Here is a 56,678-nt window from a genome sequence, read left to right as displayed (position 1 = left end):
AGACCACGGGCGTCGAGGTGGTCGGCGAGGCCGCCGACGTCGACCAGGCGGTCACGGTGATCACGGCGACCCGCCCCGAGGTCGTGCTCCTCGACGTCCACCTCCCGGGCGGCGGCGGGGTGGAGGTACTGCGCCGCTGCGCGAGCCTGATGGCGGCGGCGGAGCGCCCGGTGCGGTTCCTGGCGCTGTCGGTGTCGGACGCCGCGGAGGACGTGATCGGCGTGATCCGCGGCGGCGCGCGCGGCTACGTCACCAAGACGATCACCGGCACCGATCTCGTCGACTCGATCTTCCGGGTCCAGGACGGGGACGCGGTGTTCTCGCCGCGGCTGGCGGGCTTCGTGCTGGACGCGTTCGCGTCGACGGACGCCCCTCCGGTCGACGAGGACCTGGACCGGCTCACCCAGCGGGAGCGGGAGGTGCTGCGGCTGATCGCGCGCGGATACGCGTACAAGGAGATCGCCAAGCAGCTCTTCATCTCCGTGAAGACGGTGGAGTCGCATGTCTCGGCGGTGCTGCGGAAGCTGCAGCTGTCGAACCGGCACGAGCTGACGAGGTGGGCGACGGCGCGCCGGCTCGTCTGACGGCGCGGGCCTGTCCGACGGCGCGGGCCTGTCCGAGGGCGCGGGGCGGCGGGCGCATCTGACGCCCATCCGACGGCCATGTGTGATCCAACCGGTACACAAGGGTGGCAACCCGGACGGTCCCCGTCTCCTCTAACCGGTCGTGATGAGCTTGACCGGGACCCCGTTCTTCGTGACCGCGATCGTGCTGGCCGTGGTCGCCGTACTGCTGCCGCTGGCCCTGTGGAGCCGGGTGCGCGGACCCGCCCTCGTGCGGGGCGGCGCCCGGCTGCTGATGGTCGGATTCGCACAGGTCACCGCACTGCTCGTGGTCTTCGTGGCCGTGAACAACAGCAACGGCCTGTACGGCAGTTGGGAGGATCTCCTCGGCACCGGGGACCATGTGGCGGCCGCGGCCGATCTCGGCCGGGACGGTATGGGCGGGGTGCGGTTCGCCGATCTGCCGGCGTCGAGGCAGACCTTCAGGCCCGCGGACGACCCGAACGTGGGGCCGGATGTGCGGGTCACGGAGTTCGACGGGCATGTCTCGGGAGTGCGCGGCGAGGTCCATGTGTGGCTGCCGCCGCAGTACGACGACCCCGCTTACCGGAACACGAAGTTCCCCGTGGTCGAGCTGCTGCCCGGCTACCCCGGCTCGTCCCGGGCCTGGTTCACCTCGCTCCGGGTGCACGAGCAGCTGAAGCCCCTGATGGAGCGGGGCGAGGTCGCGCCGTTCATCCTCGTGTCCCCGCGCACCACGCTGCTCGGCGGCGGCCTGGACACCGGTTGCGCGAACGCCCCGGGGAAGATCAACGCGGACAGCTGGCTCAGCGTCGACGTCCGCAAGATGGTCATGGACAGCCTCCGCGCCTCGCAGCGGCCCGGCGGCTGGGCCGTCGCCGGCTACTCGGCGGGTGGCCACTGCGCGGCGAAACTCGCCGTCGCCCACCCGGACCGCTACCGGGCCGGAGTGAGCTTGTCCGGCTACAACGACCCGGCCGCCGAGAAGGCCTCCATCGCCGCCTACGACCCCGAACTGCGCCGCGCCAACAACCCCCTGACCCTCCTGGAGTCCGCCCCGGTCCCCCCGCGGACCGCGCTCTACGTCTCCGGAGCGAGGGGCGACGGCTTCGAGGCGGGCCTCGCGCTCCGCGCCGCGGCCAAGCCGCCGACGAAGGTCGATGTCATCGAGGTCGGCGGCGCCCATGACACCGAAGGGTGGAGGCTCCAGATCCCGGACGTCTTCCGCTGGCTGACCCGTCAGATCGGCGTCGAAGGGGGTCCGACGGCGTCGGCCGCGGCGCGCTGACGGCACGTGGCCGGGCCGGGCGGAGCCGGCCGTCGGGGCACGGCGGGGCCTGGTCGGCTCCGTGGGGGCCTGCCGGTCCTAGGCCACCCGGGTCGCGCCCGCGAACGGCATCTGGTCGATCGGTGCGATCCGGACCGGCGTGCCCGGCCGCGGGGCGTGGATCATCTGCCCGCCCCCGATGTACAGCCCCACGTGCGAGATGCCGGAGTAGAAGAAGACCAGGTCCCCGGGCGCGAGCTGGGAGCGGGGGACGCTGAGGCCCGCGTTGATCTGCGTGTACGTCGTGCGGGGGAGCGAGACGCCCGCCGAGCGCCAGGCGGCCTGCGTGAGCCCCGAGCAGTCGTACGAGCTGGGCCCGGTCGCCCCCCAGACGTACGGCTTGCCGAGCGCCCCGTACGCGTACGCCACGGCCTGCGCCGCACGGGAGTTGGGGGCGGCGGCCGGGGAGCCGGGGACGACGGGTGCGGTGCGGGCGGCGTCGCGGTCGGCCCGGGACGCCGGGTTCCCGTCCTGGCCGGCATAGGCGGCCCGCTGATCGGGGGTGAGCTGCGCCAGGAGCTTCTGGGCCGCGGCGAGCTTCGTGCGTATCGTCGCCCGGTGGCGGGCCAGCTCGGCCTGCCGGGTCTTCAGCGCGGCCAGCCGCTCGCCCGCCTCCGCACGCAGCTGGTCCAACTCCCGCGCCTGCTTCTGGATCCCCGCGATCGTGGCGGCCTGCCGCGCCCCGGCCCGCTCGGCCAGCTCCGCCCCGGCCAGATACGTGTCGGGGTCGGCGGAGAGCGCGAGCTGTACGGACGGGTCGAGCCCGCCCGCGCGGTACTGCGCGGTGGCGATCGAACCGAGCGCGTTCCGGGAGGAGTTGAGCCGCTCCGTGCGCCGCGCCGCCTCGTCCCGCAGGTCGTCCAGCGACTCCCGGGCCCGGTGGGCGGCCTCCTTCGCGCCGTTGTACTTCTCGGTGGCCGCCTCGGCCTCCTGGAACAGCTTGTCGGCCTCGGCCTTCAGCTGCTCGGGCGTGGGCCGGGGGTCCGCAAGCCCGGAGCCTTCGAAAGCGGTGGCGGACGCGGCACCGGCCAGCGCGAGCGTGAGGGCGGTACGGGCGGCAGAGCCGCCGAGGGTGCGCTGCTTGGGCTTGCGGTGCGCTGCCACGAGGGCCAGTCCTTCCGGAGTCCGCCAGGTCATGCCGTACGGGTCCGGCGGCGGGCCGCACAGGGGAAGCGGTCCACCGCCGGATCCATCGGCGTGGTGGCCGGAGTGCCGCCCGGATGCGCGGCGGCGGTGGGGAGTCGGTCACCTGGGGGAGGACGCTAAACCTCCGGCGCGCCGAGCAGTGGTGCCATGACCGTTATTGGCGGGAGTCGGACCGCCGGGGTCGCTTTCGGACCGTACGGCTAGGCTCCGGTGATATGGACGTACTCATCAATGTCTTCGTCGCCCTGCACATCATCGGCATCGCGTCGCTGCTCGGTGGCTTCCTGACCCAGATGAAGGCGATGGGCGAGGGAACGGCACGCTTCACGCCCGCGATGCTGCACGGCGCCCTGTTGATGCTGGTCACGGGCGTGGCACTGGTGGGGCTGAACCAGGCGGACGACCAGCCGGTCAACAACCTCAAGATCGGCGTCAAGCTGGCGGTGCTGGTGGTGATCCTCGCGCTGGTCTACGTCAAGCGGGACGAGGAGAAGGTGGGGAAGGGCGTGTTCGCCACGGTGGGCGGCCTGACGGTGGCGAACATCTTCATCGCGACGCTGTGGACGTGATCGGGCCGGGGGTCCGGGGGGTGTCCCCCGGGTAGGCACAGCATCGCGACGCTGTGGACGTGACCGGGCCGGGGGTCCGGGGGGTGTCCCCCGGGTAGGCACAGCATCGCGACGCTGTGGACGTGACCGGGCCGGTCGCATGACCACTCACGCCGCAACGCACCCTGTGCGACGGGTGGTTACGGCGTGAGTCAGTCAGGCGTCCATGCGGTCTACGCGGGGCGGACGCTCCCGTAGATCGGCATGTAGTAGATCGACTCCTCGCGGACGTTCGCGCCCGGCTTGGGGGCGTGGATCATCATGCCGTCGCCGATGTAGATGCCGACGTGGCTGATGTCGTCGTAGAAGAAGACCAGGTCGCCGGGGAGAAGATCGCTCGTGGCGACGCGCTGGCCGACCTCGACCTGGTCCCACGTGGTGCGGGGCAGATCGACGCCGGCCGCCTTCCAGGCCGCCTGGGTGAGGCCGGAGCAGTCGTACGAGCTGGGGCCGGTCGCCCCCCACACATACGGCTTGCCGATCTGGTCCCGGGCGAAGGCGAGGACCTTCTCGGCCTTGGCCGCGTAGGTCCCGGCGGACGTGTCGGTGCCGGTGCTCGTCCCGGTGCCGGTGCTCGTCCCGGGGCTGGTCCCGGTGTCCTGGCTCTGCGCCTCCTGCTGCGCGCGCTCCCTCGCCAGGCGCTCCGCCTCGGCCTTGGCCTCCGCCTCCGCCTTGGCCTTCGCCTCGGCCTGCCGGCGAGCCTCTTCCTCCCGCTGACGCTCCAGCGCCTCGAGCCGCGCCTTCTCCTCGGCGGTCAGCTGCGACAGCAGCGTCCGCGCCTCGGCGAGCTTCTGCTGCACCTGCTCCTTGCTGGTGCGCAGCGACTGCTGGGAGGCGGTCAGCGTCTCCAGGCTCTTGGTCGCCTTCGCGCGCTGCTTCGCGGCCTCCGCCTGCTGCGTCTCGAAGTCGGCGATGGCGCCGCGCTGCTCGTCGGAGAGCCGGTCCATCAGATGGGTCTGGTCGAAGTACGCCTGCGGGCTGTCGGCGAAGAGCAGCGCGGCGGTCGGCGTGACCGCACCGGTCCGGTACTGCGCGGCCGCGTACGAACCGAGCGTGCGGCGGGCCTCGTTCAGCGACTCCGTGCGCTTGGCGACATCGTCGAGGATCGTGTCCACCTCGCGGCGCTGCTGCGCGGTCTCCTCTTTCGCCCGGTTGTACTGCTGGGTCGCGGTGCCCGCCTGCCGGTAGAGGTCGTCGACCTTCTTCTGAACCTCTTCGATGCTGGGTCTCGGGTCGGCCTGGGCGCTCTGGGTGGAGAGGAGGGTGACGCCCGCGAGGGCGGCCGTCGTGAACCCGACGGCGGGGGACTTCGTACGCGGATGCGTACGCGTCTTGCGATGCGACGCCAAGGCCGGCATCTCCTTCCGTGGACCGCCTACCGGGTTAGCTGTCGGGTTCGGACGGAACGGAAGGCTGTCCTACGGGCCGAGTTGAGCACGGCCCGATTCACCCCGGTTGTGCATGATGGGTCCCCGGTTCCGAACTTCCTTACGGGAAAGTCGGATTCGGCGTGGGCTGCCCGATTGGCGTAGGTCGCCGTTGGGGGAACGGGCCGCCTGGGCGAGCACGCTAGCCAAACTGTGGTGCCGCTGTGAAGGTCGATGTTCGATATGCCCGATACATTTTCGTGACCTCGGCGTGTCACCGTCGTGCCGCATCCGTCCCGTGCTCGTGATGTGACGGACCGTGTTCGGCCGGTTGTGGTGAAGGCGGCGGCGGGCTGTCGGTGGGGCGGCCTAGACTCGTAGAGCGATGAGCAGCCTCTTTGACGACAGCTTCCTGGCGGACCTCCAGCGCACCTCGGCCTCGGAGGAGCCCCCGCCGCCCGAGCACGACGAGCACGCGCCCCACGAGGAGGACCCGCACGACCTCTTCGAGGGGAAGTTCGACGTGCCCCCGGCCAGGGACGCGTACTACAGGGACGGTGCGCCGCGTCCCGCGGTGGACCCGGCCGCGCTGCTCGAGGGGCTGAACGAGCAGCAGCGTGCCGCCGTCGTGCACACGGGCTCGCCGCTGCTCATCGTGGCCGGTGCCGGCTCCGGCAAGACCCGGGTGCTGACCCACCGGATCGCCCATCTGCTGGCGACCCGCCATGTCCACCCCGGCCAGATACTGGCGATCACGTTCACGAACAAGGCCGCGGGCGAGATGAAGGAGCGCGTCGAGCATCTCGTCGGCCCGCGCGCCAACGCGATGTGGGTCTCCACCTTCCACAGCGCCTGCGTCCGCATCCTGCGCCGGGAGAGCAAGAAGCTCGGCTTCACGTCCTCGTTCTCCATCTACGACGCGGCGGACTCGAAGCGGCTGATGGCGCTGGTCTGCCGTGACCTGGACCTGGACCCGAAGAAGTTCCCGCCGAAGTCCTTCAGCGCCAAGATCTCGAATCTGAAGAACGAGCTGATCGACGAGGAGACCTTCGCCGACCAGGCCGCCGACGGCTTCGAGAAGACGCTGGCCGAGGCCTACCGGATGTACCAGGCCCGGCTGCGCGAGGCCAACGCGCTGGACTTCGACGACATCATCATGACCACCGTCCATCTGCTCCAGGCGTTCCCGGACGTCGCCGAGCACTACCGTCGCCGGTTCCGCCACGTCCTGGTCGACGAGTACCAGGACACCAATCACGCTCAGTACACGCTCGTGCGCGAGCTGGTCGGCACGGGGTACGAGGACCTGGAGCCGGCCGAGCTGTGCGTCGTGGGCGACGCCGACCAGTCGATCTACGCCTTCCGCGGCGCCACGATCCGCAACATCCTCCAGTTCGAGGAGGACTACCCGGACGCGACGACGATCCTGCTGGAGCAGAACTACCGCTCGACACAGACGATCCTCTCCGCCGCCAACGCCGTCATCGAGCGCAACGAGAGCCGCCGCCCCAAGAACCTGTGGACGAACGCGGGCGCGGGCGCGCAGATCACCGGCTATGTCGCGGACACCGAGCACGACGAGGCGCAGTTCGTCGCCGACGAGATCGACCGGCTCACGGACGCGGGCGACGCCAAGGCAGGCGATGTCGCGGTCTTCTACCGGACGAACGCCCAGTCCCGTGTCTTCGAAGAGATCTTCATCCGCGTCGGCCTGCCCTACAAGGTCGTCGGCGGAGTGCGGTTCTACGAGCGCAAGGAGGTCCGCGATGTGCTCGCGTACCTGCGCGTCCTCGCCAACCCCGAGGACAACGTCCCGCTGCGCCGCATCCTGAACGTTCCGAAGCGCGGCATCGGCGAGCGCGCGGAGGCCATGGTCGACGCGCTGGCCCTGCGCGAGAAGATCACTTTTCCGCAGGCGCTGCGGCGTGTGGACGAGGCGTACGGCATGGCCGCCCGGTCGGCCAATGCCGTGAAGCGGTTCAACGCGCTGATGGAGGAGCTGGGCACGATCGTCGAGTCGGGCGCGGGACCGGCGACGGTCCTGGAGGCCGTGCTCGAACGGACGGGGTACCTCGCCGAGTTGCAGGCCTCCACCGACCCGCAGGACGAGACGCGCATCGAGAACCTTCAGGAGCTGGCGGCGGTCGCGCTCGAGTTCGAGCAGGAGCGCGGTGCCGAGGAGGGCTCGGGCACGCTCGCCGAGTTCCTGGAGCAGGTCGCGCTCGTCGCCGACTCCGATCAGATCCCCGACGAGGACGAGGAAGGCGCGGGCGTCATCACGCTGATGACGCTGCACACGGCGAAGGGTCTGGAGTTCCCGGTCGTGTTCCTCACGGGCATGGAGGACGGCGTCTTCCCGCACATGCGGGCGCTGGGCCAGACCAAGGAGCTGGAGGAGGAGCGCCGCCTGGCCTACGTGGGCATCACGCGCGCCCGCGAGCGGCTCTATCTGACGCGGTCGTCGATGCGGAGTGCGTGGGGCCAGCCCGCCTACAACCCGCCGTCGCGGTTCCTGGAGGAGATCCCGGACGCGCACATGCAGTGGAAGCGGACGGGGCCGATGGCCGCTCCGGCCGGGCCGACGTCCGGGATCACGTCCTCGCTGTCGTCCTCAAGGTCGCGTTCCGGCCCGTCGGGCTTCGCCACGCGCCGCGCGTCGGACAAGCCGGTGATCGCGCTGGCCGTCGGGGACCGGGTCACGCACGACCAGTTCGGGCTGGGGACCGTCATGGCGGTGACCGGATCGGGCTCGGACGCGCAGGCGACGATCGACTTCGGGGACGCGAAGCCGAAGCGGCTGCTGCTGCGGTACGCGCCGGTCGAGAAGCTGTAGGAGTGGTCCGCCGGGCCCGGTCCGCCGGGCCCGGCGCGCCCGAGCCTACGCGCCGGATGCGTCGGCGGGGTCGGTGTTAGGACGGGTTGAGGCCGTGGTTGCGCAGCCACGACAGCGGGTCGATCGCCGATCCGCCGCCTGGCCGCACCTCGAAGTGCAGGTGCGGGCCGGTGGAGTTCCCCGAGTTCCCCGAGTACGCGATGACGTCGCCGGCCTTGACCGAGCCCGAGCGGATCTTGGTGCTGCTGAGATGGCAGTACCACGTCTCCGTGCCGTCGGCAGCGGTGACGATGGCCATGTTGCCGTACGCGCTGTTCCACTGGGTGCGGACGGTGCCGTCGGTCGCGGCCATCACCGGGGTCCCGTACGAGACGGGGAAGTCGATACCGGTGTGCATGGACATCCAGTTGACGCCGGCCTGGCCGTAGTAGGCGCTGAGCCCGTGCTGGCTGACCGGCAGGGCGAACTTGGGGCGCAGCGCCTCGCGGCGAGCGGCCTCCTCCTCGCGCTTCTTGCGCTCCGCCTCCTGGCGCGCCTTGAGGTCGATGCGCTCCTGGGTGCGGCTGGCGCGGTCGCCGAAGTCGCGGGCGTCGGCGCTCAGCGCGGCGAGCTGGGTGTCGAGCTTGCTGTTCACGGCGACGGGTTTGACCGACGACGGATCGGCGGCCGTGACCGCGGTCTTGTCGTCCTTCTCGTCGCCACCGGTGAGGCCGCCGACGGACGCGGCCGCGACGCCGGCGACACCCATGACGCAGGCGGAGGGCACGGCCACGGTGAGCATGGCCGAACGCTTCGCGGGGGTGCGGCGACGGCCGCGGCTGCCACCGGAGCGGCGCGCGGGGCGGGGGGCGGGGATGGTCACGGCCGGAGCGGTGACGGTGGCCGCAGCGGCGACGAGCTCTGCATCGTCGGCCGCTTCGGTCGCGTCGATCTCGTCGTGCCCGTTGTCGTAGTCGCCGTATTCGTCGTCCACGTCGACTGCGTCGGATCCGGGCTCGAACCCGGGCTCGGTCTCGGAGCCGGGTTCCGCGGTGTCCGGCTCTGCGTCGAACTCACCCTCGGGGGAGTACTGTTCCGGCACCGCGGCATGAGCGAGCGCGGTCTCGTCGTAGTAGCCGCCGCTGTACGGGGCGTACTCCGTGTACCCAGTGTGCTCCGGGCTGTATTCCCCGTACGCCGCGTAGTCCGCCTCCGGCTCGTAGGCCTCGGTGGCCTGCGCCTGGGCGGGAACGGAGTGGTCGGTCCCGGCGCCCGAGTTCCAGGCGGTGGCGTCGTACGCGCCGGAGTCGTACGAGCTCGTGCCGTACCCGGCCGCGGGCCACTGGCCCATCGTGCCTGTCGTGCTCGCGGTGCCGTACGCGTCGTAGGCATCGTACGCGAAGGTGGCCGCGGCGGTCTCGAACCGCCCCGTCTGGTTCCAGGCGTTGGCGTCCCACTGACCGGTGGTGTCGTACTGCTGCTGCTGTCCCTGCGCCGCGTAGGCGTCGTACCCCGTCGTCGCCGACTGCCACTGAGTCGCGTCGTACGGGCCACTCTGCCCGGCGTCGTAGTCGTAACTGCCCGGAAGGGCGCCGAAGAGCGGGTCGGTGTCGAAGCTGCCGGCGGCGTAGGTGTCGTACCCGGCGTCTGGGTGCTGGTCGTTCACCAACTTCTCTCTCGCCTCGGCAGCAGGACCAGGATCCGGGGCCACCCGCGACGGGGGTTCCCGAGGAACGCAGTGGGCGCGACTGTACCCGGCGGTATGCGACGCCGACAATCTTCCGCAGGTTTTGAGGGGACGGGAAACGGGCATTCGGCCGTGTTTCGGCGGAGGTGGGCAGAGCTTTGGCCTTACGTTCGAAAAATGTTCGAGATCCGTTCAGGTGCCGGGGACTTCAGGCGACCGACACGGCTCCCGACATTCCGGCGTCCGATTCCGAGGTCTCGAGTGCTTCGCGGATGCTCGCCGCGACGGTGGGGTGCACGGGCATGGCGAGATGGCCGATACCGCTGACCCGGACGTTCCGCACGATCAGATCCGGATGGTCGATGCACGCCGTTTCCAGCGGGATCATCAGCTGGTCGAGATCGCTCCAGAAGCTGATGAACCGCGTCCGGCACCCGGGCGCCGGCAGCCGCAGCTCCTCCAGGACCGCGGAGCCCGGGCGCATCTGGCGCACGATGGGGTGAGCGCTCGCGAGCGGGACCACGCTGGTGCCCGAATGGGGGGTGCCGAGCGTGACGAGCGTACGGACGCGCCGGTCGCCGCCGAGCCGCTGGACGTAATAGCGGGCGATGAGGCCGCCGAGGCTGTGCCCGACGATGTCGACCTCGCGACGGCCGGTGCGGGCGCAGATCTCCTCGATGTGGCGGCCGAGCAGCTCGGCCGCTGTCCGTATGTCACAGGTCAGCGGTGAGTAGTTGAGCGACTCGATATGACGCCACCCGTTGCGGGCGAGGGAGCGGCGCAGGAGAACGAAGACCGAGCGGTTGTCGATGAAGCCATGGAGCAGGACCACGGGAGGATGCGCACGCTCCTGGGTGGGCAGCATCGAGGTCCCGATCGGGGTCCCGGAGGCGTCGCCCTCCGGGCGGTCCGGGCGCTCCGAGGCCATCCCCGATGGGTAGAGGAGCAAATGGCCGACGAGGATCGCCAGCTCCAGGGCGGTGGCCCGAAGCAGCACGGTCGACAGTCGTATCCGCAAGAGCGGCAGGAATCCCATGGCCGACCTCCCGAACGGCACACAGGTCGACGGCTCCGTCCCCCGTATGCCCTCATGGGGCTGCCGATGGAGCCGTACCGCCGTGCCGCGCGGCTGGCGGCACGGTGGTACGGCGACCGAGTAGCGGCTCCCCTTGCGCTCGTCCCGTCCCTGCTGCGGTGGTGTCGCGTGCGACTCGTTGCGGCCCGATGCGGGTACGACGCGTAGCGAACATGTCCCACGTGTGATTTCCCCCTCGCTATCCACCGTGAAACGGCCGGTTGCGGGATGCTGTAGATAACGTTCGTTCACTCCCCGGCCCGTCCGGCGCGGGGGTCCGTGCCAGTGACGGCGCAGTCGGTATGTGGAGGCAGTGATGGGTGTGACCGGTCCGATCCGCGTGGTGGTGGCCAAGCCGGGTCTCGACGGCCACGATCGCGGTGCGAAGGTGATCGCGCGGGCGCTGCGCGACGCCGGTATGGAGGTCATCTACACCGGGCTGCACCAGACCCCCGAGCAGATCGTGGACACCGCCATCCAGGAGGACGCCGACGCGATCGGCCTCTCGATCCTGTCCGGCGCGCACAACACGCTGTTCGTCAAGGTGCTCGAGCTTCTGAAGGAGCGTGACGCGGAGGACATCAAGGTCTTCGGCGGCGGCATCATCCCGGACGCGGACATTCCTCCGCTCAAGGAGAAGGGTGTCGCCGAGATCTTCACTCCCGGCGCGACGACGGCGTCCATCGTCGACTGGGTCAACGCCAACGTCCGCCAGCCCGCAGAGGCCTAGCCCCTCCGGGGCCGCCCGGTGCGGGGCGGGGTGCCTGCCCTGGCACCCCGCGCCCAGGCATGCCCGGGGCTCGCCCGGCGCCGCAGCGCCGGACGGGCTGAGTGGTCGGGGGGTGCCCCGCGCCGGGGCAGTGCCGTTGGGTTTGTGGGCATTCGTTCCGCAGGTCGGAACGGGTGGGCACAAACCACCCACCGGGCCGCGGCCGGCGGCGTGCCCCACCCCCCCACCGACAGCAGCCGCACCAAGCCCGTCCGGCGCTTGAGGACGGACACACCGGCCACGCCCGCGGTACCGGGCACACCGCCGGAGGCACCCCGCACCGTCAACCGATCAGCGCCAGTTCCGCGTGCATCGCCGCGCGCAGGCGCAACGTGGAGACGAGGCGCTGGAACGCCTCGGACCAGTAGCCCCCCGCCCCCGGCGACGCCCCCTCCGCCTCGTCCGGCGTCGCCGTCAGCAGCTCGAGGCGCGACGCCTCCGCCGGGTCGAGGCAGCGCTCGGCGAGGCCCATGACGCCGCTGAAGCTCCAGGGGTAGCTGCCCGCGTCCCGGGCGATGTCGAGCGCGTCGACCACCGCGCGGCCGAGCGGCTCGGCCCAGGGCACCGCGCAGACGCCGAGGAGCTGGAACGCCTCCGACAAGCCGTGCGCGGATATGAACGCCGCGACCCATCCCGCCCGTTCCTCCTCCGGCAGCGTCGCCAGCAGCTTCGCCCGCTCGGCCAGTGACGACGTGCCGGGCCCGGTCGACGACGGCGCGGCGGGCGCGCCGAGGAGGGCGCGGGACCACTCCGGGTCCCGCTGCAGCACGGCCGCCCGGCACCACGCCGCGTGCAGCTCGTCGCCCCAGTCGTCGGCCACGGGCAGGGCGACGATCTCCGCCGCCGTACGCCCGCCGAGCCGTGCGGCCCAGATGGACAGTGGCGCGGCCTCCACCAACTGGCCGAGCCACCACGACCGTTCGCCCCGCCCCGACGGCGGCGTGGGCACGACCCCGTCGCGCTGCATCGCCGCGTCGCATTCGTGCGGCGCCTCCACGATGATCCCCGCCGCGCCGTCCGCCCGGTCGAGGCCGACGCAGGTGGCCGCCCGTCCGGCCATCCGCGCGGCGAGCGCGGAGTGCGGCAGCGCGGACAGCAGCTCGGCCGCGGTCGCCCGGACGTTGCGGCTGCGGTCGGACAGCGCCTGCTCCAGGAAGGGCTCGTCCGCGTCGGACAGTCCCGAGCGCAGGGAGTCCAGGAACATCAGCCGGTCCTCCGCCCGCTCGGTCGGCCAGGTCCCGGTCAGGAGCGCCAGCGCCGCAGCCGGATCGTGCGCCCGTACGGAGGCGAGCAGGGCGACCCGCTCGGCGAAGAGCCCCTCCTCCCACAGCCGCCGCACCGCGGGCACGTCCTCGGGGGCCGGCAGCACGGACCCGCCCGAACTGCCGCGCAGCGCGAACTTCCATTCCGGGTTGAAACGGGCGAGCCACAGCCCGCGCGGCCCGGCGAAGCGCAGAACCAGGGGCCGCAGGTCGGTGCGGGCGCGGGCGGCGTCGAGGAGGGCGGGCAGCGCGGACGCCGGGGCGCGGTACCCGTGCGCGTCGGCGGCGGCCAGCCACTGCGGCAGCAGCTCCGTGAGGTCGGGCGCCGCGCCGCGCCGACCGCCGGAGCCCGCGGGGGCGGCCCGGTCGGCGAGCAGTTGGGCGAGCCTGCGCCGGGCCGGCTCGGGCAGCACGCGCCGGGAGTCGTGCGGTGCCGGTTCCGGAAGCGGCCCCGCCGCGGCGGGCCGCAGCCCGGCGCGGCGCCGCACGGTGTGCGTCGCGGCCGCGTCGAGCAGAGCGAGCGGCGCCTCCTTGCCGGGCGGCACGAGATCGACGGGCGGAGTCCTGCGGTCGGTGCCGAGGAGAGCCGAGGTGACGAGCTCTTCCCAGGCGGTCGTGCGGGTGGTGCTGGTCATCGGGTCCTCCGTCGTACGTCCATGAGCGCGTCCATACGGTCAGGTCAGGGTGACCGTCTCGGGGGTCTCGTCGGACCAGGCGGCCAGCGGCGCGAAACCGCGGTGCCCGAACTCGCCGAAGACGGTGACCGGGCCGCCGCCGGACACGGCGACGAGCTTCCACAACCCGGGGCGGGACAGCGCGACCGGCGCGACCGGCAGCGCGGACCGCCCGTCCGCGTCGGCCAGTTGCCAGCCGTCGTGCCCCTGGACCGGTATGACCCCGGACAGCGTGACCGGCCAGGAGTCCAGCCACGGGTCCTCGCGCAGCGCCGCCCCGTACGCGGCGAGCGCGTCGGCCGTGGAACCGCCCGGCGGCGGCGCCTTGATCGGGACCGGGGCGCCGAACTGCTCGCCCAGGTCCGCCCGCAACTGCCCCGCGCCCCCGTACGCCATGAGCTCGGCGTCGATCATCAGTCCGGCGGGCAGGGCCATTTGCGGCGCGCGCCCGGCTGCCCCGAAGGAGAGCAGCAGCGCCGTCCGCCCGGTCTCCCGCCCGTGGAGCCATATGTGCCGCGTGGTGATCTTCCCGTCGGTCGTGTCGTACTGCGCGAGCACCAGCCAGTCGTCCCTGACCGCGGGCCCTTCCGCCGGCGCGGTCAGCCCGATCCGCGTGCGCACGGCAGCGGCCAGTGGCTCCGGCAGCCGCTGCACGTCCAGCCAGGCCCGGTCGAGGAGGTGCACCAGCGCACTCTCCTCCAGCAGCCGCACCGGCCAGCCCGGCCCGGAGCCGGGGATGGCGCCCAACTCGCGGACCCGCCCTGCCAGTCCGGGCGCCTGGGCGTCGACCATGCGCGCGGCCGTCTCCTCCCACAGTCCGTACCCGGCCTGCTCCGCCGAGGCGAGACCTCCGCGCATCAGATCCGCCAGCCGCTGCTCCAGCTCCGTCGCCCCCGCGGTGATACGGCCTGCCCGGCGCTCGGCCCTGCGCCTGGCCGCCTCCGGATCGGCGGTCCTCGCGGACTGCCCCTCGCCCGGCCCCCGTTCCCCCGTCTCCGCCGCGCGCTTGCGGCGCCCGGCCAGCCACTCGTCCGCCCAGTCCGGCACCTCGGAGTCCCGGACCGTCTCCTCGTCGCCCGCCCAGAGCAGCAGCAGCCCCAGCGCGTGCTTGCACGGGAACTTCCGGCTCGGGCAACTGCACTTGTACGCCGGGCCCGTCGTGTCCACGATCGTCTGATACGGCTTGCTGCCGCTGCCCCTGCACAGCCCCCAGACGGCGCCCGAGCCGCTGCTGCCCGCGCCCGACCACGGCCCGGCCGCGCCGAGCTTGCTTCCCGCCCTGCGTGACGAGTCGTCAGGAGCCAGGGCCAGCACCTGTTCCGCCGTCCAGCGCACCCCCTGCTGATTCATGGGAACGACCGTACGGGCCGCCACTGACAATGCGGCCCGACCTGGGCATCCGTGGGATCGGTGGCGATTTGACTTGACCATTTCTTACGATTCGCTGCAGGTGCCACACGGTCCAAGGGGGGATCCGCATGAACCGCACCACCCGCACCACCCGCGCCGTCCGCACCACCCGCGCCGCCGCTGCCGCGGCAGGGCTCGCGTTCGGCCTCGTCGGCTGTGACGCGGCCGTCGACCAGGTCGACAAGGCCATGAACGAGACGTACCAGGTGACGTACGAAGTCACGGGCAAGAACGTCGACTCGATCGAGTACAACGCCGGTGCCGGCACCGCGACCGAGCCGAAGCTCGAGTCGGTGCAGAAGCCCACGCTGCCGTGGAAGAGGACCGTGACGCTGAAGGGCATCGCGGCGCCCACGGTCGTACCGATCGCGGTGGACCCCGTCGGGGCCGAGGTCGTCTGCACGATCACGTACCAGGGCAAGGTCATCAAGGAGGAGTCCGGCGCTGGTATCGCGGCCGCCACCGGCTGTGTCGCGATCTCCCCGATCACCGGGTAAGCCGCCCTCGCCACACCCGACTTCCGTCCCTCGTCGCGGCTCCGGCCTGCGGAAACGGTCGATTGTCAGTGGCATGGTGCACGGTGGGACCCACATCCGGTCGACCGATCTGGAGGGGGATCCATGACCGTGCCCGAAACCGGTGCAGACACCGGCGCCGAGGCCCTGCGGCCGCATGCCGAGGACGCCTTCGCCGACGAACTCGAGGCGCTGGCCGCGGCCGACGACCGGCCGCGGCCGGCCCGCTGGCGGCTCTCGCCGTGGGCCGTGGCCACGTATCTGCTCGGCGGCACGCTGCCCGACAGCACGGTGATCACGCCGAAGTACGTGGGGCCGCGCAGGATCGTCGAGGTCGCCGTCACGACGCTCGCGACCGACCGCGCGCTGCTGCTGCTCGGCGTGCCCGGCACCGCGAAGACCTGGGTGTCCGAGCATCTCGCCGCAGCCGTCAGCGGAGACTCCACGCTGCTCGTCCAGGGCACGGCGGGTACCCCCGAGGAGGCCATCCGCTACGGGTGGGACTACGCGCAGCTGCTGGCCCACGGCCCCAGCCGCGACGCGCTCGTGCCCAGCCCCGTCATGCGCGCGATGTCCGAGGGGATGACCGCGCGCGTCGAGGAGCTCACCCGCATTCCGGCGGACGTGCAGGACACGCTCATCACGATCCTGTCGGAGAAGACCCTGCCGATCCCCGAGCTGGGGCAGGAAGTGCAGGCGGTCCGCGGCTTCAACCTCATCGCCACGGCCAACGACCGTGACCGCGGGGTCAACGACCTGTCGAGCGCGCTGCGCCGCCGGTTCAACACGGTGGTGCTGCCGCTGCCCGCGACCGCGGACGCGGAGGTCGACATCGTGTCACGACGCGTCGACCAGATGGGGCGCTCGCTCGACCTGCCCGCGGTGCCCGAGGGCGTCGACGAGATCCGCCGCGTGGTGACGGTCTTCCGTGAGCTGCGCGACGGGATCACGGCCGACGGCCGTACGAAGCTCAAGTCCCCTTCGGGGACGCTCTCCACGGCCGAGGCGATCTCGGTCGTCACGAACGGCCTCGCGCTCGCGGCCCACTTCGGCGACGGCGTGCTCCGCCCGGGCGACGTGGCGGCCGGCATCCTCGGCGCGGTCGTCCGCGACCCGGCGGCGGACCGCGTCATCTGGCAGGAGTACCTGGAGACGGTGGTGCGGGAGCGGGACGGCTGGAAGGACTTCTACCGCGCGTGCCGAGAGGTGAGCGCGTGACGGCGGCGGTCATGGCCGCGACGACCCGGGCCACGGTCGAGGCGCCGCTCGCCCTGCGCTCCGCCGTGGAGGGTGCGGCCCTCGTCGCGGGGGTCCCTCCCGGGCCGGCTTCGCGGGTGGACGCTTCGGCGGCCACCACCCCCGTCGCGGCCATGTCCGACGTCGAGCCCGGCGGGTCCGTACGGGCGGGCGTGCCGGGCGAGTTCGGCGTCCCGCAGGACGGGGGAGCGGCGGACACCGTCACCGCCCGGGCCGTGGAGAGGGCATGGCCCGGCGACGGGCCGCTCGTCCTCGGGGTGCGGCATCACGGGCCCGGCTCGGCGCGGGCGGTGCGGGCCGCGCTCGAGGCGACCGAGCCCAGGGCGGTGCTGATCGAGGGGCCGCCCGAGGGGGACGCCCTGCTGCCGCTCGCCGCGGACGAGGGGATGGTCCCGCCGGTCGCGCTGCTGGCACACGCCGTGGACGACCCCGGGCGGGCGGCGTTCTGGCCGATGGCGGAGTTCTCGCCCGAGTGGGTCGCGATCCGCTGGGCGCTGGCGCACGACGTGCCCGTACGGTTCATCGACCTGCCCGCCACGCACTCCCTGGCCGCGGCCGCCGACCCCTCGTGGGGCGACGAGGACGAGGAAGGGGAGGTGCACCCGGGCGGAGGCGAGGCGGCGCTGCGTGTCGACCCGATCGCGGTGCTGGCCGAGACCGCCGGTTACGACGACCCGGAGCGCTGGTGGGAGGACGTGATCGAGCACCGGGGCGCCACACCGTCGGCGCCCGGCGCCACATCCCCTGCCGGCCCGCTGACGCCGTTCGCCGTGCTCGGCGAGGCCATGGCCGCGCTGCGCGAGGTGTACGGACACGGCGGGCACGACCGCGACCTCGTGCGCGAGGCCCATATGCGCATCCAACTGCGGTCGGCACGCAAGGAGTTCGGGGACGAGATCGCCGTCGTCTGCGGTGCCTGGCACGTCCCCGCGCTGACCGGGCGGGCCGGGAAGCCGACCGTCACGGCCGACCGCGCCCTGCTCAAGGGGCTGTCCAAGGTCAAGACCGAGATGACCTGGGTGCCCTGGACGCACCGCAGGCTTTCCCGGCGCAGTGGATACGGCGCGGGAATCGAGTCGCCCGGCTGGTACGCGCATCTGTTCAGCGCCCCCGACCGCCCTGTCGAGCGCTGGATGACGAAGGTCGCCGGGCTGCTCAGGGACGAGGACCGGATCGTCTCGTCCGCCCATGTCATCGAGGCGGTCCGGCTCGCCGCGACACTGGCCTCGATGCGCGGCCGGCCGCTCGCCGGGCTGAGCGAGACGACCGACGCGATACGGGCCGTGATGTGCGAGGGCTCCGACGTGCCGCTCGGGCTGATCCAGGACAGGCTGATCACCGGCGACGTGCTCGGCGAGGTGCCGGAGGCCGCTCCTGCCGTTCCGCTGCAGCGCGACGTGACCCGCCTCCAGCGCACCCTGCGGCTCAAACCGGAGCTGCTGGAGCGCGAGGTGGAGCTCGATCTGCGCAAGGAGACCGACGCCTCGCGCAGTCGGCTGCTGCACCGGCTGCGGCTCCTCGGAGTCGGCTGGGGCTCGCCGGTGGCGGGGCGCGGTTCGACCGGCACGTTCCGGGAGACCTGGCGACTGCGCTGGGAGCCCGAGCTGTACGTCAAGGTGGCCGAGGCCGGGGTATGGGGCACCACGGTGCTCTCGGCCGCCACGGCCAGGGCCGAGTCCGAGAGCGCGTCGGCTACCGCCCTCGCCGAGGTGACGGCGCTGGCCGAGCGCTGCCTCCTGGCCGAACTGCCCGACGCGCTCCCCGTGGTGATGAAGGCCCTCGCCGACCGTGCCGCCCTCGATGCGGACGTCGGCCACCTCGCCCAGGCGCTGCCCGCGCTCGCCCGCTCCCTGCGGTACGGGGACGTGCGGGCCACGGACACCGCCGCGCTCGGCGAGGTCGCGGCCGGGCTCGCCGAGCGGATCTGCGTCGGCCTGCCGCCCGCCTGCACGGGGCTCGACGCGGACGGCGCCGCCGAGATGCGCGGCCATCTCGACGGCGTGCACACGGCCATAGGCCTCCTCCCCGGGGCCCAGGCCGAGGCCGGGGCCGGAGAACTGGCCGGGCGCTGGGCATCCGTCCTGCGCAAGCTCGCCGCGCGCGACGCGGTGCCCGGGGTGATACGGGGGCGCGCGGCCCGGCTGCTGCTGGACGACGGGCGGCTCGCCGAGGACGAGGCCGCGCGGCTCATGGGTCTCGCGCTCTCGCCGGGCACCCCGCCCGCCGACGCCGCGGCCTGGATCGAGGGCTTCGTCGGCGGCGCGTCAGGTGGCGGCATGCTCCTGGTGCACGACGAGCGACTGCTCGGGCTCGTCGACGCCTGGCTGTCGTCGGTGCCGGCCGACGCGTTCACGGACGTACTGCCGCTGCTGCGGCGCACGTTCTCGGCGTACGAGCCGGGTGTCCGGCGCACGTTGGGTGAGCTGGTGCGACGCGGCCCGGCGGCAGCGGGCGAGGGGCCGGTGCGGAGGGACGCCGGTGTGCCCGGATTCGGGGCCGGACTCGACGAGGAGCGGGCCGACGCGGTGCTGCCCGTGCTGCGGCTGATCCTGGAGGGGGACCACGTATGACCATGCTCGACACAGCCCGCACGGCCGCCGCCGGGGTGGGCGCGGCGGCGCGCACAGCGATCGACAGGGCGGTGGACACCGCATCCGACGAGCGGCTGCGGCGCTGGCGGCTCGTGCTCGGCGGGGGAGCGGCCGACGGGACGGGCTGCACCCTGACCGGGACGGACGCCGCGATGGACGGTGCGCTCGGCGCGCTCTACGGCACGGGGAGCGGCAAGGAGCGCGGGAGCGGGAGGCGTTCGGGCGGCCTCGAAGGCTCCGCGCCGAATGTGGCGCGCTGGCTCGGCGACATCCGGACGTACTTCCCGAGCTCCGTCGTCCAGGTCATGCAGCGCGACGCGATCGACCGTCTCGGCCTCAGCGCACTGCTGCTGGAGCCGGAGATGCTGGAGGCCGTCGAGGCGGACGTCCACCTCGTGGGGACACTGCTCTCGCTCAACAAGGCCATGCCCGAGACGACGAAGGAGACCGCCCGAGCGGTCGTCCGGAAGGTCGTCGAGGATCTGGAGAAGCGGCTGGCGACCCGCACCCGCGCCACCCTCACCGGCGCGCTCGACCGCAGCGCCCGCATCAGCCGGCCGCGCCACCGGGACATCGACTGGGACCGTACGATCCGGGCGAACCTCAAGAACTATCTCCCCGAGTTCAACACCGTCGTGCCCGAGCGGCTCATCGGCTACGGACGCGCCTCGCAGGCGGTGAAGAAGGACGTCGTGCTGTGCATCGACCAGTCCGGGTCGATGGCGGCGTCCGTCGTCTACGCCTCGGTGTTCGGGGCGGTGCTCGCGTCCATGCGGTCGATCGCGACCCGGCTCGTCGTGTTCGACACCTCGGTCGTCGATCTCACGGACCAGCTGGACGACCCGGTGGACGTGCTGTTCGGCACCCAGCTCGGCGGCGGTACGGACATCAACCGCGCCCTCGCGTACTGCCAGTCGCAGATAACCCGGCCCGCCGACACCGTCGTCGTGCTGATCAGCGACCTCTACGAGGGCGGCATACGGGACGAGATGCTCAAGCGGGTCGCGGCGATGAAGGCGTCGGGTGTGCAGTTCGTCGCACTGCTCGCGCTCTCCGACGAGGGGGCGCCGGCGTACGACCGCGAGCATGCGGCGGCGCTGGCGGCGCTCGGGGCACCGGCGTTCGCGTGCACGCCCGACCTGTTCCCGGAGGTGATGGCCGCGGCGATCGAGAAGCGGCCGCTGCCGGTGCCGTCCGACGCATGAGGCAGGGTGCGGCAGGGAGTGCCCGGGGTGTGCCGGCCCACAGCGGGGATCGTGCATGGCGATCCGCTGCTCATAACGGACATGGCGACTCATCAGTAACAAGGGGCTTGCGTGACCCCAGGAGTCTCGTGCAAGCATCGTCCTCGCTGCCCTCGGAGGGGCAGGTTCCGCGACTGGGAGGGCTCGTCCCGCTTTGACTGTCACCGCTGCTCAGCCGGCAGCCGCCGTGCGCCTCGAGCGCGGGGCGGCCAGGCGGCATGCGGTGCGCGCGGTGCAGGCGCTGCTGTTCGTCGGCGGGCTGGTGGTGCTGGGGTTCGTCCTCGGCGGCCAGGCGCACGCGGCGGAGCAACCGGCTGCGGGTACGCCGCTCGAAGGCGTGGCCCGTACCGAACCGGTCGGGCAACTCCGTGACGCGGCGGAGCCGGTGGCCGAGCGCCTGCCGACGGCTGACCCGGCGCCCGTTGCCGCGCCGATGACGAAGCCGGTGACCGGGCCGGGTGTTGACACGGTCGTCGTCACGTCCGTCGCCGACACGGCCGTCAAGCCGGTCGTGGAGTCGGTCGTCACGCCCGTCGGTTCGACATCCGGTGCGGTCGTCGAGCGCGTGGTCGAGCCGGTCGCCGAGCCCGTCGAGCAGGTCGTGGAAGGGGCCGTTCAGGGCGTGGCGCAGACCGTGCCCGTGCCGCCGGTGCCCGCACGGTCGTCGCCCGCGGAGGACTGGCCCTCCCGGATCTGGCCCGGTGACGGGCCCGGTGTGTCCCTCCCCGTGCCCGCCCAGGAATGGCCGCAGGGCTCCGCCCCGGCCGTCGTCCATCGCGACGAGCCGCGCTCCGACGAGCCCGCGGCCGATGCGTCCGAGCGCACCCGGGCGGCCATGCACGACAACGCACAGGCTTACCTCGACGCGTACGTGCACCGTGCGTCCGGGGCATACGTGACGGCCGCGCAGGGAAGTCCGTTCGGCGGGCGGCTGCCGTTCCTGCCCGGTCACGCGCCGGCAGGTCCGGGCGGCAGCGCCGTCGTCCAGTCCGTCGGTGACGGCCACACACAGCGCGGCGGTGACCAGCACGGCGCCTGGTTCTCGCAGGGCATGGCGTTCGGGCTCGTTCCCGGTTCCCTGCAGCCGGTCTCCGGCACCGCGGTGCGCGAGCGGCACCGCGACGTTCTCGAATTCCCCGGATAGGGCAGGCCGTTCCTCTCGCCTGAGACCTGCCGCGCGGGGGCGGAGCAGGTCTGCCCGAACCCCCCGAATTCGAAGGAACTTCCCAACGATGAACAAGAACATCCGCCGCTCCATAGCCGTCGCGGCCGGCGCCGCCGGTATGTGGGCCGTCGGCACCGCAGCCGCAAGCGCGGACGAGCTGCCCTCGCTGTCCCTCTCGGCCCCGGACCAGGCGATCGACGCGGTCGACACGGTCGAGGACACGGTCACCGGCGTCACCGGCGTCATCGAGGACGCCCCCGCCGTCGCCGCCGCCACCGGCACGGCGCAGAACGCTGCCGGCGCCGGGGTCGCCGGGGCCGAGGAGGCCAGGGGCGCCGTGCAGAACGCCACCCAGACCCCGGCCGTGTCCACCGCGGACCAGGCCCGTCAGTACGCCGATGGCGAGCTCGCCGACGCCCAGAGCGAGATCGACTACCTCTTCGGCCCGCTGTCCGCCTTCGCTCCCGAGCTCGTGGACCGGGTCCCCACCGCCGCTCAGGGCTTCGCCCAGAGTGCTGCCACCGCCGCGACCCCGATCGCCGACGAGACGGCGCAGGACGTCCTGCCCCCGATCGCCGGCCGGGCGGTCGACGGTGTCGTCCCGGTCGCCGGTCAGGCGGTCGGTGACGTCGGCGGCCTCGCCACGGGCGTCGTCGGCGACGTGACCCCGTTCGCGGGCGGTGTCGTGGGCGAGGTCCAGCCCTTCGCCGGCAGCGTGGTCGACGAGGTCCAGCCCTTCGCGGGCGGCGTCGTCGGCGCGGTCCAGCCGCTCGTCGAGACCGTCGTCGACCACGTCGAGCCGGTCGTGTACGGGGTCGGCGGCTCCGCCGGCACCCTCGCGGGCGGTGTCGTCGGCGACGTCCAGCCGTTCGCCGGCGGCGTGGTCTCCGAGGTGCAGCCGTTCGCGCAGGACCTGACCGGCACGGTCGCCACGACCCCGGTCGCCGGCAACGCCCTCTCCGGCGTGGAGGGCGTGGCCTACGCGGTCACCCCGAGCTACGTCGACAGCCTGGGCCACAACCTGGCCCAGGGCATCTGACGACGCCACGCACCAGGTGACCGGCGGGTCACGGACATCGACGGGCGGTCCCTGTTGGGGTGGGGGCCGCCCGTCCCCGTTCCCCCGGGCGCGCAGCCCGCACCCGGCTCCGGCCCGCAGCCGGGCCACACCTCACCCCCACCCGTGTCGGCCCCGGCCCCCGGCTCCGGCTCCCGTGCCCGGCCCGTGCCCCCGTCGTGGCCGTCCCGTAACCGCAGAGTTCCGCCACGCGCGCTATCTGTGACAGGTATCACCGCTCCGGTGTGATCTGTGATTTAGGGACCCACGTCCCTCGGGGATAACCTGCGAGACGGACATGCCGCGTGCCCGGACACCGTGTACGCCTCCCTAGTGACTGCGCAGTCACGTTGCCCTTCGCGGCACGCCCACGCAGACAACGAACCGCGAATCACTGAAAAGGGACGGACGCGCGTGGACCTGTTCGAGTACCAGGCGAGGGACCTCTTCGCCAAGCACGGTGTACCGGTGCTGGCCGGTGAAGTCATCGACACGCCTGAGGCGGCGCGCGAGGCGACCGAGCGACTGGGCGGCCGTTCGGTCGTCAAGGCGCAGGTGAAGGTCGGCGGCCGCGGCAAGGCCGGTGGCGTGAAGCTGGCCGCCACGCCGGACGAGGCTGTCGCCCGCGCGACGGACATCCTCGGCATGGACATCAAGGGCCACACGGTCCACAAGGTGATGATCGCCGAGACCGCGCCCGAGATCGCCGAGGAGTACTACGTCTCGTACCTCCTCGACCGCACCAACCGCACCTTCCTGGCCATGGCCTCGGTCGCGGGCGGCATGGACATCGAGGAGGTCGCCGCGACGACCCCCGAGAAGCTCGCCAAGATCCCGGTCGACGCCAACGAGGGCGTCACCGCCGAGAAGGCCCGCGAGATCGTCGAGGCCGCGAAGTTCCCGGCCGCGGTCGCGGAGCAGATCGCCGAGATCCTGCAGACCCTGTGGAAGACCTTCGTCGCCGAGGACGCGCTCCTCGTCGAGGTCAACCCGCTCGCCACGGTCGCCGACGGCCGCGTGCTGGCCCTGGACGGCAAGGTGTCGCTGGACGCCAACGCCGAGTTCCGTCAGCCCTCGCACGCCGAGCTCGAGGACAAGGCATCGGCCAACCCGCTCGAGGCCGCTGCCAAGGCCAAGGGCCTCAACTACGTCAAGCTCGACGGCGAGGTCGGCATCATCGGCAACGGCGCGGGTCTGGTCATGTCGACCCTCGACGTCGTCGCGTACGCCGGTGAGCACCACAACGGTGTGAAGCCCGCCAACTTCCTCGACATCGGTGGCGGCGCCTCCGCCGAGGTCATGGCGAACGGCCTCGAGATCATCCTCGGCGACCCGGACGTCAAGTCCGTCTTCGTCAACGTCTTCGGCGGCATCACCGCGTGCGACGCGGTCGCCAACGGCATCGTGCAGGCCCTGGAGCTCCTCGAGTCCAAGGGCGAAGAGGTCACCAAGCCGCTGGTCGTGCGCCTCGACGGCAACAACGCGGAGCTGGGTCGCCAGATCCTGGACGACCGCAACCACCCGCTCGTGCAGCGTGTGGACACCATGGACGGAGCGGCCGACAAGGCCGCCGAGCTGGCTGCGAAGTAAGGGACGAGGACACCAACACCATGGCTATCTTCCTCACCAAGGAATCCAAGGTCATCGTCCAGGGCATGACCGGCTCCGAGGGCCAGAAGCACACCAAGCGCATGCTTGCTTCCGGCACGAACATCGTCGGTGGCGTGAACCCGCGCAAGGCGGGCACGACGGTCGACTTCGACGGCGCCGAGATCCCCGTCTTCGGGTCGGTCGCCGAGGCCATCGAGAAGACCGGCGCCGACGTGACGGTCATCTTCGTCCCGGAGAAGTTCACCAAGGACGCGGTCATCGAGGCGATCGACGCCGAGATCGGCCTCGCGGTCGTCATCACCGAGGGCGTCGCCGTCCACGACACCGCGCAGTTCTGGGCGCACGCGGGCGCCAAGGGCAACAAGACCCGGATCATCGGTCCGAACTGCCCGGGTCTGATCACCCCCGGCCAGTCGAACGCCGGCATCATCCCGGCCGACATCACCAAGCCCGGCCGCATCGGTCTCGTGTCCAAGTCCGGCACGCTGACCTACCAGATGATGTACGAGCTCCGTGACATCGGCTTCAGCTCCTGCGTCGGCATCGGCGGTGACCCGATCATCGGCACCACCCACATCGACGCCCTGGCCGCCTTCGAGGCCGACCCGGACACCGACCTGATCGTGATGATCGGCGAGATCGGCGGCGACGCCGAGGAGCGTGCGGCCGACTTCATCAAGGCGAACGTCACCAAGCCGGTCGTCGGTTACGTCGCGGGCTTCACCGCCCCCGAGGGCAAGACCATGGGCCACGCGGGCGCCATCGTCTCCGGCTCCTCCGGCACCGCACAGGCCAAGCAGGAGGCCCTCGAGGCCGCGGGCGTGAAGGTCGGCAAGACGCCGACCGAGACGGCCAAGCTGGCGCGCGCCATCCTCGCGGGCTGACCTGACCGGTCTTCCCGGACCTTCGAGGTCTCCTGGACCTCCACGGTCCGGCCTGATGGCACGCGGAAGGGCCCGCGCCCCGGACATCCGGGGTGCGGGCCCTTCCGCGTGCCTGCGCCTCTCGTGCTGCCTCTCGTGCTGTGCCTCAGTGGGCGAACGGCAGGAGCCGTTCAGGACCCTTCAGCGGGTGGTGCCGCAGCATCGTGTGCAGCTCGATGTAGCGCTTGGTGATGGCCGGAGGACCGTAGTGGGGCCGTACGCCACCGACCGACTCGCCGGGTGCCTGCGGCTGTTCGTAGTGGCTGTCCGTCGTGGCCATCGTGAGCGCCGCCGCCCCCAGGATCAGGGCGGTGAGCCCGAACGAGGCCCGCGTCCAGAACCGGGTGCGGCGTTCGCTGCCGGCCCGTACGGCACGGGCGGACACGATCTCCGGTCCCGGCGCATGGGCGACCAGCTGGGCCAGCTCCTCCTGCAGGACCTCGGGCTCGGCCAGCTCGGGGAGCCGCTCGGCGACAGCGGCGCGGGCGTGCAGCAGCCGGTTCGCGGCGGCGGGGGTGCTCGCCTCGGTCTCGGCGGCCGTGTCGGGAAGGTCGAGACCGAGCCCGTCGTAGAGGAGCAGCGTGCGGCGGTACGGCGGCGGCAGCTCGAGCAGCGTCTCGCGGAGCGCCTGGCGACTCGACGCCAAGGGCTCGGAAGGCTCGGAGGGGGAGGGCTCGGCAGGCCCGGACGCCTCTGAGGTCCCGACCGTCGGGGTCGGGGCCGTGGGGTCGGGGTGGCGGAGGGAGCGGCGCAGCTGGTGCCAGGGGGACATCGCGTACTCGTACGCCGCCGCGCGCACCCAGCTCGCCGGGTCGCGGTCGACGGCGACCTCGGGCCAGCGCTGCCAGGCGACGTGGAAGGCGTGCTCGACGGCTTCGAGGGACAGCTCGCGGTGGCCGGTGAGCAGATAGGTCTGGCGGGCGAGGTCGGGAGCGGTCTCCGTGTAGAGGGCGTCGAACGCCTCTTCGGCGGTGAGCGCGGGGTCCTCGGCAGGCATGGGGGGAGGCGCCGGGAGGGGGGATGTCCGGCGCCTGGTGCTCTCGGCCGAGGAGGCGGGGAGGGGCGGGGACGGGCGGGCGCGCGCGGGCCCGGTCGAGGGGGCGGCGGTGGGCGGTCCGGTGCGCCGGTTGCCGGTGGGCGGACCGGTGGGCCGGTCGGCGGTGGGAGCGCCCTCCCGCCGTGTCGGCTGTACCTTCCGCGCCCTGTCCGCCTTCGGTGCCACTGCGGCTGCCCTGGCCTCCGCCGGCTCCGTGGCCTTGACGGTCTCCCTGGTCTCCCCGGTCTCCCTGGTCTCCCCGGTCTCCCTGGTCTCCCTGGGCTCCCCCGTCTCCTCGGCCGCCTCGGCATCCCTGGCGGCGATCTCCTCCCCGTACGTGGCGAGCAGCTTCGCGTACACCTCGCGCTTGCGTCCGCGCGGGTTGGTGCGGCCCGCCTCCCAGGACTTGACCGTCGCCCGCGTCACCCCGACGGCCTCCGCGACCTGCTCCTCGCTGAGTGACTTCGCCTCGCGCAGCCTGCGCCTCTCCTTGAGGGAGGGCAGCGGGGAGGCGTCGGTCTCGCTGGGATCCGCGGCACTCTGCGTCATGAAGGGCTCCCCGGGGCCAGAAGGCTGTACTGGGGCGAAAAGTACATAAGCGTATTTTGTGCGACACCACGGCCATCTGCCTGTTACGCGGATAAAGCGCGTGTCGTTGGCAGCATGGCCGCGTGACCCAGTTGACCGACCGCAGCCCGGCCGGCCCGGCCGGCCCGACCTTCGTGGCCGTGCATGGCTCCCGGCCCCCCGCTGCCGTCCTGACGGCGTCCGCCCTGCGCGGGGCGATCGCGGCCGGACTGGGGCTCGGCACGCTCGCCGCCCTGGTGACGGTGATGTGGATCAGCTCGCCGTATCCGGACAGCGGCCCCAAGGGGGCGCTGCACGTGGCGGCCGGGCTGTGGCTGCTCGCGCACGGCACGGAACTGGTCAGACCGGACACGCTCTCGGGCGCGCCGGCACCCGTCGGGCTCGTACCGCTGCTGCTGGTGGCACTCCCCGTCTGGCTGGCGCACCGGGCCGCGCGCGACACGCTGGAGTTCGACGCCGGACCCGGGGCGTCGGCGGCGCTCGTCGTGGCCGGGGTGACCTGCGGCTATCTGCTGGTCGCGGCAGGCGCGGCGCTCTACTCGTCGGGCGGGTCGCTCGCCGCCGAGCCGGTCAGCGCGGCGCTGCACCTGCCCGTGGTGGCCGCCCTGTCCGCGGCGGCGGGGGCCTGGACGGCGCTCGGGAGGCCACTCGGGCCGCTCCCGGGGTGGGTGCCGGAGGGCGTACGGGTCGTGGCGGCGCGCTCGCGGGTCGTCGTCGCGCTCCGGGCGGCGGGCGCCGCGGGGACGGTACTGCTCGCAGGCGGGGCGGTGCTGGTCGCGGTGTCGCTCGTGTGGCACGCGGGCGCGGCGCAGGAGTCGTTGCTGCGGCTCGCGGTGGACTGGCCGGGGCGCTTCGCGGTGCTGCTGCTGGCGCTGGCGCTGATGCCGAATGCGGCGGTGTGGGGGGCGGGGTACGGGCTCGGCCCGGGGTTCGCGCTCGGTACGGGCGCGACGGCGACGCCCCTCGCGGTCGTGGGCGACCCCGTGCTGCCCCACTTCCCGCTGCTGGCGGCGGTCCCGGCGGCGGGGCCCGGCACGCCGCTGATCTGGGCGTGCGGCGCGGTACCGGTCGTGGCGGGCGGAGCGGCGGCATGGTGCACGACGCGTGCGGCGGCCGCTGCGGCGGCCGCGGGGGCCGGCGCAAAGGGCGCCTGGACCCGGCGCGAGGTGGCGCTGACCGCGCTGCTCGCGGCGGGGCTGTGCGGGGCGCTCATGGCACTGCTGGCGGCGGCCGCGGGTGGCCCGCTGGGAACGGACGCCCTGGCCGCGTTCGGCCCCGTGTGGTGGCACATGGGGGTGGCGGCATTCGTCTGGACGACGGCCATCGGTGTGCCGTCCGCGGTCGCCGTCCACGCCTGGCGCCTCCGCCGCGCCCGTCGGCCGCTGTCCGAGGCCCTGGCGGACTGGTCCGCAGCGCGCGAGGCCCGGTGGGCCGCGCTGAAGCGGGTGTCGAGCGGGCTGGTGGCCGCGCTTCCGGGACTGCCGGGGACGTCGGCGGCACAGCCTGCGCCGCCGGGCGAGGGCCCCATGGCGCCGGGTCCCGCGGAGCCGCCGCCCATGCCCCTCGCGCCACCGGTGCCGTCCGCACCGCCCACGGCGGCCGAGGAGCCGGGAGTGCCGTCGGAGTTTCCGGACGCGGAGCCGGAGCCCTCACAGGCCACGACGATGCCGGACGAGCACGGGGCCTCACCCGAAGCGGGGCAGTCCCCCCAGCCAGGGCCCTGCCCCGACCCCCCGTTCGTCTGCGGACCGTGGGCCGGTTGTGCCCATTCCCCGGAGTTTCACCCGGGAGGCACCCCCGGCCCTGCGGAACGACTGCCCACAACCGGGGTGGCGCCTGCGCCCGTACCGCCGGTGGACCCGCCCACAACCCCCGCAGGGCCTGGCGCGGCGGGTGGCCGCAGTACGACAACGCCCCCGCCCCCCGATTCCCGGGACGCGGAGGCGTGATCGGCCGGGTGTGACCGGCCGGGGTTACTCCGGGACGCCGATCAGGTTGCGGAGGGGCTCCGGGAGGAGTTCGTTGCAGGAGAGCTGGCCCGTCTTGGTGAGGGCGTCGTCCCGGCAGGTGTAGAAGTCGCTGTACACGAGCTGCATCGTGAAGGTCATGGCCACGATCGCGAGCGCGAGCGCCGCCATCACCATGCCGCTGACCGCCGCCGTGACCTGGGGCCTGCCGCCACCGGGCTGGGCAGGAGAGGTTGCCGGTGCGGCATCGGAACCCTCCGCCGGGCGGCGGTTCTTCGCGCGCAGGGAGCTGCCGCCCCAGTACAGCGCGAGCGCGCCCAGCAGCAGCGCGATCTCCGAGAGGTCGAAGAGGGCGAAGAAGAACGCCCACATGCCTGCGAGCAGCGCGTAACGGGCGCGGCGCTGGGCCGGGTCCGTCGGGTCCCAGCGCAGGCCCGTGCCGGGACCGCCGCCCTCGGGGCCGCCCTGGCCGCCGCCACCGGGACCGCCCTGGCCGCCACCGCTCTGCCGGCCGCCGAAGCCGCCCGAGGACCGCCCCGGCTGGCGGCTGCTCCACTGGCTGCCCCAGCCCGAGGACGGACGCTCGTCCTCCCCCTGCTGACCGCCCTCCTGCCGGCCCCCGTCGTCACCGGACCCCGACCCCGAGCCGTGGCGAGGCTGCCACGGCCGGTCCGGAGCGCCGTCCGGCGGCGGTGCGAACGGATTCGTGTCGTTCGTGGGCGCGGGCGTGGGCTCCGTGGACCCCGCCGAGTCCGTGGACTGGCGATCCCGCAGCAGCAGGGAGCCCCGCTCGCGGACGAGCGGGAGGCGGAGAGCCGTGCGGCGGCGTCGGTCCGGCATGTGGTGAACGTCTTCCCCTCTTTACCTCTGTACGCGGGTACTCCGTCTGGGGACGGGCCCTGTCCCCAGACGCTACCTCCCGGCCCCGCCCCCGTCCCGTGGGGGCCGCTCGGTGTGCCGGTATCGTTGCTGACGGTCGACGGCTTCGTAGAGTTCCCCTATCGGCGGTCTCGTTTCCTTCGTACGACCACACAAAGACCCCCCATAGATGTACCGCAACGCGAAAAGAGTCCTCCAGTGGCTGCCGCCCGCCTCGTCGTCCTGGTCTCCGGATCCGGCACCAATCTCCAGGCGTTGCTCGACGCCATCCACGAGGATCCCGAGGGCTTCGGCGCCGAGATCGTCGCCGTCGGCGCGGACCGCGACGGCATCGCCGGCCTCGAGCGCGCCACCCGCGCCGGGATCCCCACGTTCGTCCGCAAGGTCAAGGACTACGCGACCCGCGAGGAGTGGGACCGGGCCCTGACCGAGGCGACCGCCGCGTACGAGCCGGACCTGGTCGTGTCCGCCGGCTTCATGAAGATCGTCGGCAAGGACTTCCTCGCCCGCTTCGGCGGCCGGTTCGTGAACACCCACCCCGCCCTGCTCCCCAGTTTTGCCGGTGCCCACGGAGTGCGTGACGCGCTCGCGTACGGCGTGAAGGTCACCGGATGCACCGTCCACTTCGTCGACGACGGCGTCGACACCGGCCCGATCATCGCGCAGGGCGTGGTGCACGTACGGGACGAGGACGATGAAGCCGCTCTGCACGAGCGGATCAAGGAAGTCGAGCGTCAACTGCTCGTTGATGTCGTGGGGCGTCTGGCCCGTAACGGCTACCGCATTGAGGGACGAAAGGTAGTTATCCCGTGACCGCCGAAACCATGAAGCGGCCCATCCGGCGTGCGCTGGTCAGCGTCTACGACAAGACCGGTCTGGAAGAGCTGGCCCGTGGCCTGCACGAGGCGGGCGTGGAGCTGGTCTCCACCGGCTCGACCGCCGGGCGCATCGCCGCGGCCGGTGTCCCGGTCACCAAGGTCGAGGAGCTCACCGGCTTCCCCGAGTGCCTGGACGGCCGCGTCAAGACGCTGCACCCGCGCGTGCACGCCGGCATCCTCGCCGACCTGCGCCTCGAGGCGCACCGTGAGCAGCTCGCGGAGCTCGGCGTCGAGCCGTTCGACCTCGTGGTCGTGAACCTCTACCCGTTCCGCGAGACCGTCGCCTCCGGCGCGACGCCCGACGAGTGCGTCGAGCAGATCGACATCGGCGGCCCCTCGATGGTCCGCGCCGCCGCCAAGAACCACCCCTCCGTGGCCGTCGTCACCAGCCCCGAGCGGTACGGGGACGTCCTCACGGCCGTCGCGTCGGGCGGCTTCGACCTGGCCACGCGCAAGCGGCTCGCCGCCGAGGCGTTCCGGCACACGGCCGCGTACGACGTCGCCGTCGCCTCCTGGTTCGCGTCCTCGTACGCCCCGGCCGACGAGTCGGGGTTCCCCGACTTCCTCGGCGCCACGTACGAGCGCTCCAACGTCCTGCGCTACGGCGAGAACCCGCACCAGGACGCCGCGCTGTACGTCACCGAGGCGGGCGGCGGGCTGGCGCAGGCCGAGCAGCTGCACGGCAAGGAGATGTCGTACAACAACTACACGGACACGGACGCCGCGCGCCGTGCCGCGTATGACCACGCCGAGCCGTGCGTCGCGATCATCAAGCACGCCAACCCGTGCGGCATCGCGACCGGCGCCGATGTCGCCGAGGCCCACCGCAAGGCGCACGCCTGCGACCCGCTGTCGGCCTTCGGCGGCGTGATCGCGGTCAACCGCCCGGTGTCGGTGGCGATGGCCGAGCAGGTCGCCGAGATCTTCACCGAGGTCATCGTCGCCCCGGCGTACGAGGACGGCGCGGTCGAGGTCCTCGCCCGCAAGAAGAACATCCGCGTGCTGCGCTGCCCCGATGCCCCGTCGGCCGCCGTCGAGCTGAAGCCGATCGACGGCGGTGCGCTGCTCCAGGTCACCGACCGTCTCCAGGCCGACGGCGACGACCCGGCGAACTGGACGCTCGCCACCGGCGAGGCGCTGAACGCCGAGGAACTGGCCGAGCTCTCCTTCGCCTGGAAGGCCTGCCGCGCCGTCAAGTCCAACGCGATCCTCCTCGCCAAGGACGGGGCATCGGTCGGTGTCGGCATGGGCCAGGTCAACCGTGTCGACTCCGCGAAGCTCGCGGTGGAGCGGGCGGGCGAGGAGCGGGCGCGGGGCGCGTACGTGGCCTCCGACGCGTTCTTCCCCTTCCCGGACGGCCTGGAGATCCTGACCGCGGCGGGCGTCAAGGCCGTGGTCCAGCCGGGCGGTTCGGTGCGCGACGAGCAGGTGGTCGAGGCCGCGAAGAAGGCAGGCGTGACGATGTACTTCACGGGCACGCGCCACTTCTTCCACTGAGCCGCACCACGCGCACGAACAAGGCCGGCACGAACGGACCGGAACGAGCAAGGCCGGCACGAACGGACCGGAACGAGCAAGGCCGGAACGAGCAAGGCCGGCACGAACGGACCGGAACGAGCAAGGCCGGCACGAGCAAGGCCGGCACGAGCAAGGCCGGCACGAACAAGGCCGGCACGAACAAGGCCGGCACGTACAAGGCCGAAGGCCGCGCCCCGTACGAAGGGGGCGCGGCCTTCGGCCTTGTACCGCTTGCTGCTCGAGTTGCTTCTTGAGCTACTTCTTGATGACCAGGGTGCCGGCGGCACGGTCGTGCCAGCCCTGCAGCTTCCCGGAGTTGTCGAAGAACGGCGACAGGTAGACCAGGAGCTGGCCGATACCGCAGAGGAGGGAACCGGCCATCGGGATGATCCAGCGGATGAAGCCGCCGCCGATGCCCGGGACCTGACCCGTGTTCTCCTTCACGACCTTCAGGCCGAGCGCCATCTTGCCGACCGTGGCGCCGAGGAAGGAGACCATCAGCCACTCGTAGAGCAGCCCGATGACGAAGAAGAGCAGGGCGAAGCCGAGGAACCCGGCCATGATGCCGCCGGCCGCCTCCGCCGCGTCGTTCACACAGGTCTCGTAGGCCGGGGACAGCGGGTCCAGCTTCGAGCAGTCGTCGATGCTCTCCGCCGCACCGGCCGCACCCGCGAGGCCGATGGCCCACAGGATGCCGTACACGACGAAGTAGATGACGGCGTCGATGAGGCGGGCGCCGAACCGGCGGCCCATCGTGGCGACCTGGACGGTGCCCAGCGCGGGTACGTTGATGTAGCCGTTGTTGGCCTGGAGCGTGCCGGGGACCTGCGGAGCCTGCGGGTACTGACCCGGCTGCTGCGGGTACTGTCCGGGCTGCTGCGGGTAGCCGTAGCCCTGCTGGGGTACGCCCTGCGGGGCCTGCTGCGGGTAGCCGTAGCCGGGCTGACCCTGCGGCGGCTGCTGGGGCTGCTGCCCGTAAGGGTTGTTCGGGTCGCCAAAGCTCATGGCGGGATTCCTCCGTCGGGTTTGCGGGGACGACGCGGTCCTGGAGCGGAGGAACGTCACAACTACAAGCGGTCTGCCCCCCGACACTGCCCGCGGCACTGCGCGGATCATCGTGGTCTTAGCATCGCTTTTTTGTCCAGTCGATAACCGTATGTGTTGTGCAAGTGCAACCTCGTGTTCCCGCCGGAGTCCCCGAATTGGAACAGGAGAGGGGTCATCCGCGAGGATGGGGGCATGACCGCCCAGATTCTCGATGGCAAGGCCACCGCAGCCGCGATCAAGTCCGACCTGACTGCCCGCGTGGCGGCGCTCAAGGCCGCGGGGGTGACACCCGGCCTCGGAACGCTGCTGGTCGGGGACGATGTCGGCAGCCAGAAGTACGTGGCAGGAAAGCACCGCGACTGTGCGCAGGTGGGCCTGGCGTCCATTCAGCGCGAACTCCCCGCCACCGCCACGCAGGAGGAGATCGAGGCGGTCGTCAGGGAGCTCAACGAAGACCCGGAGTGCACGGGCTACATCGTCCAGCTCCCGCTCCCCAAGGGCATTGACACCAACCGGGTTCTGGAGCTGATGGACCCGGACAAGGACGCCGACGGTCTGCACCCGATGAACCTGGGGCGGCTCGTGCTCAACGAGAAGGCGCCGCTGCCCTGTACCCCGGCGGGGATCATCACGCTGCTGCGCCGGCACGGCGTCGAGATCAACGGCGCGCATGTCGTGGTCGTCGGCCGCGGCGTCACGATCGGCCGGCCGATGCCGCTGCTGCTGACGCGCAAGTCCGAGAACGCGACGGTGACGCAGTGCCACACGGGCACGCGCGACCTCTCCGCGCAGCTGCGGCAGGCCGACATCATCGTCGCGGCGGCGGGCGTGCCGCACCTGATCAAGCCCGAGGACGTCAAGCCGGGCGCCGCGGTGCTCGACGTCGGCGTCAGCCGGGACGAGAACGGCAAGATCGTCGGCGATGTGCACCCCGGCGTCGCCGAGGTGGCCGGCTGGGTTGCCCCGAACCCGGGCGGCGTCGGCCCGATGACCCGGGCGCAGCTGCTGGTCAATGTCGTCGAGGCGGCGGAGCGCACCGCGGCCGGCGCTGCGGGCTGACCGGACATGGGCGAGCCCACACCGGGGCCGGACACCCCGGACCACGACTCCGACACCGCCGACGGCGCGCGTCCGGCCGACGGCCTGGCAGCGTCGAACGGCGCCGAGCCGGAGCGGGTGAACGGCCGGGAGAGGGCGCGCGCCAACGGACAGGCCGGCGGGCGCGCCAACGGACAGGCCGGGCGGACCACCGGCCGGCCGGGCGCGGCCGGTGCCGCCTCCCGCAACGGGGCCGAGCCCGACGCGGGTACCGAAGCCCCCACCGGCGCGCACGCGGCCGGGCACGCACCTGAGCCCGACGCCGACGGGCCCGGCGAAGCGCCCCGTACCCCAGGCGCAGGGGTAGGCACAGGCGCAGGTACAGGCGCAGGCGCAGGCAAGTCGCGGCGCCCGCCCACCGTCACCCGCGACACCGCCCGCCCCGAAGGCGGCGGCCGCGCCGCGCCCGGCGACGCCCCCGCCCCGGCCCGTCAGTGGCCGCTGCTCACCGTGATCGGGCTCGCGGCGCTCGGGCTGCTGATCGTCGGCACGGATCCGTTCCCCCAGGCGTTCCGGATCGGCACGATCCTCGTCGGTGTCGCTCTGCTCACCGGCGCGGCGCTGCGCCGGTGGCTGCCTTCCGTGGGCATGCTGGCGGTGCGCTCGCGGTTCACCGACATGGTGACGTACGGCCTGCTCGGCACCGTGATCGTGCTGCTCGCCCTCATGGTCCAGCCACGGCCCTGGCTGAAGATTCCGTTCCTGGAGGAAGTGGTCCGTTTCACTGTCCGTTAGGTCACGTTTCACGCGTTACGCATGCGCGGAGAGGTCTCCCGATTCATCGCGACGTCAAGTATCTTGATGTCGAGATAAATCGACGAGTCCGGCTGCCCGGCTGCACTGCGCGATGCGCGGACCGACCGACACGCCGAATCGCCCGAGCGTGAGAGGGATGTTCGACCTCATGGCCAAGATCAAGGTAGCCAACCCCGTCGTCGAGCTCGACGGCGACGAGATGACCCGCATCATCTGGCAGTTCATCAAGGACAAGCTGATCCTGCCGTACCTCGATATCGAGCTGAGGTACTTCGACCTGGGCATCGAGCACCGTGACGCCACCGGCGACCAGGTGACGGTCGACGCCGCCAACGCCATCAAGGAGTACGGCGTCGGCGTGAAGTGCGCGACGATCACGCCGGACGAGGCGCGGGTCGAGGAGTTCAAGCTCAAGGCGATGTACCGCTCGCCCAACGGCACCATCCGCAACATCCTCGGCGGAGTGATCTTCCGCGAGCCGATCATCATGGAGAACGTGCCGCGTCTGGTCCCGGGTTGGACCAAGCCGATCGTCGTCGGCCGTCACGCCTTCGGCGACCAGTACCGCGCCACCGACCTGAAGGTCCCGGGCGCGGGCACCCTCACCATGACCTTCACCCCGAAGGACGGCTCCGAGCCGCTCGAGCTCGAGGTGTACGAGTTCCCCGGTGCCGGCGTCGCGCTGTCGATGTACAACCTGGACGCGTCGATCCGCGACTTCGCGCGCGCCTCGTTCCGCTACGGCCTGGCCCGTGACTTCCCGGTCTACATGTCCACGAAGAACACGATCCTGAAGAAGTACGACGGTCGCTTCAAGGACATCTTCCAGGAGGTCTTCGACAGCGAGTTCAAGGCCGAGTTCGACGCCAAGGGGCTCACGTACGAGCACCGCCTCATCGACGACATGGTCGCCTCGGCCCTCAAGTGGGAGGGCGGCTACGTCTGGGCATGCAAGAACTACGACGGTGACGTCCAGTCCGACATCGTGGCCCAGGGCTTCGGCTCGCTCGGCCTGATGACCTCGGTCCTCATGTCCCCCGACGGCCGTACGGTCGAGGCCGAGGCCGCGCACGGCACGGTCACCCGCCACTACCGACAGCACCAGCAGGGCAAGCCGACCTCGACCAACCCCATCGCCTCGATCTTCGCCTGGACGCGCGGCCTCGCCCATCGCGGCAAGCTGGACGGCACCCCCGAGGTCACCCGGTTCGCGGAGACCCTGGAGCAGGTGTGCGTCGAGACCGTCGAGGGCGGCCACATGACCAAGGACCTGGCAGTGCTGATCTCCAAGGACCAGCCGTGGCTGACCACGGAGCAGTTCCTCGACGTCCTGGACACCAACCTGCAGAAGAAGATGGCGTCCGCCTGATCCCGGCGAGCGCGTGACGGTGCCCCGTCCTCCCGGGTGGGGTGGAGAACGGGGCACTGCGGTGCGGCAGCGGGTCGGTGCGGGCCGGCCCCTCGGCGGGTCGCACCAGTCTGAGCCGCACGTGCAGGCCGTGGTGCCGCCGGGTGCTGTCGCCCGGCGTCGTGGCAACGACTCTTCTGCGCCAACCCCCGTACCTGCCAGGGGAGTCGGGAAGCGCGTCCTGGCGGCGCCCGTACGACGCCTCGCCACGCCTTGCCGACCCCCTGACCTGGATTGACGGCGCCCGTCCTCTCCCCCGAGGGAGGACGGGCGCCGCCCTGGGCAACAGCGTCATGCACGCGCCAAACGGGTTCAAGGGGCATCCGGGGCCTGTGTCACGGAAGTGACGGTTCCGCCATGGTGTGATCGTCGGGCAACGGATGCGAAACTGGGGCGGGCTTCGGGGCAGGGTGTGCGCGGGGGCGCGCCGTCGGCCACCGAATGCCCCCGTGCGCCCCGCGCTCAGGAACTGTCATCCTGGCTCCGCGCATCCCCTTGGGTAGTCCACCCCGGTCGTCTGCCGCACGGACGAGTCGGGCAGGGCGTCCGAGGGTGTGGCGGGGGCACCACGGGGGATCCCCCACGCCCTCAGGGCGCAGGGGGAGCGGGGGCACATCAGGCACGTTCGGGGGGACAAGGGGGAGGCAATGCCTCGTTGGAAGGCGCTACCGGAAGAGCTCGACCCACAGGTCAGGGAGTTCGCCGGCCAGCTGCGCCGGCTCGTCGACCGCAGCGGGCTGAGCATCGCTGCCGTCGCGGACCGCACCGGCTACAGCAAGACGTCGTGGGAGCGCTATCTGAACGTGCGGCTGCTCGCACCCAAGGGCGCGATCGTCGCACTCGCCGAGGTGACGGGGACCAACCCGGTCCACCTCACCACCATGTGGGAGCTCGCGGAGCGCGCCTGGAGCCGCTCCGAGATGCGCCACGACATGACCATGGAGGCCATCCGGATCTCCCAGGCGCGGGCGGCACTCGGGGAGTTCGGTGGGCCGACCGCCCCGGCTTCCGGGGCGTCGCGGACCGCCGCGCCGCCGACGGGCCAGGGCCGCTCGGCGTACGTTCCCGCGCAGGGCGGTGGCGGCTCCGTACCGCCGCCGCACACCCACACCGGCGGCCCCGCAGCCCCGGCGTCCCCGGACCAGGGGCGCGGGCGGCGCAAGGTGACGATGTTCCTCGCGGGCGTCGTCGGCGCGCTGCTGGTCATCGCGGCGGCCGTGCTGTTCACCGATCTCGGCGGAGGAGGCGGTGACGAGGACGGCGGCAAGAACGTGGCCCAGTCGCCGACCGCGGCGCCCACCACCAGTGAGCCGCAGCTGCCCGCCGGGGTGAAGTGTTCCGGCGCCGACTGCGCCGGTCAGGACCCGGAGAACATGGGCTGCGGCGGCCAGTTCGCCACGACGACGTCCCGGGTGAAGGTCGGCACGGCCCTCGTCGAGGTGCGCTACAGCAAGACGTGCGCGGCCGCATGGGCCCGTATCACCCAGGCCGCACCGGGCGACAAGGTGTCGATCACGGCGGGCGACGCGAGCCAGAACGGCCTGGTGAACGCGGACAAGGACGCGTACACGCCCATGGTCGCGGTGAAGGCGGCGTCCGACGCCACGGCGTGCGCCACGCTCACGACGGGAACGAAGAGCTGCACGAAGGAGCAGTGAGACGCTCCAGTGAGCCGGGCCACAAGGGGGTGGCGGGCCACAAGGGTCCCCGTCCGATAGCCTGACCGCTGGATATCTCTTCACGTCGAGAGATCGATCAGTCAGTACGGTGGAGATATCCAGCACCAGGGGCAGGGACCCCCACCGCCAGCTGTCTTACGGAGATCGCCATGACCCGCACTCCCGTGAATGTCACCGTCACCGGCGCGGCCGGCCAGATCGGCTACGCGCTGCTCTTCCGCATCGCTTCCGGCCACCTGCTCGGCGCGGATGTGCCGGTCAAGCTCCGCCTTCTGGAGATCCCGCAGGGCCTGAAGGCCGCCGAGGGCACCGCCATGGAGCTCGACGACTGCGCCTTCCCGCTGCTCCAGGGCATCGAGATCACCGACGACCCGAACGTCGCCTTCGACGGCGCCAACGTCGCGCTGCTCGTCGGCGCCCGCCCGCGCACGAAGGGCATGGAGCGCGGCGACCTGCTCTCCGCCAACGGCGGCATCTTCAAGCCGCAGGGCAAGGCGATCAACGACCACGCCGCGGACGACATCAAGGTCCTCGTCGTCGGCAACCCGGCCAACACCAACGCGCTCATCGCGCAGGCCGCGGCCCCGGACGTACCGGCCGAGCGCTTCACCGCGATGACCCGCCTCGACCACAACCGCGCGATCTCGCAGCTGGCGAAGAAGACCGGTGCCCCCGTCACCGACATCAAGCGCCTCACCATCTGGGGCAACCACTCCGCGACCCAGTACCCGGACATCTTCCACGCGGAGATCGCCGGTAAGAACGCCGCCGAGGTCGTCAACGACCAGAAGTGGCTGGCCGAGGAGTTCATCCCGACCGTCGCCAAGCGCGGCGCCGCGATCATCGAGGCCCGTGGCGCGTCCTCGGCGGCCTCCGCCGCGAACGCCGCGATCGACCACATCCACACCTGGGTCAACGGCACCGCCGAGGGCGACTGGACCTCCATGGGCATCCCGTCGGACGGCTCCTACGGCGTCGCGGAAGGCCTGATCTCCTCCTTCCCCGTCATCTGCAAGGACGGCAAGTACGAGATCGTCCAGGGCCTGGACATCAACGAGTTCTCCCGCACCCGCATCGACACGTCGGTCGCGGAGCTCGAGGAGGAGCGCGAGGCGGTCCGCAGCCTCGGCCTCATCTAGTACGTACGTCACTGTGGGGCGCTGCGCAGCTGCGTAGCGCCCCACAGTGCTCTCTGCGAACCTGGGCCCATGAACGACGAGCGAGGAGCCGCCGCCGCGGCCCGTCTGGTGCTGCTGCGGCACGCAAAGTCCGCGTGGCCGGACGACGTCGCTGACCATGAGCGCCATCTCGCGCCGCGCGGCCGCCGGGACGCTCCCGTCGCCGGCCGGCTGCTGCGCGAGATGACGTTCGTCCCCGACCTGGTGATCTGCTCGACCGCCCGGCGGGCCCGCGAGACCTGGGAGCTCGCGGCCGGCGCACTGGGCGCGGAGGTGCCGGTCCGTTACGACGAGCGGGTGTACGGGGCGGATCCGGCCGAGCTCATCGACGTGCTGCGGGAGGTCCCGGCGGAGGTGGGAACGGCCCTGCTGGTCGGCCACAACCCGGGCATGGAGGACCTCGCGGGCGCACTCACCGCCGAGGCCGAGGGCGACGCGCTCGCCCGGATGACCGAGAAGTTCCCGACGTCCGCCTTCGCGGTGCTCGACCTCCACGGCGGCTGGCCGGCGCTCGCTCCCGGCACGGGCCGGCTGGCGGCCTTCGTCGTCGCCAGGGGCCCGAAGCGGGACCCGGACACGTAGGGCGGGGGCGGGGCACGGAGGGCCGGACACAAAGCAGTCCCCGGTAGTCCGCCTCGATTCCCGTATGTCCCGGTCGTCGCTGGAACACCGGTCCTCGTGCCTTCTGCCGGGGGCCTAGCCAGAGCCGAGGGATGGTCACGCGTATCTTCGGACGTCTCCTCCGACGCGTGTGGCTCGTCTCTGGTCCTCTGGTGTAAATATCAGTATCTACCCGATTTGTCCGAAGTTCAAGAGGCGGTCGGGCGGCGGTCCGGGACGCGCTGATCCGCTTCCGCCGGGTGGTGCGGGTGATGCCGACGCCGGCGCGGGCCCTTGCGACGTTCGGTGGGCGGCGCAGAGCCGGCATGTGGTTCCCCGCCCGTGTTCGCCGTCGCGTGCGCGCGGAGTCCCTCCGATGCGGCGACGGCCCGCATCCCCTGGAAGCCGGGGTTCGCCCGGCCCCGCAGCCACGACTGCTCGGACGTCGTGCACTGGCTGATGCCCCTGTGGGCGGCCGGCCTGCGCGTGCAGGACGAACCCGGCGACGAGTTCGCCGGCGAACCCGGCCAGGAGTGAGTCAGGCCACTTCCGACGACGCGTCGCGCATGCTTTCCACCCTCCGGGGCAGGCCTCACGATCACCGGTTGTCACTGGTGGGGAACGTAACGGGAACGGAAGGCCAAACGCGACGTGTCGGCACAACTGACCATCCACGTGGGCGGAGAGTGGCGAGCATCCGCCTCCGGGGCCACGCGAGAGATCCTCGACCCCGTCGACGCCACCGCATTCGCGGTCGTGGCGGAGGGCGGGGCCGAGGACGCCGACGCCGCGATCGACGCCGCACGCCGGGCGTTCGACGGGGGCCGGGGGGAGTGGCCCCGCACGCCCGTGGCCGAGCGGGCCGCGCTGCTCCGACGCGTCGCCGGGCTGCTCCGGCGGGACCGCGAGGAGCTCGGGCTGCTGGAGAGCCGGGACGCGGGCAAGACGCTGGAGGAGGGGCGCGTCGACGTCGACTGTGTCGCCGACGCGTTCACGTACTTCGCCGATCTGGTCGTGAACGAGAACGGGCGCGTCGTCGACGCCGGATCGAGTGACATCCACAGCGTCGTCGTGCACGAACCCGTCGGCGTCTGCGCGCTCATCACCCCGTGGAACTACCCCCTGCTGCAGGCGAGCTGGAAGATCGCCCCGGCCCTCGCCGCGGGCAACACCTTCGTGATCAAGCCCAGCGAGATCACCCCGCTCACCACCGTCGCCCTGGTCCGGCTGCTGACCGAAGCCGGTCTCCCGGACGGCGTCGCCAACGTCGTCACCGGCCCCGGCCACTCCGTCGGGGCACGCCTCGCCGAGCACCCGGACGTCGGCCTCGTGTCGTTCACCGGCGGACTGGCCAGCGGTACGAAGGTGATGCGCGCCGCGGCCGACACCGTGAAGAAGGTGGCCCTGGAGCTCGGCGGCAAGAACCCCAACGTCGTCTTCGCCGACGCGTGCGCCACGGACGAAGGGTTCGACACCGCCGTCGACCAGGCGCTGAACGCCGCCTTCATCCACAGCGGCCAGGTCTGCTCCGCCGGCTCCCGCCTCATCGTCGAGGAGCCCCTGCGCGAGCGCTTCGTCGCCGAACTCGCCCGCCGCGCCGAGAAGATCCGCCTCGGCCGCGGCACCGGCAAGGGCGTCGAATGCGGCCCGCTCGTCTCCGCGGAGCAGCTGGCGAAGACCGAGGAGTACGTCGCCTCCGCGCTGGCGGAGGGCGCCGTGCTGCGGGCGGGCGGCACCCGTCCCGACGGGCCCGACCACGCGGGGTACTTCTACCGGCCCACCGTCCTCGACCGGTGCCGACGCCACATGCGCGTCGTCCGCGAGGAGGTCTTCGGACCGGTCCTGACCGTCGAGACGTTCCGTACGGAGGACGAGGCCGTCGCCCTCGCCAACGACACCGAGTACGGGCTCGCGGGCGCCGTCTGGAGCGGCGACCCGGGACGGGCCCGGCGCGTCGCCGGGCGGCTGCGGCACGGAACCGTGTGGATCAACGACTACCACCCCTATCTCCCGCAGGCGGAGTGGGGCGGTTTCGGCAGGTCGGGCGTCGGGCGCGAGCTGGGGCCCGCCGGCCTCGCCGAGTACCGCGAGACCAAGCACATCTATCAGAACCTCGCCCCGCGCCCCGTGCGCTGGTTCGCGGGCTGAACACGGGGAGCAGGAGCACCACGAGCATGACCAAGCACGCGTACGAGACCGAGTACGACTATGTCGTCGTCGGGGGCGGCACCGCAGGATCGGTGATCGCCTCCCGCCTCACCGAGAACCCGGAGGTCACCGTCGCCGTCATCGAGGGCGGCCCGAGCGACATCGACCGGGAGGACGTCCTCACGCTGCGCCGCTGGATGGGACTCCTCGGCGGCGAGCTCGACTACGACTACCCCACCACCGAACAGCCCCGCGGCAACTCCCACATCCGGCACAGCCGCGCCCGCGTCCTCGGCGGCTGCTCCTCCCACAACACCCTCATCGCCTTCAAGCCGCTGCCGTCCGACTGGGACGAGTGGGCGCAGGCCGGGGCCGACGGCTGGGACGCCGCCGCCATGGACCCGTACTTCGGGCGCCTGCTCAACCACATCGTGCCGGTCGACGAGGCGGACCGTAACGCCATCGCCCGCGACTTCGTCGGCGCCGCCCAGGCGGCGCTCGGCGTCCCGCGGGTCGAGGGCTTCAACAGGAAGCCCTTCCACGAGGGCGTCGGCTTCTTCGATCTCGCGTACCACCCGGAGAACAACAAGCGGTCGTCGGCGTCCGTCGCCTACCTCCACCCGGTGATGGACGACCGGCCGAACCTCACGCTGATGCTGGAGACCTGGGCGTACCGGCTGGAGCTGGACGCCGGCCGGCGTGCGACCGGTGTCCAGGTGAGGACGAAGGACGGGACGGAACTGGTCGTACGGGCACGGCGCGAAGTCGTCGTCTGTGCAGGCGCCGTCGACACGCCGCGGCTGCTCCTGCACTCCGGCATCGGGCCCAAGGCCGATCTGGAGGCCCTCGGCATCCCCGTCGTCCACGACCTGCCGGGCGTCGGCGAGAACCTCCTCGACCACCCCGAGTCGGTGATCGTCTGGGAGACCCACGGGCCGATACCCGAGAACTCGGCGATGGACTCCGACGCCGGGCTCTTCGTACGCCGGGATCCCGAGCACCGGGGCCCCGACCTGATGTTCCACTTCTACCAGATACCGTTCACCGACAATCCGGAGCGGCTCGGCTACGAACGCCCGCCGCACGGCGTGTCGATGACCCCGAACATCCCGAAGCCGCGCAGCCGCGGCCGGCTCTACCTCACCAGCGCCGACCCCGAGGTCAAGCCCGCCCTCGACTTCCGCTACTTCACGGACGAGGACGACTACGACGGCCGCACCCTCGTCGACGGCATCCGCCTCGCGCGCGAGATCGCGAAGACCACGCCGCTCGCCGAGTGGCTCAAGCGGGAGGTGTGCCCGGGGCCCGAGGTGACGGGCGACGAGGAACTGAGCGCGTACGCACGCAAGGTCGCGCACACCGTCTACCACCCCGCCGGCACCTGCCGAATGGGTGCTTCCACCGATGAACTTGCCGTGGTGTCCCCGGACCTGAGGGTTCGGGGACTCGACGGAGTCCGTATCGCCGACGCGTCCGTCTTCCCGACCATGCCCGCCGTGAACCCGATGATCGGTGTGCTGATGGTCGGCGAGAAATGCGCGGAACTGCTGCAGTCGCAGTCGCAGTCGCAGGCGCCGAAGCAGGAGCAGACGGGGAGTGAGACCCGATGACGACCAAGCCGCCGGTCTTTGCCGTACGTGAATTGTGGAAGGTCTTCGGGCCGCGCGCCGGGCGGGTGCCCGGATCCGCCGAGCTCGGTGCGCTGAGCCCCACCGAGCTGCGCGAGCGCACCGGCTGCACCGCGGCCGTAAGGGACGTCAGCTTCGACGTCCATCGCGGGGAGGTCTTCGTCGTCATGGGCCTGTCCGGCTCCGGCAAGTCGACGCTCGTACGATGCCTGACCCGGTTGATCGAACCGACGTCCGGGTCGATCGCGATCGACGGCGAGGACGTGCTGTCGATGGACACGTCGCGCCTGCGCGCACTGCGCCGGCACCGCGCGTCCATGGTCTTCCAGCACTTCGGGCTGCTGCCCCACCGGTCGGTGCTCGACAACGTCGCGTACGGGCTGGAGATCCAGGGCATGGGCCGTTCCCAGCGGCGCGCCAGGGCGGCGGAGGTCGTCGCGAAGGTCGGCCTGGAAGGTCTCGAACACCGCCGCCCCGGTCAGCTCTCCGGCGGTCAGCAGCAGCGCGTCGGGCTGGCGCGGGCGCTCGCCGTCGATCCCGAAGTGCTGCTCTTCGACGAGCCGTTCAGCGCGCTCGACCCGCTGATCCGCCGCGACATGCAGGACGAGGTCGTGCGGCTGCACCGCGAGGAGGGCCGCACGATGGTCTTCATCACCCACGACCTGGGCGAGGCGCTGCGCCTCGGCGACCGGATCGCGCTGATGCGCGACGGGCGGATCGTGCAGCTCGGCACACCCGAGGAGATCGTCGGCTCGCCGGCCGACGACTACGTACGGGACTTCGTCCGCGACGTCCCGCGCGAACAGGTCATGACCGTCCGCACGGCGATGCGCCACCCGGTGGACGCGGACGAGGGCGTATCGGGCCCGGCCGTCGCGCCCGGCGCCACGGTCGCCGAGGCGATCGAGGCCGTCGCCCGGGCCGGACTCCCGGCCCGGGTCATGGACAACGGCCGCTGCGTGGGCGTCGTCGACCAGGCGGCGCTGCTCGCGGTGGTGGCGGGGCTGTCGGTGGGGGAGGTGGCCGCGTGAGGCACGACGCTCGGGCTCCACGGGAGCCCGCCCGGCGTTCGAGAGCGGACATGCGGGCCCACCTGGCGGTACCGGGTACACCCCGGGGTGCCGGGGGCCTGCCCCCGGCGAAAACCTTGCCGCAGCCGTGGCGGTGGTGCCGATGACCGCCACCATGGACGCACTGGCCAAGACCCGCGGGGCCGTGGGCGGGCCCCAGGGGCCGGGCCGCGGGCTGTGGGACGTCGTACGACGGCGCCGCGGCCTGATCGCGGGTGCCGCAGCCGTCGCCGTGCTCGTCGCACTCGGCATCGCCCTGCTCGGCGGCGGAGGCTGGCCCTCCGGGCTGACCGTTGACGTCTCGCAGCCGCTCGACGACGCCAACGCCTGGGTCGTCGACAACCGCGACACCCACCCCCTCTTCCTCTACTTCCTGCTGCATCTGTCCAACACGGCGACCGAGGCGGTCGACGCCGTCTACCAGCTGCTCGACGCGCTCGGCTGGCTCGGGGTCCTCGCCGCGGGGGTTCTGACCGCCTGGCGGGCCGCCGGGCTCGGGCTGCGCGGGGCGCGCGTCGCGCTCACCGCGCTCGGGGCTTTCGCCGTGTGCGGCCTGCTCGGGATGTGGGACGCCACCCTGATCACCATTGCGCTGATGGTGGTCTCCGTGGCCGTCGCCGCGGTGCTGGGCGCCCTGATCGGGCTCCTGGCCGGAGTCTCCGACCGTGTGGACCGGGCGCTGCGGCCGGTGCTCGACACGATGCAGGTGCTGCCGGCGTTCGCGTATCTCCTGCCGTTCGTGCTGGTCTTCGGCACCGGCACGCCGGCCGCGCTCTTCTGCACGGTGATCTACGCGGCCCCGCCGATGGCCCGCCTCACCGCGCTCGGCCTGCGCGGCGCCGACCCGGCCGCGCTGGAGGCCTCCGCGTCGCTCGGCGCGAGCGGCTGGCAGCGGCTGTGGACGGCCAGGCTGCCGCTGGCCCGTCGGCAGATGCTCCTCGGCCTCAACCAGACGATCATGATGGCGCTGTCGATGGTCGTCATCGCGGCCCTCGTCGGGGCCGGCGGTCTGGGCGAGGAGGTGTACTCGGCGCTGTCGACGACGGACGTCGGCAAGGCGTTCGCCGCAGGCGTCCCGATCGTGCTGATCGCGATCTGGCTGGACCGTACGACCGCGGCCGCCGGCGACCGTATCGGCGGCGTGCCGCCGCGGGCCGGGAGCTGGCTGCACGGTGGCCGGGCCTGGGCGCTGGTGCTGGTGGCGGTCGGTGCCGCGACCGCCGTACGCACCACGGGATGGCCCGACGCGTGGACGTACGACATCTCGACGCCGGTCAACAAGGCGCAGGAGTGGATCACCGAGAACCTGTCGTTCATGGAGGCCTGGGCGCGGGAGTTCACGCTGTGGATCCTCAACCCGCTGCGGGACACCCTGATCTGGCTGCCGTGGTGGTCGGTGCTGCTGCTCGTCGCCGCCGTGGCCTGGCTCGTCGGGAACTGGACCGCCGCGCTCACGGCGACCGCCGCGATGGGCGCGATCGGGGTGCTCGGTGTCTGGGCGAAGTCCCTGGACACGCTCTCGCAGGTGCTCGCGGCGCTGGTGATCACGCTGGTGCTGGGCTTCCTCGCGGGCGTGCTGTGCGCGCGGGCAGGCCGATTGGAGCGGTGGCTGCGGCCGCTGCTGGACGCGATGCAGACGATGCCGCAGTTCGTGTATCTGATCCCGGTCGTCGCGCTCTTCGGCGCCACGCGTACGGCGGCGATCGTCGCGGCCGTCGTCTACGCACTGCCCGCCGTCGTCCGCATCACCACCCAGGGCCTGCGCGAGGTCGACCCGGCCGCGCTGGAGGCCTCCCGCTCGCTCGGCGCGTCCACCCGGCAGCAACTCCTGCAGGTACAGCTGCCCCTGGCCCGTCCGGCCCTGCAACTCGCCGTCAACCAGGGTGTGGTCCTCGTGCTCGCCGTGGTCGTCGTCGGCGGTCTCGTCGGCGGCGGGGCGCTCGGGTACGACGTCGTGAAGGGCCTCTCCCGCGGCGAGATGGGCATCGGGATGACCGCCGGAGTCGCGATCGTCTGCCTCGGCCTCGTCCTGGACCGGATCACCCAGCCTGCGGCGCGCAAGCCCCGCTGACGCCGCTCACTCCCTTACCCGTCCGCCCCCCGCCCCGTCCCCTCACATCCTCAGGAGCACCATGCGTACCGTCCGTACCCTCCGCACCGCAGCCGCCGTCGCGGGCGCCCTCGGCGTCCTCTCCCTCACCGCATGCGGCGCCGCCGACACCGGCAAGAGCAACGACGTCGGCGGCAAGAAAACCGTGAAACTGACCGTCCCCTCATGGGTCGGCGCCCAGGCCAACGTGGCCGTCGCCCAGCACATCCTGGAGAAGGAGCTCGGCTACACCGTCAAGACCCAGCAGATGGGCGAGGTGCTGGCCTGGGACGCGCTGTCCAAGGGCGACGTCGACGCGATCCTCGAGGACTGGGGCCACCCCAAGGAGGAGAAGCAGTACGTCGAGACGAAGAAGACCGTCGTCCAGGGCGGCGACCTCGGCGTCACCGGGCACATCGGATGGTTCGTGCCCAAGTACTTCGCCGACCAGCACCCCGACGTCACGGACTGGAAGAACCTCGACAAGTACGCCAAGGACTTCAGAACCGCGGAGAGCGGCGACAAGGGCGAGCTGCTGGAGGGCTCGCCCGACTACGTCACCAATGACGACGCGATCATCAGCAATCTGAAGCTGGACCTGAAGACCAACTACTCGGGCTCCGAGGCCGCCCAGATCACGGCGATCAAGAAGTACGCGAAGGAGAAGAAGCCCTTCCTGACGTACTGGTGGACCCCGCAGTGGCTCAACGCCCAGGTCGACCTCGTCGAGGTCAAGCTCCCCGAGTACAAGGAAGGCTGCGACGCCGACCCGAAGAAGGTCGCCTGTGCGTACCCGAACACCCCGCTGCAGAAGTACTTCAACGCGGACTTCGCGAAGGAGGGCGGCGAGGCGGCCGAGTTCCTGAAGAACTTCAAGTGGACCACCGAGCAGCAGAACGAGGTCGCGCTGATGATCGCCGACCAGAAGCTGTCGCCCGAGGCGGCGGCGGAGAAGTGGGTGAAGGCGAACGAGTCCACCTGGAAGGCGTGGCTCCCGAAGAAGTGACGGGGCCCTGCGGGCCCCGTGCCCCGTTGGCACAGGGTGCGCCCCGTACCCGGTAGGCACGGGGCGCACCCCCCGTACCAGGACCGGGACCGGGGCGCCGGCCCTGGACCCTCTTGCCTCGGCCCCTGCCCCAGACCCCGTTTCGGGGACGCCGGCCGCGTACCCCCAGCGCCTCCAACGCCGGCGAGGCTGAGCATTTCAGCCTCGTCCGGCGTTTGAGGACACGGCCGAAGGCCGTGCCGGGGGTCTGGGGTCCCCCAGTTCGGGAAGGGGCGGGGTGGGGAAGAGGCCCGCCGCAGGCGCCCGAGGCCCACCGGGTCAGCCGCGCAGGCCGGCCGCCAGCTCGCGGACGGACTCCAGCGTGCGCAGCAGCAGACCCGGGCCGAAGGTGACGCGGGTCGCGCCCAGGCGGCCCAGCTCGGGGATCTCGGGCGAGCCGGGGAACTCGCCCACGTTGATGGGCCCCGTGAGCGCCTCGCGGAGGCGCGGAAGGACGTCCGGCGGCGCCCCGATCAGGTACACGCAGTCGGCCCCGGCGGCGATGTACAGCAGCGCCCGCTCGATCGCCGCCTCCGGCTCGGTGACCCCGCGGATGAAGGTGTCGACGCGCGCGTTGAGGAAGAGCGCATCGCCCGCCTCGGCCCGTACCTCCGCGAGCCGTTCCGCCTGGCGCGGCGGGTCGACGAGGACCTCGCCGGGACCCGAATCCTCCAGGTTGATGCCCACCGCGCCGGTGTCGAGGACGCGCTCCACCAGCTCCTTCGCGGTGAGGCCGTAGCCCGCCTCGACGTCCGCGGAGACGGGGACGTCCACGGCCCGGACGATACGGGCGACCGCCGCGAACATCTCGTCGGCGGGCGTCGCCCCGTCCTCGTACCCGAGGGACGCCGCCACGCCCGCGCTGGGCGTGGCGAGGGCCGGGAAGCCGGCGTCGGCGAAGACGCGAGCGCTCGCCGCGTCCCAAGGGCCGGGCAGGACCAGAGGGTCCTCGGGGGCGCAGCCGTGGTGCAGGGCACGGAAGTCGGTGACTGACATGTGCGTGCAGCCTTTCGCTTCTCAGTGCTTGAACTGTCCCGGCGTGTAGTGGCCCGGCGCCAGCCGGTGGGTGACGCCGAAGCGGTTCCACGCGTTGATCACCGTGATCGCGGCGACGAGCTGGGCCAGCTCCGCCTCGTCGAAGTGCTTCGCGGTCTTCTCGTACACCTCGTCCGGGACGAATCCGTCCGTCAGCACGGTCACCGCATCGGTGAGTTCGAGCGCGGCGATCTCCTTCGCCGTGTAGAAGTGCTGCGACTCCTCCCAGGCGCTCAGCTGGATGATCCGTTCCACCGATTCCCCAGCCGCGAGCGCGTCCTTGGAGTGCATGTCGAGGCAGAAGGCGCAGTGGTTGAGCTGCGAGGCACGGATCTTGACCAGCTCCAGCAGCACCGGGTCGAGGCCCTGCCGGGCGGCCGCGTCCAGCCTGACCATGGCCTTGTAGACCTCGGGGGCGTGCTCGGCCCACTGCAGGCGGGGGGTGTGCTCCGGGTTGTACGTGGTGTCGTTGGTAGTCATGGGTACGACCGTACGGGGCACATGGAGCCTCGGTATGGTCCATTTCCATGACGGATGAATGGGCCACTTCCAAGGCGGCCGAGGCGACCGAGGCGACCATCGGGGCCGACCTCCATATCGAGCTGCGGGGATCCGGGCTGCGTATGGGCCTCATGGACGCACTGCGCGACGCCGTACGCACCGGCCGGCTGGCCCCCGGCACCAGGCTGCCGTCGTCCCGTACGCTCGCCGCGGACCTGGGCCTCGCCCGCAACACCGTCGCCGACGCGTACGCCGAACTCGTCGCCGAGGGCTGGCTCACCGCCCGCCAGGGCTCGGGCACACGCGTCGCCCGCCGCGCCACGCCGCGCAAGCCGTCGCCCGGCGCGCCGCGGGCCGCACGTCCCGCGCGCCCCGGACCCACGTACAGCCTGATGGCCGGCTCGCCCGACCTCGGCTCGTTCCCGCGCGCCGAATGGCTGAAAGCGGCGCGGCGCGCGCTGACCGCAGCCCCCAACGAGGCCTTCGGCTACAGCGACACGCGCGGGCGCATCGAGCTGCGTACCGTCCTCGCGGACTATCTCGCGCGGGTCCGTGGTGTGTACGCGGATCCGGACCGCATCGTCGTCTGCTCCGGGTACGTCCACGGGCTGATGCTGCTCGCGACCGTGCTGCGCAGGCGCCGGGTGCGGCAGGTGGCGGTCGAGTCGTACGGGCTCGATCTGCACTGGCAGCGGCTGAAGGACGCGGGGCTGCGGCTGCCCGCGCTGCCCTTCGACGAGCGCGGCACGCGCACCGAAGAGCTGGCCGGGCCCGGGATGAAGGGCGTGGGCGCGGTGCTGCTCACGCCCGCGCACCAGTTCCCCATGGGCGTCGCGCTCCACCCCGACCGGCGGGCCGCCGCCGTCGACTGGGCGCGGAGCGCGGGCGGGCTGATCCTGGAGGACGACTACGACGGGGAGTTCCGCTACGACCGCCAGCCGGTCGGCGCACTGCAGGGCCTGGACCCGGACCGGGTCGTCTATCTGGGGACGGCGAGCAAGTCGCTGGCGCCCGGGCTGCGGCTGGGCTGGATGGTGCTGCCCGAGGGGCTGGTGACGGAGGTCGCGGCGGCGAAGGGCGAGACGGACTGGGCGTCGGGGACACCGGACCAGCTGACGCTCGCGGAGTTCATCGCCTCGGGTGCGTACGACCGCCATGTACGCAGCATGCGGCTGCGCTACCGGCGCCGCCGCGACCAGCTCGTCGAGGCCCTCGCGGAACGCGCCCCGGACATCCGGGTCAGCGGCATCGCGGCCGGCATGCACGCGGTCCTCGAACTCCCCCCGGGCACGGAACGCACGGTCGTCCAGGCAGCGGCCTGGCAGGGCCTCGCCCTGGAGGGCCTCTCGAGCTTCCGCCACCCCTCGACACCGCCCGCCCGCGACGCGCTCGTCGTGGGCTACGGAACGCCTCCGGACAGCGCGTGGTCGGGGGCCCTGGATGCCTTGTGCAGGGTGCTGCCGTGAGGGGGCGGGGGCGGGGCCGCTGCGCGGGGCCTTTTCCCCACCCCACCGTTTCCCGCAGTGTCGATGTGCGGCTCCGCCGCATGGGGCGGGTAGGGGAGAGGCCCTCCGCAGGCGGCTACCCCCGCGCCGGGGGGCCGCCGTTCGCCTCGGCGGATTCGGGCGTCGCAGGGTCGTCAGGATCCGGTCGAGCCGGACCCGCGGCCGCCGGCGCCGGGAGCTCGCCGAAACGCGCCAGCGCCAGCGCGCCCGCGACCGAGATCGCGAACCCGGTGATCGCGAGCCACGCCAGTCCCTCGCGCGTGCGGTCACCGAGCCAGACGACCCCGACCGCCGAGGGGATCAGGGTCTCCGTCAGCACCAGCCCCGCCGTCGCCGTGGTCACCGAGCCCTGCGCGAACGCCGAGGTGAGCAGCAGGAACGCCGCAGCCCCACCGAGCAGCAGCGCGTACAGCGCCGGGTTCGTGAAGTCCACCGAGTCCAGCAGCCGCACCGCCACCTCGGGCACCCCGAAGCCGATGCCCGCGCCCATGCCCAGCACCAGCGCCCGGGCGCGGCCCGGCAGCCGGCCCGCCGCCACGCCGATCAGCAGGACCAGGACCGAGGTGCCGAGCAGCACCCACTGCAGCTCGGGCGGCGCGGGCGTCTCGCCCTCCGGGCCCGAGGCGAGGCCCAGCATCCCGAGGCCCAGGCAGACCGCGCCGACCGCGGTCCATTCGGTACGGCTGAGCCGCACCGACAGCACCCGCGTCGCGGCCACCGCCGTCACCGCCAGGCTCGCGGCGAGCGCCGCGCCCACCGCGTAGATCGGAATCAGCCGCAGGGCCACGATCTGGAGCGCGAACCCAGCGCCGTCCAGGGCGAGTCCGACCAGATACCGCCACTGCCGCACCGCGCGCAGGAACAGCGCGGGGTCCACCCCGGACGCCGCGGTCGGTTCGACGACGGCACGGGCGGCGACCGCCTGGAAGACGGTGGCCAGGCCATAGCAGACCGCGGAGGCAATGGCGCAGAGCATCCCAAAGAACACAAAGCGACTCTAGTTGCGGAGGGTTCGTGGACCGGGCTTACGGCGGGGTGGCGCGGCCCTCTAGTGTGTGCGGCGGTTCATTGACTGGCTTGATGTGTACAAGGACGGGGAGGCCGGAAGGATGGCGCGGCGCAGGCTGAGGTCGGGCACAGTGGTGCTCGGCGGGATGGGGGTGCTCGCGGCGACGCTGACGTCCTGCGGCTCGGAGCCGGACGAGCGGTGCATCGACCCCGTGACGTACGAAGTCCTGCCCGACTACGAGTGCGACGACGACGGGGACGGGCACACCTCCGGCCGCTACTACTACGGCGGAAGCGTCCGCAGCGGCAAGGTCTCGGGCGGCAGCTACGACAAGTCGGCCGTGGACACCGGCGGTTTCGGCGGGTCCAGCAGCGGCGGCGGCTGAGCCGGGACACGTACACAGCGATGAAGCGTCACACCATAGAACCCCGCCCCGGATGGCAGGAAACGGTCGAGGAACAGGGGCTCATCTATCCGCTCACCCGTTACCCGGACGGCTCGCTGCGGCCGTACTGGGACGAGAGCGCGTACTACGAGTTCTCGCTGCCCGAGGTCGAGGCGCTCGAGGAGGTCGTCGAGGAGCTGCACGCCATGTGCCTGGCCGCGGCCGCGCACATCGTGGAGTACAACCGCTTCGCGGACCTCGGCATCACCGATCGGCGGCTGGCCGGGCGGGTCGCCGAATCCTGGCGGCGCCGCGCCGAACTGCCCTCCCTCTACGGGCGGTTCGACCTGCACTACGACGGCACCGGGCCGGCGAAGATGCTGGAGTACAACGCCGACACCCCCACCTCGCTCGTGGAGGCGGCCAGTCCCCAGTGGTTCTGGATGGAGGAACGCTTCCCCGGCGCCGACCAGTGGAACTCCCTGCACGAGCGGCTCGTCGACGCCTGGAAGCGGCAGGCGCCGCTGCTGCCGCCCGGCCCGTTGCACTTCGTGCACTCCGACGGGGACGAACTCGGCGAGGACCTGATGACGGTCGCGTACCTGCGCGAAACCGCTCAGCAGGCCGGGCTCACCACCGAGGCCCTGTCGGTCGAACGGATCGGCTGGGACCGGCTCTCGGGACGCTTCGTGGACGACCGGCTGCGCTTCATCCGCAGCTGTTTCAAGCTCTACCCGTGGGAGTGGCTGACCACGGACCGTTTCGGCCCGTACGTCCTCGACACCCTGGACAACGGCGGCGGCACCGGCACCACCTGCTGGATCGAGCCCGCATGGAAGATGCTGCTGTCCAACAAGGCACTTCTCGCGGTGCTGTGGGAGCTGTATCCCGGGCACCCGAACCTGCTGCCCGCGTATCTCGACGGCCCACGCGAGCTCGCCGCCACCAGCGGCTATGTCGCCAAGCCGCTGCTGGGTCGCGAGGGCGCCGGCGTCACGATCCACGAGCCCGGTGCGGAGCCGGTCGTCCGGGAAGAGGCCTGCTGCTACCAGGAGTTGGCGCCGCTGCCCGACTTCGACGGCAACCGGGTCGTGCTCGGTGCGTGGGTCGTCGAGGACGAGGCGGCGGGGCTGGGGATCCGTGAGTCGGCCGGGCTGGTCACGGACGAGTACGCCCGCTTCCTGCCGCACGTGATCCTGTAGGCGCGGCCCGGAGGTCCCGTACGCGAACCCGGCACGTGTCCCGGCACGTCCGGCATGTCCGCGGCACGTCCCGGTACGTCCTGGCATGTTCCGGTGCGGGTGATGGGACCGGCCCCACAGGGGACCGGCCCACCACCCGCGCGGGCTCACTCGCCGGCCAGCACCGCGCGCAGCTGGTCGAGGCCCCAGTCCAGGTCCTCCTTGCTGATCACCAGCGGCGGGGCGATCCGGATCGTCGAACCGTGCGTGTCCTTCGCCAGCACACCGCGGTCCATCAGCTTCTCGGAGATCTCCCGGCCCGTGCCGTGCGACGGGACGATGTCGATCCCGGCCCACAGCCCGCGGCCGCGCACCGCCTCGACGGCGCCGCCGCCGACCAGCAGGCCCAGCTCGTGGTGGAGGTGCTCGCCCAGCTCCGTGGCGCGCTGCTGGAACTCGCCGGTCCGCAGCATCGCGATGACCTCCAGCGCGACGGCACAGGCCAGCGGATTGCCGCCGAACGTCGAGCCGTGCTCACCCGGCCGGTAGACCCCGAGCACCTCGGTCGAGGAGACGACCGCCGAGACGGGGACGACACCGCCGCCCAGCGCCTTGCCCAGGATGTACATGTCGGGGACGACGCCCTCGTGCTCACAGGCGAAGGTGCGGCCGGTGCGGCCCAGGCCGGACTGGATCTCGTCCGCGATGAACAGCACGTTCCGCTCGCGGGTCAGCTCGCGCACCCCGGCCAGATAGCCGGCCGGCGGCACCAGGACCCCGGCCTCGCCCTGGATCGGCTCCAGCAGCACGGCCACCGTGTTCGCGCTGCACGCCCGGTGCAGGGCGGTCAGATCGCCGTACGGGACGATCTCGAAGCCCGGCGTGTACGGGCCGAAGTCGGCGCGGGCCTCCGGATCGGTGGAGAAGCTCACGATCGTGGTCGTGCGGCCGTGGAAGTTGTTGGCCGCGACGACGATCTTCGCCTGGCCGGGCGGGACGCCCTTGACCTTGTACCCCCACTTCCGGGCGGTCTTGACGGCGGTCTCCACCGCCTCCGCCCCGGTGTTCATGGGCAGCACCATCTCCATGCCGCACAGCTCGGCGAGCTGGGTGCAGAAATCGGCGAACCGGTCGTGGTGGAACGCCCTGGACGTCAGCGTCACGCGCTCCAGCTGGGCCTTCGCGGCATCGATGAGCCGCCGGTTGCCGTGGCCGAAGTTGAGCGCCGAGTACCCGGCGAGCATGTCGAGGTAGCGGCGCCCCTCGACGTCCGTCATCCACGCGCCTTCCGCCGAGGTGATCATGACGGGCAGCGGGTGGTAGTTGTGGGCGCTGTGCGCCTCCGCGGAGGCGATCGCTCTCTCCGTAGCAGACACGGGGTCTCCGTTCGTCCTGCGGCGTGGGTCGGTCGGACCGGGGGCCGGCTGGGGCCCGGACCGGGGCCGGGGTAGTGCCCCTTTCTATCGTCGCTCGGCTACCGCGGGAAGAAACATTGAGCCTCGGGAGCGACTCGCCGGAGAGCTTCCCGTTTCCCTGCGGTTCGGGAGCCCGTGGCCCGGCTCCGGTGCCGCCGCGAGTAGTGTGGGCGGTACGCACGGCGACTGGCGTACGCGGAACGGACCGCGGGGGAGCCGTGTGCGGCAGAACCGACGAGGTGCCGCCCGCCTGGGCACCCGGGGACCAGAATCCCCCGTGGGTGCCGCCCGCCCCCTGCCTCCGGCGGGGGACTCACAGCCGCACCTCGGGGACACCGACTGCCCGCCCCGGAGGACGCCATGACCCTTCCCATCCAGCACGACCATCCCGCGCTCACCGCCGCCGACCCCGAGCTGGCCGCACTCGTCGGCGCCGAGGAGAGGCTGCAGGCGGACACGCTGCGGCTCATCCCCAGCGAGAACTACGTCTCGCGGGCGGTGCTCGAAGCCTCCGGCACCGTCCTGCAGAACAAGTACAGCGAGGGCTACCCCGGGCGCCGCTACTACGAGGGCCAGCAGAACATCGACCAGGTCGAGCTGCTCGCCATCGCCCGCGCGAAGGCGCTCTTCGGCGTCGACCACGCCAACGTCCAGCCCTACTCCGGCTCCCCGGCCAACCTCGCCGTCTATCTCGCCTTCGCCGAGCCCGGCGACACCGTGATGGGCATGGCCCTTCCGATGGGCGGCCACCTCACCCACGGGTGGGGCGTCTCCGCGACCGGCAAGTGGTTCCGCGGCGTGCAGTACGGAGTGCGCAAGGACACCGGCCTCGTCGACTTCGACGAGGTGCGCGAACTGGCCCTCAAGGAGCGGCCGAAGATCATCTTCTGCGGCGGTACGGCCCTTCCCCGCACCATCGACTTCGCCGCCTTCGGGGAGATCGCCCGCGAGGCCGGAGCCGTGCTGGTCGCCGACATCGCGCACATCGCCGGCCTGATCGCGGGCGGCGCGCATCCCTCGCCGGTGCCGCACGCGGACGTGATCTCCACGACCACGCACAAGACGCTGCGGGGCCCGCGCGGGGCGATGCTGATGTGCCGCGAGGAGCACGCGAAGGCCATCGACAAGGCGGTCTTCCCCGGCCTCCAGGGCGGCCCGCACAACCAGACCACCGCCGCCATCGCGGTCGCCCTGCACGAGGCGGCCCAGCCCTCCTTCCATGACTACGCGCACGCGGTCGTCGCCAACGCCGGGGCACTCGCCGAAGAGTTGCTGGCCCGCGGCTTCGAGCTGGTCTCCGGCGGCACCGACAACCATCTGATCCTGATGGACCTCACGCCCAAGGACGTCCCGGGCAAGGTCGCGGCGAAGGCGCTGGACCGCGCGGGAATCGTCGTCAACTACAACACCGTCCCCTACGACACCCGGAAGCCCTTCGACCCCTCCGGCATCCGTATCGGTACCCCCTCCCTCACCTCCCGTGGACTCTCCACGGAGCACATGCCGGCCGTCGCCGACTGGATCGACCGCGGCGTCTCCGCTGCCCGAGCGGAGGACGAGGAGGCCCTGGCCGTCATCCGCGCCGAGGTGGCCGAGCTGATGGCCTCCTTCCCGGCGCCGGGCCTCCCGGCCTGACCCCCGGGGCGTTCGCGCCCCGGGATCCCGTCCCGGCCCCGCCCCGGCCCCGGCCCGTCCGGCGGCCGGGGCGGGCGCCCCAGGCCTCGTGACCTGGCCGCGGCTCGCTGCCCCGGCGGGCAGCCGAGCCTGCTCGGTCGGCTGGTCCAGGACTCGGCCAACGCCAGGCCCGCCCGGTCGGGCAGCCGAGCCTGCCCGACCGGTACGTCGCCGGACGGCCGCTAGATGATCAATTCCAAGGGGTCAGTGATCGTACGTCGTGAGCGAGCGGAGGGTGGCTTGTCCGGTGTGGTCGTTGTGCCAGATCACGGCGGTC

General features: G+C 72.2%; 46 protein-coding genes and 2 riboswitches (1 of these 48 running past the window's edge). Of the genes, 33 read left to right on the top strand and 13 right to left on the bottom strand.

Annotation, left to right across the window (positions count from 1 at the left end):
• Positions 1-584, top strand: partial view of a LuxR C-terminal-related transcriptional regulator gene (locus ACFV9O_RS26605; RefSeq protein WP_385421982.1) — the 3' portion only. 115 nt of this gene lie to the left of the window's left edge; only the last 584 of its 699 coding nucleotides appear in the window; the start codon falls outside the window, past its left edge; its stop codon occupies positions 582-584.
• Positions 585-729: 145 nt separating this feature from the next.
• On the top strand, positions 730-1,872 hold the full coding sequence (locus tag ACFV9O_RS26600; RefSeq protein ID WP_385421979.1) for an alpha/beta hydrolase: 1,143 nt from the start codon (positions 730-732) through the stop codon (positions 1,870-1,872).
• 78 nt (positions 1,873-1,950) lie between these two features.
• Here the strand turns inward: ACFV9O_RS26600 and ACFV9O_RS26595 are convergent, their stop codons facing one another.
• Positions 1,951-3,015, bottom strand: coding sequence for an NlpC/P60 family protein (locus tag ACFV9O_RS26595; RefSeq protein WP_385421977.1), 1,065 nt, complete (start codon positions 3,013-3,015; stop codon positions 1,951-1,953).
• 257 nt (positions 3,016-3,272) lie between these two features.
• On the opposite strand from ACFV9O_RS26595, the gene ACFV9O_RS26590 reads away from it, so the two are divergent.
• Positions 3,273-3,626 carry a hypothetical protein gene (locus ACFV9O_RS26590; RefSeq protein WP_385421975.1) on the top strand — a complete coding sequence of 118 codons (354 nt, stop codon included), beginning with the start codon at positions 3,273-3,275 and terminating at the stop codon, positions 3,624-3,626.
• A gap of 212 nt (positions 3,627-3,838) precedes the next feature.
• Here the strand turns inward: ACFV9O_RS26590 and ACFV9O_RS26585 are convergent, their stop codons facing one another.
• Positions 3,839-5,023 (bottom strand): NlpC/P60 family protein, encoded by a 1,185-nt coding sequence (locus ACFV9O_RS26585; RefSeq protein ID WP_385421973.1) that lies wholly within the window; start codon positions 5,021-5,023, stop codon positions 3,839-3,841.
• Positions 5,022-5,186: riboswitch (cyclic di-AMP (ydaO/yuaA leader) on the bottom strand. (Overlaps the previous gene by 2 nt.)
• A 231-nt stretch (positions 5,187-5,417) precedes the next feature.
• Between ACFV9O_RS26585 and pcrA the strand changes: the two genes are divergently transcribed.
• On the top strand, positions 5,418-7,865 hold the full coding sequence (gene pcrA, locus ACFV9O_RS26580; protein ID WP_385421971.1) for a DNA helicase PcrA: 2,448 nt from the start codon (positions 5,418-5,420) through the stop codon (positions 7,863-7,865).
• A 76-nt stretch (positions 7,866-7,941) separates the two neighbouring features.
• Here the strand turns inward: pcrA and ACFV9O_RS26575 are convergent, their stop codons facing one another.
• Both ACFV9O_RS26575 and ACFV9O_RS26570 read right to left on the bottom strand, forming a co-directional pair.
• Complete coding sequence (locus ACFV9O_RS26575) at positions 7,942-9,510, bottom strand: M23 family metallopeptidase (protein WP_385421969.1); 1,569 nt, start codon at positions 9,508-9,510, stop codon at positions 7,942-7,944.
• Between the two features lie 229 nt (positions 9,511-9,739).
• Positions 9,740-10,567, bottom strand: a complete 828-nt coding sequence (locus tag ACFV9O_RS26570; protein WP_385421966.1) for a lipase family alpha/beta hydrolase — start codon at positions 10,565-10,567, stop codon at positions 9,740-9,742.
• Between ACFV9O_RS26570 and ACFV9O_RS26565 the strand changes: the two genes are divergently transcribed.
• On the top strand, positions 10,566-10,691 hold the full coding sequence (locus ACFV9O_RS26565; RefSeq protein ID WP_385421963.1) for a hypothetical protein: 126 nt from the start codon (positions 10,566-10,568) through the stop codon (positions 10,689-10,691). The genes ACFV9O_RS26570 and ACFV9O_RS26565 overlap by 2 nt on opposite strands.
• A 231-nt stretch (positions 10,692-10,922) precedes the next feature.
• The gene (locus ACFV9O_RS26560; protein WP_385421961.1) at positions 10,923-11,336 is read left to right on the top strand and encodes a cobalamin B12-binding domain-containing protein; all 414 of its coding nucleotides are present in this window, start codon (positions 10,923-10,925) and stop codon (positions 11,334-11,336) included.
• Between the two features lie 322 nt (positions 11,337-11,658).
• Here ACFV9O_RS26560 and ACFV9O_RS26555 read toward each other — a convergent pair whose 3' ends face one another.
• Positions 11,659-13,272, bottom strand: coding sequence for a DUF5691 domain-containing protein (locus tag ACFV9O_RS26555; protein ID WP_385421958.1), 1,614 nt, complete (start codon positions 13,270-13,272; stop codon positions 11,659-11,661).
• Between the two features lie 39 nt (positions 13,273-13,311).
• Entirely contained in the window at positions 13,312-14,661 is a 1,350-nt protein-coding gene (locus tag ACFV9O_RS26550) for an SWIM zinc finger family protein (protein ID WP_385421955.1), read from the bottom strand.
• Positions 14,662-14,789: 128 nt separating this feature from the next.
• Between ACFV9O_RS26550 and ACFV9O_RS26545 the strand changes: the two genes are divergently transcribed.
• The 8 genes from ACFV9O_RS26545 (at position 14,790) to sucD (ending at position 25,045) form a co-directional block, all read left to right on the top strand.
• Positions 14,790-15,218, top strand: coding sequence for an MmpS family transport accessory protein (locus ACFV9O_RS26545; RefSeq protein ID WP_385421953.1), 429 nt, complete (start codon positions 14,790-14,792; stop codon positions 15,216-15,218).
• Between the two features lie 123 nt (positions 15,219-15,341).
• The gene (locus tag ACFV9O_RS26540) at positions 15,342-16,454 is read left to right on the top strand and encodes an AAA family ATPase (protein ID WP_385421950.1); all 1,113 of its coding nucleotides are present in this window, start codon (positions 15,342-15,344) and stop codon (positions 16,452-16,454) included.
• A gap of 152 nt (positions 16,455-16,606) precedes the next feature.
• Complete coding sequence (locus ACFV9O_RS26535) at positions 16,607-19,063, top strand: DUF5682 family protein (protein WP_385422010.1); 2,457 nt, start codon at positions 16,607-16,609, stop codon at positions 19,061-19,063.
• Positions 19,060-20,289, top strand: coding sequence for a VWA domain-containing protein (locus ACFV9O_RS26530; RefSeq protein WP_385421948.1), 1,230 nt, complete (start codon positions 19,060-19,062; stop codon positions 20,287-20,289). Before ACFV9O_RS26535 ends, ACFV9O_RS26530 begins: the two co-directional genes overlap by 4 nt.
• A 193-nt stretch (positions 20,290-20,482) precedes the next feature.
• The gene (locus ACFV9O_RS26525; protein WP_385421945.1) at positions 20,483-21,472 is read left to right on the top strand and encodes a hypothetical protein; all 990 of its coding nucleotides are present in this window, start codon (positions 20,483-20,485) and stop codon (positions 21,470-21,472) included.
• 88 nt (positions 21,473-21,560) lie between these two features.
• The gene (locus ACFV9O_RS26520) at positions 21,561-22,532 is read left to right on the top strand and encodes a hypothetical protein (protein WP_385421943.1); all 972 of its coding nucleotides are present in this window, start codon (positions 21,561-21,563) and stop codon (positions 22,530-22,532) included.
• 432 nt (positions 22,533-22,964) lie between these two features.
• Positions 22,965-24,140, top strand: coding sequence for an ADP-forming succinate--CoA ligase subunit beta (gene sucC, locus ACFV9O_RS26515; RefSeq protein ID WP_385421941.1), 1,176 nt, complete (start codon positions 22,965-22,967; stop codon positions 24,138-24,140).
• 20 nt (positions 24,141-24,160) lie between these two features.
• Complete coding sequence (sucD, locus tag ACFV9O_RS26510) at positions 24,161-25,045, top strand: succinate--CoA ligase subunit alpha (RefSeq protein WP_385421938.1); 885 nt, start codon at positions 24,161-24,163, stop codon at positions 25,043-25,045.
• A gap of 145 nt (positions 25,046-25,190) precedes the next feature.
• Here the strand turns inward: sucD and ACFV9O_RS26505 are convergent, their stop codons facing one another.
• Positions 25,191-26,669, bottom strand: coding sequence for a sigma factor-like helix-turn-helix DNA-binding protein (locus tag ACFV9O_RS26505; protein WP_385421935.1), 1,479 nt, complete (start codon positions 26,667-26,669; stop codon positions 25,191-25,193).
• Between the two features lie 122 nt (positions 26,670-26,791).
• On the opposite strand from ACFV9O_RS26505, the gene ACFV9O_RS26500 reads away from it, so the two are divergent.
• A complete protein-coding gene (locus ACFV9O_RS26500; RefSeq protein WP_385421933.1) occupies positions 26,792-28,657 on the top strand; it encodes a DUF6350 family protein in 1,866 nt (621 codons plus the stop codon).
• A gap of 24 nt (positions 28,658-28,681) precedes the next feature.
• On the opposite strand, the gene ACFV9O_RS26495 is transcribed toward ACFV9O_RS26500, so the two are convergent.
• On the bottom strand, positions 28,682-29,515 hold the full coding sequence (locus tag ACFV9O_RS26495; protein ID WP_385421931.1) for a hypothetical protein: 834 nt from the start codon (positions 29,513-29,515) through the stop codon (positions 28,682-28,684).
• Between the two features lie 237 nt (positions 29,516-29,752).
• On the opposite strand from ACFV9O_RS26495, the gene purN reads away from it, so the two are divergent.
• Positions 29,753-30,367 (top strand): phosphoribosylglycinamide formyltransferase, encoded by a 615-nt coding sequence (gene purN, locus ACFV9O_RS26490; protein WP_385421928.1) that lies wholly within the window; start codon positions 29,753-29,755, stop codon positions 30,365-30,367.
• A gap of 11 nt (positions 30,368-30,378) precedes the next feature.
• Positions 30,379-31,929 carry a bifunctional phosphoribosylaminoimidazolecarboxamide formyltransferase/IMP cyclohydrolase gene (gene purH / locus ACFV9O_RS26485; protein WP_385422008.1) on the top strand — a complete coding sequence of 517 codons (1,551 nt, stop codon included), beginning with the start codon at positions 30,379-30,381 and terminating at the stop codon, positions 31,927-31,929.
• 276 nt (positions 31,930-32,205) lie between these two features.
• Here the strand turns inward: purH and ACFV9O_RS26480 are convergent, their stop codons facing one another.
• Positions 32,206-32,955 (bottom strand): RDD family protein, encoded by a 750-nt coding sequence (locus ACFV9O_RS26480; protein ID WP_385421925.1) that lies wholly within the window; start codon positions 32,953-32,955, stop codon positions 32,206-32,208.
• Positions 32,956-33,189: 234 nt separating this feature from the next.
• Between ACFV9O_RS26480 and ACFV9O_RS26475 the strand changes: the two genes are divergently transcribed.
• The 12 genes from ACFV9O_RS26475 to ACFV9O_RS26420 all read left to right on the top strand — a co-directional run bounded on the left by ACFV9O_RS26475 (position 33,190) and on the right by ACFV9O_RS26420 (position 47,657).
• Complete coding sequence (locus ACFV9O_RS26475) at positions 33,190-34,056, top strand: bifunctional methylenetetrahydrofolate dehydrogenase/methenyltetrahydrofolate cyclohydrolase (RefSeq protein WP_385421922.1); 867 nt, start codon at positions 33,190-33,192, stop codon at positions 34,054-34,056.
• A 6-nt stretch (positions 34,057-34,062) separates the two neighbouring features.
• Positions 34,063-34,830, top strand: coding sequence for a DUF3017 domain-containing protein (locus ACFV9O_RS26470; RefSeq protein WP_385421919.1), 768 nt, complete (start codon positions 34,063-34,065; stop codon positions 34,828-34,830).
• A 169-nt stretch (positions 34,831-34,999) separates the two neighbouring features.
• Positions 35,000-36,220 carry an NADP-dependent isocitrate dehydrogenase gene (locus ACFV9O_RS26465; protein WP_385421916.1) on the top strand — a complete coding sequence of 407 codons (1,221 nt, stop codon included), beginning with the start codon at positions 35,000-35,002 and terminating at the stop codon, positions 36,218-36,220.
• 686 nt (positions 36,221-36,906) lie between these two features.
• Positions 36,907-37,917: an XRE family transcriptional regulator gene (locus ACFV9O_RS26460; RefSeq protein WP_385421913.1), complete on the top strand. Its 1,011-nt coding sequence runs from the start codon at positions 36,907-36,909 to the stop codon at positions 37,915-37,917.
• Between the two features lie 170 nt (positions 37,918-38,087).
• The gene (locus ACFV9O_RS26455; protein WP_385421910.1) at positions 38,088-39,077 is read left to right on the top strand and encodes a malate dehydrogenase; all 990 of its coding nucleotides are present in this window, start codon (positions 38,088-38,090) and stop codon (positions 39,075-39,077) included.
• A 69-nt stretch (positions 39,078-39,146) separates the two neighbouring features.
• Positions 39,147-39,698, top strand: coding sequence for a SixA phosphatase family protein (locus tag ACFV9O_RS26450; RefSeq protein WP_385421907.1), 552 nt, complete (start codon positions 39,147-39,149; stop codon positions 39,696-39,698).
• Positions 39,699-40,058: 360 nt separating this feature from the next.
• Positions 40,059-40,253, top strand: a complete 195-nt coding sequence (locus ACFV9O_RS26445; protein ID WP_385421904.1) for a hypothetical protein — start codon at positions 40,059-40,061, stop codon at positions 40,251-40,253.
• A 114-nt stretch (positions 40,254-40,367) separates the two neighbouring features.
• Positions 40,368-41,864 (top strand): aldehyde dehydrogenase family protein, encoded by a 1,497-nt coding sequence (locus ACFV9O_RS26440; RefSeq protein WP_385421901.1) that lies wholly within the window; start codon positions 40,368-40,370, stop codon positions 41,862-41,864.
• A 26-nt stretch (positions 41,865-41,890) separates the two neighbouring features.
• Positions 41,891-43,474, top strand: coding sequence for a GMC family oxidoreductase (locus tag ACFV9O_RS26435; protein WP_385421898.1), 1,584 nt, complete (start codon positions 41,891-41,893; stop codon positions 43,472-43,474).
• A complete protein-coding gene (locus ACFV9O_RS26430) occupies positions 43,471-44,523 on the top strand; it encodes a glycine betaine/L-proline ABC transporter ATP-binding protein (protein WP_385421895.1) in 1,053 nt (350 codons plus the stop codon). Before ACFV9O_RS26435 ends, ACFV9O_RS26430 begins: the two co-directional genes overlap by 4 nt.
• A 142-nt stretch (positions 44,524-44,665) precedes the next feature.
• On the top strand, positions 44,666-46,633 hold the full coding sequence (locus tag ACFV9O_RS26425; RefSeq protein WP_385421892.1) for an ABC transporter permease: 1,968 nt from the start codon (positions 44,666-44,668) through the stop codon (positions 46,631-46,633).
• A gap of 61 nt (positions 46,634-46,694) precedes the next feature.
• Positions 46,695-47,657 carry an ABC transporter substrate-binding protein gene (locus ACFV9O_RS26420; protein WP_385421889.1) on the top strand — a complete coding sequence of 321 codons (963 nt, stop codon included), beginning with the start codon at positions 46,695-46,697 and terminating at the stop codon, positions 47,655-47,657.
• Positions 47,658-47,975: 318 nt separating this feature from the next.
• Here the strand turns inward: ACFV9O_RS26420 and ACFV9O_RS26415 are convergent, their stop codons facing one another.
• Both ACFV9O_RS26415 and ACFV9O_RS26410 read right to left on the bottom strand, forming a co-directional pair.
• Positions 47,976-48,692, bottom strand: a complete 717-nt coding sequence (locus tag ACFV9O_RS26415) for an isocitrate lyase/phosphoenolpyruvate mutase family protein (RefSeq protein WP_385421886.1) — start codon at positions 48,690-48,692, stop codon at positions 47,976-47,978.
• A gap of 21 nt (positions 48,693-48,713) precedes the next feature.
• Positions 48,714-49,211: a carboxymuconolactone decarboxylase family protein gene (locus tag ACFV9O_RS26410; protein ID WP_385421883.1), complete on the bottom strand. Its 498-nt coding sequence runs from the start codon at positions 49,209-49,211 to the stop codon at positions 48,714-48,716.
• A gap of 47 nt (positions 49,212-49,258) precedes the next feature.
• On the opposite strand from ACFV9O_RS26410, the gene ACFV9O_RS26405 reads away from it, so the two are divergent.
• Entirely contained in the window at positions 49,259-50,698 is a 1,440-nt protein-coding gene (locus tag ACFV9O_RS26405) for a PLP-dependent aminotransferase family protein (RefSeq protein ID WP_385421880.1), read from the top strand.
• Positions 50,699-50,813: 115 nt separating this feature from the next.
• Here the strand turns inward: ACFV9O_RS26405 and ACFV9O_RS26400 are convergent, their stop codons facing one another.
• A complete protein-coding gene (locus ACFV9O_RS26400) occupies positions 50,814-51,713 on the bottom strand; it encodes a hypothetical protein (protein ID WP_385422005.1) in 900 nt (299 codons plus the stop codon).
• Between the two features lie 133 nt (positions 51,714-51,846).
• Between ACFV9O_RS26400 and ACFV9O_RS26395 the strand changes: the two genes are divergently transcribed.
• Together ACFV9O_RS26395 and ACFV9O_RS26390 are read left to right on the top strand one after the other, a co-directional pair.
• Positions 51,847-52,131: a hypothetical protein gene (locus ACFV9O_RS26395; protein WP_385421877.1), complete on the top strand. Its 285-nt coding sequence runs from the start codon at positions 51,847-51,849 to the stop codon at positions 52,129-52,131.
• A gap of 20 nt (positions 52,132-52,151) precedes the next feature.
• Positions 52,152-53,333, top strand: coding sequence for a glutathionylspermidine synthase family protein (locus ACFV9O_RS26390; RefSeq protein ID WP_385421874.1), 1,182 nt, complete (start codon positions 52,152-52,154; stop codon positions 53,331-53,333).
• Between the two features lie 146 nt (positions 53,334-53,479).
• Here ACFV9O_RS26390 and rocD read toward each other — a convergent pair whose 3' ends face one another.
• Positions 53,480-54,688, bottom strand: coding sequence for an ornithine--oxo-acid transaminase (gene rocD, locus ACFV9O_RS26385; protein ID WP_385421872.1), 1,209 nt, complete (start codon positions 54,686-54,688; stop codon positions 53,480-53,482).
• Positions 54,689-54,899: 211 nt separating this feature from the next.
• Positions 54,900-54,990, top strand: a riboswitch (ZMP/ZTP riboswitch).
• A gap of 97 nt (positions 54,991-55,087) precedes the next feature.
• On the opposite strand from rocD, the gene glyA reads away from it, so the two are divergent.
• Positions 55,088-56,362 carry a serine hydroxymethyltransferase gene (gene glyA / locus ACFV9O_RS26380; protein ID WP_385421869.1) on the top strand — a complete coding sequence of 425 codons (1,275 nt, stop codon included), beginning with the start codon at positions 55,088-55,090 and terminating at the stop codon, positions 56,360-56,362.
• The last annotated feature ends 316 nt before the right edge of the window (positions 56,363-56,678 follow it).

This window comes from Streptomyces sp. NPDC059909, from assembly GCF_042730885.1.
Taxonomy (GTDB): Bacteria; Actinomycetota; Actinomycetes; order Streptomycetales; family Streptomycetaceae; genus Streptomyces.
This window is presented reverse-complemented; position numbering and strand designations above follow the sequence as displayed.

What these genes read in the sequence shown, in the direction of transcription:
- ACFV9O_RS26600 (WP_385421979.1), top strand. Translation starts at nt 730, where the DNA reads ATGAGCTTGACCGGGACCCCGTTCTTCGTGACCGCGATCGTGCTGGCC.
- ACFV9O_RS26590 (WP_385421975.1), top strand. Translation starts at nt 3,273, where the DNA reads ATGGACGTACTCATCAATGTCTTCGTCGCCCTGCACATCATCGGCATC.
- ACFV9O_RS26585 (WP_385421973.1), bottom strand. Translation starts at nt 5,023, where the DNA reads ATGCCGGCCTTGGCGTCGCATCGCAAGACGCGTACGCATCCGCGTACG.
- pcrA (WP_385421971.1), top strand. Translation starts at nt 5,418, where the DNA reads ATGAGCAGCCTCTTTGACGACAGCTTCCTGGCGGACCTCCAGCGCACC.
- ACFV9O_RS26565 (WP_385421963.1), top strand. Translation starts at nt 10,566, where the DNA reads ATGGCCGACCTCCCGAACGGCACACAGGTCGACGGCTCCGTCCCCCGT.
- ACFV9O_RS26570 (WP_385421966.1), bottom strand. Translation starts at nt 10,567, where the DNA reads ATGGGATTCCTGCCGCTCTTGCGGATACGACTGTCGACCGTGCTGCTT.
- ACFV9O_RS26560 (WP_385421961.1), top strand. Translation starts at nt 10,923, where the DNA reads ATGGGTGTGACCGGTCCGATCCGCGTGGTGGTGGCCAAGCCGGGTCTC.
- ACFV9O_RS26555 (WP_385421958.1), bottom strand. Translation starts at nt 13,272, where the DNA reads ATGACCAGCACCACCCGCACGACCGCCTGGGAAGAGCTCGTCACCTCG.
- ACFV9O_RS26550 (WP_385421955.1), bottom strand. Translation starts at nt 14,661, where the DNA reads ATGAATCAGCAGGGGGTGCGCTGGACGGCGGAACAGGTGCTGGCCCTG.
- ACFV9O_RS26545 (WP_385421953.1), top strand. Translation starts at nt 14,790, where the DNA reads ATGAACCGCACCACCCGCACCACCCGCGCCGTCCGCACCACCCGCGCC.
- ACFV9O_RS26540 (WP_385421950.1), top strand. Translation starts at nt 15,342, where the DNA reads ATGACCGTGCCCGAAACCGGTGCAGACACCGGCGCCGAGGCCCTGCGG.
- ACFV9O_RS26535 (WP_385422010.1), top strand. Translation starts at nt 16,607, where the DNA reads ATGTCCGACGTCGAGCCCGGCGGGTCCGTACGGGCGGGCGTGCCGGGC.
- ACFV9O_RS26530 (WP_385421948.1), top strand. Translation starts at nt 19,060, where the DNA reads ATGACCATGCTCGACACAGCCCGCACGGCCGCCGCCGGGGTGGGCGCG.
- ACFV9O_RS26520 (WP_385421943.1), top strand. Translation starts at nt 21,561, where the DNA reads ATGAACAAGAACATCCGCCGCTCCATAGCCGTCGCGGCCGGCGCCGCC.
- sucD (WP_385421938.1), top strand. Translation starts at nt 24,161, where the DNA reads ATGGCTATCTTCCTCACCAAGGAATCCAAGGTCATCGTCCAGGGCATG.
- ACFV9O_RS26505 (WP_385421935.1), bottom strand. Translation starts at nt 26,669, where the DNA reads ATGACGCAGAGTGCCGCGGATCCCAGCGAGACCGACGCCTCCCCGCTG.
- ACFV9O_RS26495 (WP_385421931.1), bottom strand. Translation starts at nt 29,515, where the DNA reads ATGCCGGACCGACGCCGCCGCACGGCTCTCCGCCTCCCGCTCGTCCGC.
- purH (WP_385422008.1), top strand. Translation starts at nt 30,379, where the DNA reads ATGAAGCGGCCCATCCGGCGTGCGCTGGTCAGCGTCTACGACAAGACC.
- ACFV9O_RS26480 (WP_385421925.1), bottom strand. Translation starts at nt 32,955, where the DNA reads ATGAGCTTTGGCGACCCGAACAACCCTTACGGGCAGCAGCCCCAGCAG.
- ACFV9O_RS26475 (WP_385421922.1), top strand. Translation starts at nt 33,190, where the DNA reads ATGACCGCCCAGATTCTCGATGGCAAGGCCACCGCAGCCGCGATCAAG.
- ACFV9O_RS26470 (WP_385421919.1), top strand. Translation starts at nt 34,063, where the DNA reads ATGGGCGAGCCCACACCGGGGCCGGACACCCCGGACCACGACTCCGAC.
- ACFV9O_RS26465 (WP_385421916.1), top strand. Translation starts at nt 35,000, where the DNA reads ATGGCCAAGATCAAGGTAGCCAACCCCGTCGTCGAGCTCGACGGCGAC.
- ACFV9O_RS26460 (WP_385421913.1), top strand. Translation starts at nt 36,907, where the DNA reads ATGCCTCGTTGGAAGGCGCTACCGGAAGAGCTCGACCCACAGGTCAGG.
- ACFV9O_RS26455 (WP_385421910.1), top strand. Translation starts at nt 38,088, where the DNA reads ATGACCCGCACTCCCGTGAATGTCACCGTCACCGGCGCGGCCGGCCAG.
- ACFV9O_RS26450 (WP_385421907.1), top strand. Translation starts at nt 39,147, where the DNA reads ATGAACGACGAGCGAGGAGCCGCCGCCGCGGCCCGTCTGGTGCTGCTG.
- ACFV9O_RS26435 (WP_385421898.1), top strand. Translation starts at nt 41,891, where the DNA reads ATGACCAAGCACGCGTACGAGACCGAGTACGACTATGTCGTCGTCGGG.
- ACFV9O_RS26430 (WP_385421895.1), top strand. Translation starts at nt 43,471, where the DNA reads ATGACGACCAAGCCGCCGGTCTTTGCCGTACGTGAATTGTGGAAGGTC.
- ACFV9O_RS26425 (WP_385421892.1), top strand. Translation starts at nt 44,666, where the DNA reads ATGACCGCCACCATGGACGCACTGGCCAAGACCCGCGGGGCCGTGGGC.
- ACFV9O_RS26420 (WP_385421889.1), top strand. Translation starts at nt 46,695, where the DNA reads ATGCGTACCGTCCGTACCCTCCGCACCGCAGCCGCCGTCGCGGGCGCC.
- ACFV9O_RS26415 (WP_385421886.1), bottom strand. Translation starts at nt 48,692, where the DNA reads ATGTCAGTCACCGACTTCCGTGCCCTGCACCACGGCTGCGCCCCCGAG.
- ACFV9O_RS26410 (WP_385421883.1), bottom strand. Translation starts at nt 49,211, where the DNA reads ATGACTACCAACGACACCACGTACAACCCGGAGCACACCCCCCGCCTG.
- ACFV9O_RS26405 (WP_385421880.1), top strand. Translation starts at nt 49,259, where the DNA reads ATGACGGATGAATGGGCCACTTCCAAGGCGGCCGAGGCGACCGAGGCG.
- ACFV9O_RS26400 (WP_385422005.1), bottom strand. Translation starts at nt 51,713, where the DNA reads ATGCTCTGCGCCATTGCCTCCGCGGTCTGCTATGGCCTGGCCACCGTC.
- ACFV9O_RS26395 (WP_385421877.1), top strand. Translation starts at nt 51,847, where the DNA reads ATGGCGCGGCGCAGGCTGAGGTCGGGCACAGTGGTGCTCGGCGGGATG.
- ACFV9O_RS26390 (WP_385421874.1), top strand. Translation starts at nt 52,152, where the DNA reads ATGAAGCGTCACACCATAGAACCCCGCCCCGGATGGCAGGAAACGGTC.
- glyA (WP_385421869.1), top strand. Translation starts at nt 55,088, where the DNA reads ATGACCCTTCCCATCCAGCACGACCATCCCGCGCTCACCGCCGCCGAC.